Annotated in this window: 46 protein-coding genes, 4 tRNA genes and 1 pseudogene (1 of these 51 running past the window's edge); 29 read left to right on the forward strand and 22 right to left on the reverse strand. The window is 38.3% G+C overall.

All coding sequences use genetic code 11. The features are described from left to right. From ACS604_RS11230 to ACS604_RS11240, 3 genes are all read left to right on the forward strand, one after another. On the forward strand, window positions 1-4,161 hold a 4,161-nt coding region (locus ACS604_RS11230; RefSeq protein ID WP_474771820.1), incomplete at its 5' end, for a beta strand repeat-containing protein. Window positions 4,162-4,306: 145 nt separating this feature from the next. Continuing rightward, the gene (locus tag ACS604_RS11235; RefSeq protein WP_440202699.1) at window positions 4,307-5,962 is read left to right on the forward strand and encodes a glycoside hydrolase family protein; all 1,656 of its coding nucleotides are present in this window, start codon (window positions 4,307-4,309) and stop codon (window positions 5,960-5,962) included. Next, window positions 5,959-7,689 carry a CapA family protein gene (locus ACS604_RS11240; RefSeq protein WP_474771821.1) on the forward strand — a complete coding sequence of 577 codons (1,731 nt, stop codon included), beginning with the start codon at window positions 5,959-5,961 and terminating at the stop codon, window positions 7,687-7,689. The genes ACS604_RS11235 and ACS604_RS11240 overlap by 4 nt, the downstream gene beginning before the upstream one ends. Before the next feature lie 5 nt (window positions 7,690-7,694). On the opposite strand, the gene ACS604_RS11245 is transcribed toward ACS604_RS11240, so the two are convergent. Then, complete coding sequence (locus ACS604_RS11245) at window positions 7,695-8,411, reverse strand: zinc metalloprotease (protein ID WP_174729983.1); 717 nt, start codon at window positions 8,409-8,411, stop codon at window positions 7,695-7,697. Between the two features lie 81 nt (window positions 8,412-8,492). Between ACS604_RS11245 and ACS604_RS11250 the strand changes: the two genes are divergently transcribed. Then, the gene (locus ACS604_RS11250; RefSeq protein WP_081309557.1) at window positions 8,493-8,822 is read left to right on the forward strand and encodes an MGMT family protein; all 330 of its coding nucleotides are present in this window, start codon (window positions 8,493-8,495) and stop codon (window positions 8,820-8,822) included. 176 nt (window positions 8,823-8,998) lie between these two features. Here ACS604_RS11250 and ACS604_RS11255 read toward each other — a convergent pair whose 3' ends face one another. The 5 genes from ACS604_RS11255 to carA all read right to left on the reverse strand — a co-directional run bounded on the left by ACS604_RS11255 (window position 8,999) and on the right by carA (window position 15,216). Next, window positions 8,999-9,436, reverse strand: coding sequence for a universal stress protein (locus tag ACS604_RS11255; protein ID WP_353158079.1), 438 nt, complete (start codon window positions 9,434-9,436; stop codon window positions 8,999-9,001). Window positions 9,437-9,559: 123 nt separating this feature from the next. Beyond that, entirely contained in the window at window positions 9,560-10,192 is a 633-nt protein-coding gene (locus ACS604_RS11260) for a CatB-related O-acetyltransferase (RefSeq protein ID WP_474771822.1), read from the reverse strand. A 74-nt stretch (window positions 10,193-10,266) separates the two neighbouring features. Next, the gene (greA, locus tag ACS604_RS11265; protein WP_005307940.1) at window positions 10,267-10,743 is read right to left on the reverse strand and encodes a transcription elongation factor GreA; all 477 of its coding nucleotides are present in this window, start codon (window positions 10,741-10,743) and stop codon (window positions 10,267-10,269) included. 88 nt (window positions 10,744-10,831) lie between these two features. Further along, a complete protein-coding gene (gene carB, locus ACS604_RS11270; RefSeq protein WP_004790453.1) occupies window positions 10,832-14,062 on the reverse strand; it encodes a carbamoyl-phosphate synthase large subunit in 3,231 nt (1,076 codons plus the stop codon). Between the two features lie 14 nt (window positions 14,063-14,076). Then, window positions 14,077-15,216, reverse strand: coding sequence for a glutamine-hydrolyzing carbamoyl-phosphate synthase small subunit (gene carA / locus ACS604_RS11275; RefSeq protein WP_004790455.1), 1,140 nt, complete (start codon window positions 15,214-15,216; stop codon window positions 14,077-14,079). Between the two features lie 123 nt (window positions 15,217-15,339). On the opposite strand from carA, the pseudogene ACS604_RS11280 reads away from it, so the two are divergent. Then, window positions 15,340-15,497, forward strand: a pseudogene (locus ACS604_RS11280) (hypothetical protein). Between the two features lie 29 nt (window positions 15,498-15,526). Continuing rightward, a complete protein-coding gene (locus ACS604_RS11285) occupies window positions 15,527-16,114 on the forward strand; it encodes a hypothetical protein (protein ID WP_004790458.1) in 588 nt (195 codons plus the stop codon). A gap of 59 nt (window positions 16,115-16,173) precedes the next feature. Here the strand turns inward: ACS604_RS11285 and ACS604_RS11290 are convergent, their stop codons facing one another. Both ACS604_RS11290 and yhbY read right to left on the reverse strand, forming a co-directional pair. Then, entirely contained in the window at window positions 16,174-16,710 is a 537-nt protein-coding gene (locus ACS604_RS11290; RefSeq protein ID WP_004790459.1) for a DOMON-like domain-containing protein, read from the reverse strand. A 16-nt stretch (window positions 16,711-16,726) separates the two neighbouring features. Then, complete coding sequence (gene yhbY / locus ACS604_RS11295; RefSeq protein ID WP_004790462.1) at window positions 16,727-17,050, reverse strand: ribosome assembly RNA-binding protein YhbY; 324 nt, start codon at window positions 17,048-17,050, stop codon at window positions 16,727-16,729. Between the two features lie 199 nt (window positions 17,051-17,249). Here yhbY and rlmE point away from each other — a divergent pair, with 199 nt between their 5' ends. The 4 genes from rlmE (at window position 17,250) to ACS604_RS11315 (ending at window position 21,366) form a co-directional block, all read left to right on the forward strand. Then, window positions 17,250-17,900, forward strand: a complete 651-nt coding sequence (gene rlmE, locus ACS604_RS11300) for a 23S rRNA (uridine(2552)-2'-O)-methyltransferase RlmE (protein WP_004790464.1) — start codon at window positions 17,250-17,252, stop codon at window positions 17,898-17,900. Between the two features lie 133 nt (window positions 17,901-18,033). Beyond that, window positions 18,034-19,929 carry an ATP-dependent zinc metalloprotease FtsH gene (ftsH, locus tag ACS604_RS11305; protein ID WP_034591375.1) on the forward strand — a complete coding sequence of 632 codons (1,896 nt, stop codon included), beginning with the start codon at window positions 18,034-18,036 and terminating at the stop codon, window positions 19,927-19,929. Window positions 19,930-20,067: 138 nt separating this feature from the next. Beyond that, window positions 20,068-20,919, forward strand: a complete 852-nt coding sequence (gene folP, locus ACS604_RS11310; RefSeq protein ID WP_216069917.1) for a dihydropteroate synthase — start codon at window positions 20,068-20,070, stop codon at window positions 20,917-20,919. A gap of 132 nt (window positions 20,920-21,051) precedes the next feature. Further along, window positions 21,052-21,366 carry a DUF5713 family protein gene (locus tag ACS604_RS11315; RefSeq protein WP_005307931.1) on the forward strand — a complete coding sequence of 105 codons (315 nt, stop codon included), beginning with the start codon at window positions 21,052-21,054 and terminating at the stop codon, window positions 21,364-21,366. On the opposite strand, the gene ACS604_RS11320 is transcribed toward ACS604_RS11315, so the two are convergent. Both ACS604_RS11320 and ACS604_RS11325 read right to left on the reverse strand, forming a co-directional pair. Beyond that, window positions 21,367-21,708: a hypothetical protein gene (locus ACS604_RS11320; protein WP_474771823.1), complete on the reverse strand. Its 342-nt coding sequence runs from the start codon at window positions 21,706-21,708 to the stop codon at window positions 21,367-21,369. Window positions 21,709-21,784: 76 nt separating this feature from the next. Continuing rightward, a tRNA-Leu gene (locus ACS604_RS11325) sits at window positions 21,785-21,870 on the reverse strand. A gap of 196 nt (window positions 21,871-22,066) precedes the next feature. On the opposite strand from ACS604_RS11325, the gene ACS604_RS11330 reads away from it, so the two are divergent. Next, window positions 22,067-23,830 (forward strand): alkaline phosphatase D family protein, encoded by a 1,764-nt coding sequence (locus ACS604_RS11330; RefSeq protein WP_474771824.1) that lies wholly within the window; start codon window positions 22,067-22,069, stop codon window positions 23,828-23,830. A gap of 102 nt (window positions 23,831-23,932) precedes the next feature. Here ACS604_RS11330 and ACS604_RS11335 read toward each other — a convergent pair. Both ACS604_RS11335 and ACS604_RS11340 read right to left on the reverse strand, forming a co-directional pair. Continuing rightward, window positions 23,933-24,018: transfer RNA gene (locus ACS604_RS11335), tRNA-Leu, on the reverse strand. An 11-nt stretch (window positions 24,019-24,029) separates the two neighbouring features. Continuing rightward, window positions 24,030-24,103 (reverse strand) — tRNA-Cys (locus ACS604_RS11340). Window positions 24,104-24,255: 152 nt separating this feature from the next. On the opposite strand from ACS604_RS11340, the gene folD reads away from it, so the two are divergent. Both folD and ACS604_RS11350 read left to right on the forward strand, forming a co-directional pair. Next, the gene (gene folD / locus ACS604_RS11345) at window positions 24,256-25,104 is read left to right on the forward strand and encodes a bifunctional methylenetetrahydrofolate dehydrogenase/methenyltetrahydrofolate cyclohydrolase FolD (protein ID WP_005307926.1); all 849 of its coding nucleotides are present in this window, start codon (window positions 24,256-24,258) and stop codon (window positions 25,102-25,104) included. Between the two features lie 233 nt (window positions 25,105-25,337). Then, window positions 25,338-26,006 (forward strand): class I SAM-dependent methyltransferase, encoded by a 669-nt coding sequence (locus ACS604_RS11350; RefSeq protein ID WP_174758604.1) that lies wholly within the window; start codon window positions 25,338-25,340, stop codon window positions 26,004-26,006. Between the two features lie 21 nt (window positions 26,007-26,027). Here the strand turns inward: ACS604_RS11350 and ACS604_RS11355 are convergent, their stop codons facing one another. Beyond that, window positions 26,028-26,450, reverse strand: coding sequence for a hypothetical protein (locus tag ACS604_RS11355; RefSeq protein ID WP_005307920.1), 423 nt, complete (start codon window positions 26,448-26,450; stop codon window positions 26,028-26,030). 116 nt (window positions 26,451-26,566) lie between these two features. Continuing rightward, entirely contained in the window at window positions 26,567-27,898 is a 1,332-nt protein-coding gene (locus ACS604_RS11360; protein ID WP_107883046.1) for an MFS transporter, read from the reverse strand. Between the two features lie 372 nt (window positions 27,899-28,270). On the opposite strand from ACS604_RS11360, the gene glpK reads away from it, so the two are divergent. Beyond that, a complete protein-coding gene (gene glpK, locus ACS604_RS11365; RefSeq protein WP_474771825.1) occupies window positions 28,271-29,779 on the forward strand; it encodes a glycerol kinase GlpK in 1,509 nt (502 codons plus the stop codon). Between the two features lie 153 nt (window positions 29,780-29,932). Continuing rightward, window positions 29,933-31,450, forward strand: a complete 1,518-nt coding sequence (glpD, locus tag ACS604_RS11370; RefSeq protein WP_474771826.1) for a glycerol-3-phosphate dehydrogenase — start codon at window positions 29,933-29,935, stop codon at window positions 31,448-31,450. 41 nt (window positions 31,451-31,491) lie between these two features. Here the strand turns inward: glpD and ACS604_RS11375 are convergent, their stop codons facing one another. Further along, complete coding sequence (locus ACS604_RS11375) at window positions 31,492-33,324, reverse strand: phosphoenolpyruvate carboxykinase (GTP) (protein ID WP_004790485.1); 1,833 nt, start codon at window positions 33,322-33,324, stop codon at window positions 31,492-31,494. Window positions 33,325-33,713: 389 nt separating this feature from the next. Between ACS604_RS11375 and ACS604_RS11380 the strand changes: the two genes are divergently transcribed. The 4 genes from ACS604_RS11380 (at window position 33,714) to groL (ending at window position 37,560) form a co-directional block, all read left to right on the forward strand. Further along, window positions 33,714-34,652, forward strand: coding sequence for a diacylglycerol/lipid kinase family protein (locus ACS604_RS11380; protein ID WP_174739321.1), 939 nt, complete (start codon window positions 33,714-33,716; stop codon window positions 34,650-34,652). Beyond that, entirely contained in the window at window positions 34,633-35,391 is a 759-nt protein-coding gene (locus ACS604_RS11385; RefSeq protein WP_238613017.1) for a metallophosphoesterase family protein, read from the forward strand. Before ACS604_RS11380 ends, ACS604_RS11385 begins: the two co-directional genes overlap by 20 nt. 185 nt (window positions 35,392-35,576) lie before the next feature. Further along, window positions 35,577-35,867, forward strand: a complete 291-nt coding sequence (locus tag ACS604_RS11390; RefSeq protein ID WP_002120604.1) for a co-chaperone GroES — start codon at window positions 35,577-35,579, stop codon at window positions 35,865-35,867. Window positions 35,868-35,925: 58 nt separating this feature from the next. Further along, window positions 35,926-37,560: a chaperonin GroEL gene (gene groL / locus ACS604_RS11395; protein ID WP_004790490.1), complete on the forward strand. Its 1,635-nt coding sequence runs from the start codon at window positions 35,926-35,928 to the stop codon at window positions 37,558-37,560. Between the two features lie 170 nt (window positions 37,561-37,730). On the opposite strand, the gene ACS604_RS11400 is transcribed toward groL, so the two are convergent. Next, window positions 37,731-38,105 (reverse strand): diacylglycerol kinase, encoded by a 375-nt coding sequence (locus ACS604_RS11400; protein WP_004790498.1) that lies wholly within the window; start codon window positions 38,103-38,105, stop codon window positions 37,731-37,733. Window positions 38,106-38,210: 105 nt separating this feature from the next. On the opposite strand from ACS604_RS11400, the gene ACS604_RS11405 reads away from it, so the two are divergent. Further along, on the forward strand, window positions 38,211-39,173 hold the full coding sequence (locus ACS604_RS11405; protein ID WP_474771827.1) for an MBL fold metallo-hydrolase: 963 nt from the start codon (window positions 38,211-38,213) through the stop codon (window positions 39,171-39,173). 47 nt (window positions 39,174-39,220) lie between these two features. Here the strand turns inward: ACS604_RS11405 and ACS604_RS11410 are convergent, their stop codons facing one another. Continuing rightward, complete coding sequence (locus ACS604_RS11410) at window positions 39,221-40,363, reverse strand: glycerophosphodiester phosphodiesterase (RefSeq protein ID WP_353158025.1); 1,143 nt, start codon at window positions 40,361-40,363, stop codon at window positions 39,221-39,223. Between the two features lie 263 nt (window positions 40,364-40,626). Here ACS604_RS11410 and ACS604_RS11415 point away from each other — a divergent pair, with 263 nt between their 5' ends. Together ACS604_RS11415 and ACS604_RS11420 are read left to right on the forward strand one after the other, a co-directional pair. Beyond that, a complete protein-coding gene (locus ACS604_RS11415; RefSeq protein ID WP_474771828.1) occupies window positions 40,627-43,722 on the forward strand; it encodes a multidrug efflux RND transporter permease subunit in 3,096 nt (1,031 codons plus the stop codon). Window positions 43,723-43,794: 72 nt separating this feature from the next. Further along, window positions 43,795-44,370 (forward strand): DUF4112 domain-containing protein, encoded by a 576-nt coding sequence (locus tag ACS604_RS11420; protein ID WP_174731599.1) that lies wholly within the window; start codon window positions 43,795-43,797, stop codon window positions 44,368-44,370. A gap of 49 nt (window positions 44,371-44,419) precedes the next feature. Here the strand turns inward: ACS604_RS11420 and htpX are convergent, their stop codons facing one another. Together htpX and ACS604_RS11430 are read right to left on the reverse strand one after the other, a co-directional pair. Next, a complete protein-coding gene (htpX, locus tag ACS604_RS11425) occupies window positions 44,420-45,325 on the reverse strand; it encodes a protease HtpX (protein ID WP_004790506.1) in 906 nt (301 codons plus the stop codon). A 246-nt stretch (window positions 45,326-45,571) separates the two neighbouring features. Further along, a complete protein-coding gene (locus tag ACS604_RS11430; protein ID WP_474771829.1) occupies window positions 45,572-46,432 on the reverse strand; it encodes a lytic transglycosylase domain-containing protein in 861 nt (286 codons plus the stop codon). A gap of 505 nt (window positions 46,433-46,937) precedes the next feature. Between ACS604_RS11430 and ttcA the strand changes: the two genes are divergently transcribed. Together ttcA and ACS604_RS11440 are read left to right on the forward strand one after the other, a co-directional pair. Further along, window positions 46,938-47,843 carry a tRNA 2-thiocytidine(32) synthetase TtcA gene (gene ttcA / locus ACS604_RS11435; RefSeq protein ID WP_005307874.1) on the forward strand — a complete coding sequence of 302 codons (906 nt, stop codon included), beginning with the start codon at window positions 46,938-46,940 and terminating at the stop codon, window positions 47,841-47,843. Window positions 47,844-48,048: 205 nt separating this feature from the next. Then, window positions 48,049-48,432, forward strand: a complete 384-nt coding sequence (locus ACS604_RS11440; RefSeq protein WP_002118641.1) for an SCP2 sterol-binding domain-containing protein — start codon at window positions 48,049-48,051, stop codon at window positions 48,430-48,432. Window positions 48,433-48,522: 90 nt separating this feature from the next. On the opposite strand, the gene ACS604_RS11445 is transcribed toward ACS604_RS11440, so the two are convergent. Beyond that, the gene (locus tag ACS604_RS11445) at window positions 48,523-49,635 is read right to left on the reverse strand and encodes an MltF family protein (RefSeq protein WP_004790511.1); all 1,113 of its coding nucleotides are present in this window, start codon (window positions 49,633-49,635) and stop codon (window positions 48,523-48,525) included. Between the two features lie 372 nt (window positions 49,636-50,007). Here ACS604_RS11445 and greB point away from each other — a divergent pair, with 372 nt between their 5' ends. The 4 genes from greB to ACS604_RS11465 all read left to right on the forward strand — a co-directional run bounded on the left by greB (window position 50,008) and on the right by ACS604_RS11465 (window position 56,364). After that, the gene (gene greB, locus ACS604_RS11450) at window positions 50,008-50,502 is read left to right on the forward strand and encodes a transcription elongation factor GreB (RefSeq protein WP_004790517.1); all 495 of its coding nucleotides are present in this window, start codon (window positions 50,008-50,010) and stop codon (window positions 50,500-50,502) included. 89 nt (window positions 50,503-50,591) lie between these two features. Further along, window positions 50,592-50,681, forward strand: a tRNA-Ser gene (locus ACS604_RS11455). Window positions 50,682-51,019: 338 nt separating this feature from the next. Continuing rightward, the gene (gene posA, locus ACS604_RS11460; RefSeq protein WP_174741718.1) at window positions 51,020-55,018 is read left to right on the forward strand and encodes a delta-poly-L-ornithine synthetase PosA; all 3,999 of its coding nucleotides are present in this window, start codon (window positions 51,020-51,022) and stop codon (window positions 55,016-55,018) included. A gap of 467 nt (window positions 55,019-55,485) precedes the next feature. Next, entirely contained in the window at window positions 55,486-56,364 is an 879-nt protein-coding gene (locus ACS604_RS11465) for a MetQ/NlpA family ABC transporter substrate-binding protein (protein WP_174732799.1), read from the forward strand. 79 nt (window positions 56,365-56,443) lie between these two features. On the opposite strand, the gene ACS604_RS11470 is transcribed toward ACS604_RS11465, so the two are convergent. Further along, window positions 56,444-56,749 carry a hypothetical protein gene (locus ACS604_RS11470; protein WP_474771830.1) on the reverse strand — a complete coding sequence of 102 codons (306 nt, stop codon included), beginning with the start codon at window positions 56,747-56,749 and terminating at the stop codon, window positions 56,444-56,446. A gap of 117 nt (window positions 56,750-56,866) precedes the next feature. Further along, window positions 56,867-57,229 carry a hypothetical protein gene (locus ACS604_RS11475; RefSeq protein ID WP_174742567.1) on the reverse strand — a complete coding sequence of 121 codons (363 nt, stop codon included), beginning with the start codon at window positions 57,227-57,229 and terminating at the stop codon, window positions 56,867-56,869. A 310-nt stretch (window positions 57,230-57,539) separates the two neighbouring features. Here ACS604_RS11475 and ACS604_RS11480 point away from each other — a divergent pair, with 310 nt between their 5' ends. Further along, window positions 57,540-57,671, forward strand: the 5' end (the start) of a protein-coding gene (locus tag ACS604_RS11480) for an aminoglycoside phosphotransferase family protein (protein ID WP_174742247.1). 789 nt of this gene lie beyond the right edge of the window; 132 of the gene's 921 nt are visible here — the first part of the coding sequence; the start codon lies at window positions 57,540-57,542; its stop codon lies beyond the right edge, outside the window.

Below are 57,671 nucleotides of genomic sequence, written 5' to 3' on the forward strand. Positions count from 1 at the left end.
GCAATCGACGGCACAGTGGTGAATGTTAATGGTGTGAACTACACCGTGACAGCAGCGGATATTACCAACGGCTTCATCACAGCGACTCTTGCCGCAACAGCAGCAGATCCTGTGACTGGTCAGATTGTGATTCATGCTGAGGCTGTAGATGCACAAGGTAACGTAGATGTTGCTGATGCAGATGTAACGGTAACTCTAGATGTTACTCCACCTGATATCACTACAACTGTGTTAGCAATTGACCCAGTTACTGCTGATAACATTCTAGATGCGACAGAAGCTGGTGGACCAGTGACCTTAACAGGTACATTGACCAACATCCCTACAGATGCCGTAACAACAGGTGTTGTGGTTACTGTAAATGGTGTTGACTATACAGCCACAGTTGATGCCGTAGCAGGTACTTGGACAGTTGATGTAGCTGGTAGTGGTCTTGCAGCAGATTCAGACTTAACTGTTGATGCTACTGCGACATTCACAGACCTCGCAGGAAACACTAGTACACTTCAAGATACGCAAACTTATACTCTTGCAAGCTCTATCATTGCCTTTGATAACACTGATACAGCAGTACTTGCACCTCAACCATTGCTTGTACAAGATGATGCAGCTCTAGGTAGCAAAACATACTTAGCTCTTGTGTCACTTGCTGGACTTGATTTGCAACTTGGTTCTGAAGCGATTGGCTTTACAGTTGGTGCAGGTGATGAAGGTAACGCAACCTTTACGTACAGTGCTTTAATTGGCGTAGATGCATTATCTGATTATTCTCTAGTCCTTCAGAAATTTGATACAACAACGGGGCAATGGACTTCTGTCTATGGTGGTGGCCAAGCAGACATTCTTGATCTTACTTTATTAGGTACAACTCCTAGTGTAGTGATTGATGGTTTAGAAGAAGGTCAATACCGTGCATTCATGACTTATAACGGTCTTCTAGGTATTGGTTTACTTGGTACCTTAACTGGCACAATGGATGTTTATGACACGACGCAAGTAGGTGGATACTACACTGAAGTTGCTGATGGTAACGTCATCACAGAAGTGAATGGTTCAGGTGAAGTAGACATCGTGACTCCAACAACAGTTGTAAGTGCAGTTAACGGTCAGCCTGTTGTAGCAGATGGCACGATCATTAATGGTGCTTACGGTACATTGGAAATCAACCTTGATGGTTCATATACTTATACACCTACTGCAAGTGCAGCTGGTGTTGGTCAAACAGATGTGTTTGTCTACACATTAACCGATCCTGTAACTGGGGACACTGCTCAAGCAAATCTCAATATTCAATTGAGCTCTGTGAAAGCTGCAGACAACCTAGCAGTTGCTGAAATTAATCCAGAATCGTTGCTTGTTGCAGATGACGTAGCTCTTGGTAGTGCAAGTTACTTAGCAGCAGTTTCTCTCGCTGGTTTGAACTTACAATTACTAGGTGATGCAACCATTGCATTTAATGTGGATGCAGACCGAGAAGGTACAGCTACATTTACCTTCAGTGGATTACTCACTGCGAATGTATTAAGTGACTACTCACTAGTTGTTCAAAAATACGATGCAACTACTGGACAATGGGTATCTATTGGTGGAACTAACCCAGAAGCTTCGCTCATTGATCTATCTCTGATTGGTGGAGTAGCAACTGCTGTAGTGGATGGCTTAGAACCAGGTCAGTACCGTGCATTTATCGGTTATGACGGATTGTTAGGTGTAGGTCTAGGCGGAACATTAACTGGTACGATGGATGTCTATAATCCATATATCGTGGCTGGTTACTCTGTCGAGCCAATTTCTGGCAACGTTATTAAAGATGTTGGTATCAACGGTGCAGTTGATGCTGCAACCCATGACGCTATTATCTCAACAGTTAATGGAAATGCAGTAAGTGCAACTGGTACAACTACGATTGCAGGTACTTACGGTACATTGGTAATTGATCAAAATGGTAACTACACTTACACACCAAATGCGAATGGACTAAATCTCGGACAAGTTGATGAGTTTACTTATACGTTACTCGATCCAGTTACGGGCAATAGTTCTCAAGCGACTCTATATGTTCACTTGGATAGTGATAGTGTGGATATGACTTGGAACGCTAATGATCCATCTCAACCAGCTGTTATCACAAGCCCAGTTCCTGTTGATGCAATGGATAACGTTGCTTCAGCAGCAATTGACATGGTTTATCCAACGACACAACAAGTCTTTGATAATGCAATTAGCTATAACTGGTTACTTGGTGTTGGTGGAGTTGTTATCGGTACTAAACAAGGTACTGCGACATTTACAGTTGATCCAGGCCATATTACTGAAGCAATTATCTCAGTGAACTTTGGTTCAGTTGCAACGATTGTTGATGGTTTACATGTGGTATTAACACGAGTTAATCCAGACGGCACTCGTACAGTAGTAGCAGATAGTGCAGATACAGGGGTACTTGATTTATTAGGTATCTTTGGGTCTGAGGTGAAATTCAAGGTTGATAACTTAGGTTCTGGTACTTATGAGTTGTTTATGGAGAGCAATACGCTTCTTACAGCTCTAGGTAGTGTCACTGCGGATATTACTTTGAATAATGGCGATATTACTCAAGTACCTAGCTTAGTAGTGGATCCTATCATTGGTAATGTTCTGTCAGATGATAACTCTGCTGTATATGGACCAAACTATACGCCAGATTACATTACGACAACTTCAGTTGTGACTTCAGTGACTTCTGAAAATGGTAATACATCAGCTGTGAGTGTAGGTTCATCAGCAACAATTGTAGGTGCTTATGGTACTTTAACAATTAACGCGGATGGTACTTATAGTTATCAGGCTACAGCTAACACGTTAAATATAGGAAAAGTAGATAGCTTTACCTATACCGTGACAGATCCAGCAACTGGTAGAACAGACACGGCAACATTGCATATCCAAATTGGTTCACCTGATGTGGATATCACTTGGGATACAGCTAACCCAGGTGTAGATGCGGTAATTCCTGCACCAGTAGCCAATGCGGATACTAGTGATGCAACAATCAGCATGAAACAGGTAACTGATGCTGTTGTTGATGTACCAAGTGGTAACGTATCGCTTAGTACATTACCACCAGTTTTAAGCAGTACAGTGACATCGAACCAGTTTGTTGTTGCTGCCAATACTGTAACTGATGTACATGTTCAGCTGAATTATTTAGCATCTTTAAGTCTATCTGTTCTACCGACGACAGGTTATAAGATCCAGCAGTTTGTAGGCGGTGTATGGGTAGATACAGTTTATTCAGGTTCTTCGACAGCCTTGGCAGGTGTGTTGGGTGCTCCAGCATACTCGGCTGATGTATCTCACTTATCTGCTGGTACTTATAGAGTTGTGTTTAGCTTATCTAGTTTGCTTCCAATTGGTAATATGTCACTTGATTCGGTTGTGACTACAAAAACAACTCATCTAGATCAATACACACCTGATGGTTTAACAGATTGGATTCATGGCAATATCTTGGTAGGTGATACTACTGGTGGAGTTGCAGACACTACAGTTGCTTCTCAATTGTATGTTGAAGTTACACCAGGAAACTACCAAATTGCTGCTGGTCAAGCGATTAATACTGGTGAAGGTACCTTGTACCTCTACAATGATGGTTCGTACTATTACAAACCATTAGATAGTGCAGCAAATGCTACGATTGATACGATTAACTACAAACTTGTATCAGTTACGGGCGCTGAATCTACCAGCACATTAACGATTGATTTGAGTCAAGAGTTGAACAGCCTTGCTGTAAGTACCAGTGCGAACGATACATTTACGCTTGGTAATGGCTCGGATACCTTGATTTACAACACATTAACAGCTGCAAGTGTAAATAGTGCAACTGGTGGTAATGGTGTAGATGTATGGAATGATTTCCATGTAGGTAATACGGCAACTGATACTCAAGCTGATAAGATTGATATTAGTAACTTATTACTTGGCAATCCAAACAGTTTAACCATTGGACAATATGTATCTGTAAGCTACGATGCTACGACTCAAAACGCTACAATTAGTGTAGATCGTGACGGTTTAGGTCTTACTTATTCAAATACTCAATTGTTGACAATTCATCTAGATGAATCTCGAACTTCATTGACCCTCAATGATCTTCTCAACAATGGTCAAATTATCTATTAATAGATAATTAACCAAGTAAAAAAAGAGCCTTCGGGCTCTTTTTTTTACATCTAAACAATACGTTAATCTAGCTTTTAGCTTGTCCGTGCTATGATGTATTGAAAACTTTATAGAACAACAAATAACGGATAGGGACTAAATTCGAGTGACGGCATTTTTAAAATTCCAAAGACAAATGAACCTTTGGTTAGAGCAAATTGTTCAACACGTTCCGAGTCTTAAACAGGATATTATTTTATTTTTATCTTATGGCCCTAAAGATCAAAGATGTAGTGCTTGGCACAGTGAGAAAACAAATTTAGAGCAGGCTAAAAAACAACTATTAGATTTTATTGATGACCAGTTTGCACATGAACCACTTTCTGATTATATAAAAATTGATGTGGCATACAACTTAACGAAACAAGCTTGGAAGGAAGTAGAGCAGCAGGTTCACCATCAATTTCACAACAACCACTACCGTAAAGGGATTGGTTTTGATGAACACTGTTCAGTGGCTTTTCTTGAGCAAGAGATTTATGGAAAAGCAATCATTCGAGGCTTGAGCTACGACAAACCGAACTTTTTTGATGAAACAAACCTAAATTATGCCGTTAAGCAAAAATATAACGCTCCAAAACCACAGATTAAATTACAAGAACTGCAAGACATTTGGACTTTTGATACCTACGCAGCATTTTATGAAAATGAGGAATTTATTAACTTAGCGAGTGGTTATGATGTAAATGGAATTAGAGGAATTTCAAGCAATAAAAAACAGCATTTTCAGCATCTAATTGAGCAAAATTCGGAATTTCTGCATAACCAGATTCAAGAAAATGGCAAATTTATATATGGCTGTTTTTCTGCTTATGATCGTGACATTCGTAACTACAATACGGTGCGTCACTGTACCTCGGTATATGCCTTAGTAGAAACATTTGAAGTGCAAAGCAAGCCAGAATATTGGCCCAAAATATATGCTGCCATTCACTATGCACTGACCAACTTTTATAAAGAAAAAGACTCAGAAACTGCCTTTATGATTGATGGTAAAGAAGGGGAGTTTGAAATTAAATTAGGTGCCAATGCGGCTGCTATTTTAATGTTAACAAAATATCAAGAAATTACTCAAAAAAGTGATTATCAAAAATATGCAGAGAAACTCGCAAATGGTATTTTAAAGCTAGTAGATTCAAGTGGCTCAACGACACATGTATTAAATTATCCAGATTATAGTTTAAAAGAAAAATTCAGGATTATTTATTATGATGGTGAAGCTGCTTTAGCATTATTACGTTTATATCAAATTAACCAAGATTCTAGATTATTAGAAACTGTTAAATTAATGTTTGAATGTTTTATTGAAAAGAGATATGAAAAATATCATGATCATTGGTTAAGTTATTGTACAAATGAACTCACTAAAATATGCCCTGAAGATAAATATTTTATTTTTGGTTTAAATAATTATTTAAAACATTTTATTTTTATTAAAAATCGAAAAACAACCTATGCAACTTTATTAGAAATGTTAATGGCTGCTTATAAAATGGTGAACCGTTTAAAAGAGCAGGGGCGAACGGTACTTTTTGAGCAGGCTTATATCTTCGAGCTTCAAAAGCTAATTGAGTTTAGAGCTGATTTCCAAACGACAGGCTTTTTTTATCCGGAAATGGCGATGTATATGGCGCGGCCAGATAAAATTTTACATGCGTTTTATATTCGCCATGACCGTTTTCGAGTAAGGATTGATGATCAAGAACATAACTTATCGGGTTACATCGCTTACGTTAAAGACTACAAAGGTGATGAGCCATGAAGTATCAACCCGTTGAGATCAAGCTATTAGCACATATCGATACGACAAGTTTTGATGAAGCTATATGGCAATTCGAATTTGATAATGATATTTCTACATTACTGCTAATCGACTATGCACTAGAACAATTTCAGCAAAAAAAAGTACAGGCTCAAGACGTCTATGTTGTGCCACAAAAAATGAGTGAGCAAATTGGACAGCAAAATTTAGGTTTAAAAAAATCGGAAAGTTATACATTTACCGAACTATTGCAGTTCTTAATTTTTACTCAAGCAGCAGATGTAAAAGATGCTTTAAGTAAGATGCTCTGCGGTACAAATGAGCAAGCCTATTTAATTTTGTCAAAAAGAGCTGTTACCTATAATTTAAATTTGAAAAAAGAAAATATACAAAACCAGTTAAAACATTTGTTTTTATTAGTTAAAAATATTTATAGCCAGCCAGCTGAAATTAGAAAACTTTTCTTTATAAAAGAGCTGAATTTTAAAGGAAAGTCTTATCTACCACAGACTCTATTAATGGCACAGAATGTAGTAGAGGTTTTATATCTTACAAATTCATTTAGAAAAATTTATCTGACGTTCTTTGAGGAAAACCAGACTATTGGTTTCTTTTCTTTTTTAGATGATATTTATCGTGCTGAGCACTTAATTCCTTACTATCATTGTTTTCAAGCACAGAAGGTAACATCTAAAATTTGTTCCACCCCCAGCGGTATTATTAACATTTTAGGGGATACCTACTTTGGGGAAATCTACACTGAAAAGCGTAAGGCGAGAGGACAAACGGATGCTCTGCAACAGTATGGATATGACTATTCATTTGAAAAAATAAAAGCCTTTTTAGGGGAACATGACGTAAATATCGCTAATTTTGAAGCAGTCTTTTCTTTAGAAAATCAATCTCCTTTAGTACATAAAAAGCTATTTATTCTTAAAGCTGATGCCGAACAAACATTAGCAGAGTTCAAAAATATTCACCTTAACCATGTGGTATTGGCAAATAACCATTTAAAAGATTATGGGGATCGTGGATTAACTTATACATTACAACAATTTGATCGGGCCAATATTTCTTATATTGGGGCAGGCCTAAATCAAAAAGATGCTCATAACTACTTTGAAATCACTTTTAATAACAAGCATTACGCTATTTTTAACGGCTATTGGCACAGAGACACGGCCTATTTAGATTATGATTTTTATGCTTTAGGTCATAAAAATGGAGTTGCGTGTTTAAATGGAGTTTTGCTTGAACAAATAGGCTGTTATAAGCAGACTCACCCTGTGCATAAAATTATTGTTATTTGCCATTGGGGTATCGATTTTAAGCCAATTACAAAAGAGCAGAACAAGCTTGCTGATATTTTGACTCAAGCTGGTGCGGACCTCGTTATCGGTCATGGAGCTCATACCATTCAACCGATTAAAGTGATTAATCAGAAGCCTGTGGTATTTGGTATTGGCAATGCGGTTTTTAATAGCAATGGTGAATATACAGAGCAAAATGCTTTACCGTATGGATGTATAGCACGGCTAGATTTGTCAAAAGATCGACTGCGTTTATATCCAATCTATACCAATAATTTGAAAACATTTTGGCAACCGCATCCAGTCAATGAAGACGATTTTTCAGAGGCCAGCAATTATATGACTTCATTACTGACTCCTGAAAATTATTATGCAGCACAAGATGATTTAGGTTTTTACGTCGAAATGAGTTTTTAAAATCTTTATGGATAACGTTGGTAATTTTCTAAAATTGTTTGAAGTTGGACCGGTGTAAAACCTAAATTTCTAAGTCCACCGCTGCCACGTTTACATTCGGCACTCGCCATGATGTTGGTTGGTGTACGTTTTGTAGCATTCGGCGCGCAGACATGTTTTAGTCCGAACACATGCCCCATTTCATGTACGCTACCAGCCTGAATATTATAATTGAGTCGGTTCCAATCTAATAAAACAAAAGGTTTACCATTATTACGAAATGCTCTACTTGTTACATCTTCAAATTTCCATTTAGTAGAATAGGCATCATAAATAAAAACGATGACTTCCTTGCTGGCAGTTCTTTTAGGAAAGCAGGTGTTTACACTGGCAGGAATAGTTTCAGTAGAGATCGGGTAGGGTTGATTGATCTGCTGCTTTAAATCGCAATGTAATTTTGAAAACTCCTCAAAAGGGATATAACGGTGTAATTTGAATTTAAAAATCTTATTATTTTTATCATCTACATAATATTTATTTAATATTTTGATTTCTTTACGCATCTGTTGGTAATTATCAAACTTCGTAGCTTCTGGAGAATTAGTGGTAAATACGAATGTGACAGGAACGATAGGGCGGCCATCTATTGATACTTTAGGTACTTCTCCTGAAGGAATAGGAGGGCGAGTAGTACAAGAAGCGCACAGTAAAGTCCCAGTAACCACCAATAATATTTTTTTCATGCAGATTTCCCTCAAGCCCACCTTGGATTGCATTTAGTTTTAGTCAAAAATTTTTATATGATATGAATTATGTCAATTTTTATGGAGTCCATTTTGACGACTCAGTATGAACTACATCGGCAGATTTTAGAAGTCATTGCTTTGATTCCTTACGGAAAAGTCGCAACTTATGGGCAAGTGGCTCGTATGGCAGGGTTACCTAAACATGCGAGATTAGTTGGCTATGTTTTGAAACATCTTGAAGCGGATCATCAAGTCCCTTGGTATCGGGTTATTAATTCTCAAGGCAAAATTAGCCTAAGTAAATTTAATGACAAGGGTGAAAATGTTCAGCAGTTAAAGCTAGAAGCTGAAGGAGTCTATTTATTAAACGGTAAAGTAAACTTAAAGCAATTTGCTTGGCAGCCTTAATGTTCAGATTAGAGCGTAATTACACATGAAAAAGAGTAATAAACGGTTTAGTGGAGCAATATTATTTTTAAGTTTGCTGGCACAGATGAGTTATGCATAAAAGAGGGGCTTCAGCTCAATCTCTTAAGAAATAAAAGCCTATCTTGCTCAATTTAGCGAAGACAGGCAATCTCACTTTAGCGCACAATTAAAACAGGAATATGGCTTTCACCTAAGACTTTTTGTGCCACACTTCCTAATACAAGTTTTCGGACCCCAGTGCGGCCATGAGAGCCCATAACAATCAGATCTGCATTTAAGTCTCGAGCGGCCTGAATAATTTCTTCATGTACAACAAAACCTTCCAGCAGTTTAGTTTCAACAGTGATGCCTTCATTAGAAAATTGTTGTTTTGCTTGCTCTAAAATATCGAGTAAATAAGTTCGTGTGCGTTCAATCAGCTCATTGGTTTGACCAGTTTTTACATAGGCGTCAGCAATAAACGGATCAAGAGCCATAACTTGCACAACCGTAATTTTGCTATTTAACGCTTTTCCCAGTTTGATTGCCTCTTTCATGGCAATTATAGAAGTTTCAGAACCATCAATTGGCACAAGAATATGTTGATATAACATGAGTGTTTTCCTTATTGTAATGATGCTTATTTATTCAATACTTTATACTTATTTTTTGACGATTTAAATTCAAGCACGTAATCATTTGTGAGTTTATAACAACAAATTTTTGTAGATATATTTTTATAGATTCCGCAAATTTTCCATATGTGTAGATAAAGCATCTATATCTTCAGTTTGTAGATACTCACGTATTTTTAAAAATTGCTTCTCATTCAAATCATAAAGTTTTAAAGCAAGCAGTTTGTCGATTTGTTCTTGAGGAAAGCGATATTTAATAATTTTAGCAGGTACACCACCGACAATTGCATAGGGTGGAACATCTTTAGTTACCACAGCTCCAGTTGCAACCACTGCACCTTCACCAAGTTTTACCCCTTGCATAATCATTGCACGGCTACCAATCCAGCATCCATCGGCAATTACAGTATCACCAGCTGCTAAAAAACTACGGGTATCAAAAGGGAAAGTCGAAATCCAATCTGGTCTATGAAGTTGGTTGCCACCCATCATAATGACGCATCCAGCGCCAAAACAAACAAAATTACCAATATAAAGTTGGTCAATTGGTTTGTCTGGTGTCGAGGCTTTATCATGTAAATAACGCACGACACAACGTTCAAAACCTTGATCCCAATAAGCTGAATAATATGAGTAATGACCTTTAATATGGATATTTGGGTTTTTAACAGTTTTATGGATAAATTCAAATTCACACCAATGACGAACTGGAGAGTTAATTAAAGAGTTATCCATGTGTGATTTCCCAAAAATATATTAATAGTATTGAATAAAAACCCCTCATAAAGAGGGGCTATTTGTGCATTATCTTAGAGATATTCTACACTTACGATTTCATATTCGACTTCGCCTTGAGGAGTCACGATTTTTACTTCATCGCCTTCACTCTTACTCAAAAGACCACGTGCGATTGGTGAGTTCACCGAGATTTTATTAATTTTAAAATCTGCTTCGTCATCGCCAACAATTTTATAAGTTTTACGTTCTTCAGTATCAAGATTTTCAATTGTTACTGTTACACCAAAAACAACACGGCCATTTTGCTCAAGTGTTTTAACATCAATTTCTTGAGCAGCGCCTAATTTACCTTCGATATCCTGAATACGGCCTTCACAGAAACCTTGCTGTTCACGTGCAGCATGATATTCAGCATTTTCCTTTAAGTCGCCATGTTCACGTGCTTCTGCAATAGCTTGAATAATACGTGGACGTTCAACAGATTTTAAATGTTGTAATTCTTTCTCTAAGGCAATTTTACCTTCAGGGGTCATTGGATAGCGTTGCATTTTGGTCCCTCTTAATTTGAGAAAACACAGTTAAAAAAAATGAAAAAATCCCGCCACCGATAAGGTGACGGGACTTATCGGTAACAAATTAACCTACAGTTAAATCTTGCAAGCGGTATACATCCATTGGCAATTTCACATCAAAAGCTTGGCAAACAGCTTCTGCACCATTGATAGTCGTTGTGTAATACACTTTGCCTTGTAGGGCAGCACGACGAATCATTGCAGAATCATATTGAGCTTGTTTACCTTCAGTGGTATTGACAATAAGGTGTATTTCACCATTTTTCAAGCGGTCAACAATATGTGGACGACCTTCAGTCACTTTATTCACAGATTCGCATTCTAAACCTGCTTCTTTAAGCACTTGGTATGTACCACCTGTTGCAATAAGCTTGAAGCCATATGCAGCTAATTTCTTAGCGATATCTGCAATATATTTCTTGTCAGATTCACGTACAGATAAGAAAGCATGTTTTACTTCGCCTTCAGTTGGTAAACCTGGTAAGCGATCATTTGAGCCTAAAACAGCTTTATAGAATGCTTCACCAAATGTTTTACCAACACCCATTACTTCACCTGTAGATTTCATCTCAGGTCCAAGCATTGGGTCTACGCCTTGGAATTTAGCGAATGGGAAAACAGCTTCTTTAACAGCAAAGTGTGTTGGAATGATTTCTTTAGTAAACCCTTGAGATTCAAGAGATTGACCAGCCATACAACGTGCAGCTACTTTTGCTAAAGAATCACCAATACATTTCGATACGAATGGAACTGTACGTGAAGCACGTGGGTTAACTTCAAGAACGTAAACATCATCGCCTTTAACTGCGAACTGAACGTTCATCAAACCAACCACACCAAGTTCTTTTGCCATCGCAACAGTTTGACGACGCATTTCATCCTGAATTTCTTTAGATAAAGAATAAGGAGGAATTGAACATGCAGAGTCACCTGAGTGAATACCTGCTTGTTCGATGTGCTGCATGATGCCGCCGATCACAACGTCTTTACCGTCAGATACACAGTCAACATCAACTTCAGTTGCATCATCAAGGAAACGGTCAAGAAGAACAGGAGCTTCGTTAGATGCCTGAACTGCTTCACGAAGGTAACGTTTAAGTTCTTCTTCGTTGTATACGATTTCCATTGCACGACCACCTAATACATAAGATGGACGAACAACTAACGGATAACCTACTTTCGCAGCTTCAGAGATACCTTCTTCAGCAGATTTTACAATGCTGTTGTTTGGTTGACGAAGCTGTAAACGTTGGATCATTTGCTGGAAACGTTCACGGTCTTCTGCACGGTCAATTGCATCTGGTGATGTACCAATAATTGGTGTACCAGCTTCTTCTAAAGCACGTGCCAATTTAAGAGGTGTTTGACCACCGTACTGTACGATCACGCCTTTTGGCTTCTCTGTACGTACGATTTCAAGTACATCTTCAAGTGTTACAGGTTCGAAGTACAAACGATCTGATGTATCGTAGTCAGTAGAAACAGTTTCAGGGTTACAGTTAACCATGATTGTTTCATAACCATCTTCACGCATAGCTAATGCAGCGTGTACACAGCAGTAGTCAAATTCGATACCTTGACCAATACGGTTTGGACCACCACCAATAACCATGATCTTGTCACGATTTGATGGATTTGCTTCACACTCTTCATCGTAAGTTGAATACATGTATGCAGTACCAGATTCAAACTCGGCAGCACATGTATCAACACGTTTGTAAACAGGATAAACACCTAAGTTCCAACGTTGTTTACGGAATTGCTTTTGTGAAATACCCATGAGGTGCGCAATACGAAGGTCAGATAAACCTTTGCGTTTGAAAGCACGGATATTGTCAGCGTTTAAGTCACCAAAACCTAAAGCTTTTACTTCAGCTTCAGTTTTAACGATGTCTTGAATTTGAATGAGGAACCAACGATCAATTTTGGTTGCTTCAAACACTTCATCTAAAGAGAAACCATGACGGAAAGCGTCTGCTACATACCAAATACGCTCAGGGCCTGGAACTTTAAGCTCTTTTAAAATGGTTTCTTTTGCATTTGTTGCGCCAGCTTCGATTTTTTCATCGAAACCGCTTACACCAACTTCAAGACCACGTAATGCTTTTTGTACAGATTCCTGGAAGTTACGGCCAATTGCCATGACTTCACCAACAGATTTCATCTGAGTGGTAAGAACTGGTTCAGCTTGCGGGAATTTCTCGAAGTTAAAACGAGGAATCTTCGTTACAACATAGTCAATCGATGGTTCGAAGCTTGCAGGAGTCACGCCACCAGTGATGTCATTTTTCAATTCATCAAGGGTATAACCAACAGCAAGTTTTGCTGCGATTTTTGCGATTGGGAAACCTGTTGCTTTAGAAGCAAGAGCAGATGAACGAGATACACGTGGGTTCATCTCAATGACAACCATACGTCCATCTTTCGGGTTAATACCGAACTGAACGTTAGAACCACCTGTTTCAACACCAATTTCACGAAGAACTGCAACCGAAGCATTACGCATCAATTGATATTCTTTGTCTGTTAATGTCTGAGCAGGAGCAACGGTAATTGAGTCACCCGTGTGAACGCCCATTGGGTCAAAGTTTTCGATCGCACATACGATAATACAGTTGTCGTTTTTGTCACGAACAACTTCCATTTCGTATTCTTTCCAGCCAATTAAAGATTCATCAATCAATAACTGGTGAGTAGGAGAGAGGTCAAAACCACGTTCACAAATTTCAAGGAATTCTTCGCGGTTATATGCAATACCACCGCCCGAACCACCCATTGTAAATGATGGACGGATAATTACTGGGAAACCAAAGCGTGACTGGATTGCTAAAGCTTCTTCCATTGTTTCAGCAATGGCAGCTTTTGGACATTCCAATCCAATTTTACGCATAGCGATATCGAAGAGTTTACGATCTTCGGCTTTCTCAATCGCTTCTTTGCTTGCGCCAATTAACTCAACATTATATTTTTCAAGAACACCATGCTCATCAAGTGCGAGGGCACAGTTCAATGCAGTTTGACCACCCATAGTTGGTAATACTGCATCTGGACGTTCTTTTTCAATAATCTGTGCAACTGTTTGCCAAGTAATCGGCTCAATATAAGTTGCATCAGCCATTGAAGGATCTGTCATGATGGTAGCTGGGTTAGAGTTAACCAAAATAACACGATAGCCTTCTTCACGAAGTGCTTTACATGCTTGAGCACCTGAGTAGTCAAACTCACATGCCTGTCCAATCACAATCGGGCCAGCACCAATAATTAAGATGCTTTTAATATCCGTACGTTTAGGCATTATTCGCTCCGTAATTACTGTTTAGATGCTTCGATAAGTTCGATGAAATGATCGAACAAAGGTGCACAATCATGTGGACCAGGACTCGCTTCAGGGTGACCTTGGAAGCTGAAAGCTGGTTTGTCTGTGCGGTGAATACCTTGTAAGGTGCCATCGAACAATGATTTATGTGTTGCTTTTAAGTTAGCCGGTAAAGTTTCTGCATCTACAGCGAAACCATGGTTCTGTGAAGTAATCATCACTGTACCATCTTCAAGATTTTGTACAGGGTGGTTAGCACCGTGGTGACCATGGTTCATTTTTACAGTTTTTGCACCAGAAGCGAGTGCCAAGATTTGGTGGCCTAAGCAAATACCAAATACAGGTAATGTTGTGGTTTCAACAATAGTTTTTACAGCTTCGATTGCGTAATCACAAGCAGCTGGATCGCCAGGACCATTTGAGAGGAATACGCCATCCGGATTAAGTGCCAATACTTTTTCAGCCGGAGTTTCTGCAGGAACAACGGTTAGTTTGCAACCGCGGTCTGCAAGCATACGCAAGATGTTGGTTTTGACACCGTAATCGTATGCAACTACATGATATTTTAATTCAGGTTGAGAGAAGCCTTGGCCTAAGGTCCATGAACCTTCAGACCATTCAAAACCAGTTGGATCACAACATTCTTTTGCAAGGTCTAAGCCGTTTAAGCCACCAAAAGCACGAGCTTTTGCAATTGCTTCTTCTTCAGTAATATTTTCACCAGCAAGGATGCATCCGTTTTGTGCACCCGTCTGACGTAAAATACGTGTTAATTTACGCGTATCGATATCTGCGATTGCAACAACATTGTGTTCTTGCAGATATTCACTCAATGACTGCTCAGCACGGAAGTTACTGTGTAGTAGAGGAAGGTCACGAATAATTAAACCATTCGCCCATACTTTATGGATACGACCAGATTCAACGTCTTCCGCGTTGCAACCAGTGTTACCAATATGTGGGTAAGTTAATGTCACAATTTGTTGTGCATAACTTGGGTCAGTCAAAATTTCTTGATAGCCTGTCATGGCTGTGTTAAAAACGACTTCTCCAGTCGTATTTCCCGTTGCGCCGATTGACGTTCCTTTAAAGATCGTTCCATCTGCGAGGGCTAAAATGGCGGGGATGCTCAAACCAAAGCTCCTGAATTTCGGCTGTAAAAAAGCGAGTAGACCCAAAAAAGATCGGCAATGTTTGGATAAAACATGCCCTCCCTATCGGTCTGCCCGCTTGTAACTTAACAGCGCATTATACGCATGGAACCCTCTAAAGTCTATTTCTTTTCTGCTAAAAAATATAATTCATTGCTTGCTTTTTACAAAAAAATATCCGCTTATCTGAATTAGATACTTTTGATAAATTGTCTAACAATTTGCAAGGAGAATTCTTGGAACTGGATTTATTGTATTGCTAGTTAAAAAATAAACAATATGAGGAAATAGTATGAGCAATAATGAAGTTTCAAAAGATGTGAGTGAAAAAACTCAAGCAGTAGTGGAGTCGGTAAAAGCTGAGGTTGCTGAAGTGAAAGAAGCCATAGCTGCAACTACAACTAAGGCTAAAAAAACAGTAACTGCTAAAACTGCACAGGTAAAAGAAACTGTTGCTGAAAAAACTGAGCAAGTTAAAGAAGTTGCTACTGAAGCTAAAGCTCAGGTAAAAGAGGCAATTGCTGAAACTCAAGAACAAGTCCAAGAAGTTTTAAGCGAGGCTCAAGAGAAAATTGAAGCTGAAACTCACGAGTTAAATAAAAATATTCAAAATCAATTTGTCCAAATTAAACAAGATATTTTACAACGTCTTGATGTGATTAAGGCTCAGTTTAGTACTTCGCAAGAAGGTTTATCTGATCTTAAAAATGCTTTGAAAGCAGAAATTAATGCGCTTATTGAAGATTTAACAAAAGTGAGCAAAGAGCTTAAAGGTGATATTAGCCAGATTTCTTTGAAACACAAAGATTCTCTAAGTGAAAGTATTAAACGTACTAAAAATAATGCAGTCGAAGCTTGGAATAAAGCACGAGACAATTAATGATCTCTGCTTTGGTCCAGCTATAAAAAAGCGAGAATTAATTTCTCGCTTTTTTATTTTTAGAACTGATGTAACCAGTCACGTTTATTATGGAAATCTGCACTTTTTCCACTATGCTGCATTGCATAGTACTGCATACCTTCTTTGGTTTTTAAAACTGTAGTTAAACCTAAATAAAGGTTTGCCCATTTCAAGCGATGCTGTTGCATAAATTGCCCTAAATCGAGACTAACATTTAAGCCATAGTGAGTACGCTTGAGATGATTCAGTTCAATATCATAAGCAGCAAGGGGAGGTATACTTTCTGGATAGCGATATTCTTCAAACTGATATGACTGCCATGCTTGAGAAGGGGAAAGATTAATCTCCCGATAATAATCTTCATCATGCACGCCAACAAAAATTTCGAAACAAGTTTCTTCCCACAAAAAATCTTGACGAGGATGAGCCGCGACTTCTTGAGGCCAGATAATAAGTTGATTTGGATCACGAATCCAAAAACCGATATTTAAAGTATAGGGTGCTTGCTGTTCAATTGCGCCAACAACGGAAACAGCATGAAAACGATCAAAAGCTGAAAGTTCGTAACTTGCCATAGTTTGTCAAATTAAATTAGTTTGCTAAGTGAGCGTGACGAACAAGATTAGACAAGTGCTGGTTTTGTTTAGCAGCTTTTTTGTAAAGCAAAACAATTTTACCAATTTTTTGCACAGCTTCTGCCCCAGTTGCTTCTACAATTGCTTCAATTGTTGCAGTACGCGCTTCACGGTCTTCACCAGCAATCTTAACTTTAATAAGTTCATGGTCGTTTAAAGCACGAAGCGTTTCTTCGATTACCGCGTCTGTTAAGCCTTGTCCACCAATCATGACAACTGGATTAAGCACATGACCAATTTGACGTAAACGTTTACGTTCATGGATAGATAAAGCGGCCATTAAAAATACCTGATTTTAAAAACGGCTTAGTATAGCAAAAAACTTAAATCCAGATGTACGAAAAACTGTATAAATAATCGATCAACATTATTGGAAAAAAACTGTAAAACTTAGTGAGATTACGCTACATCCGTACTGTAATGAGAGTAATTTTCACGTACAATGAACGATCAGAAGTTTTTTTGATATTTAGTGAGTTATGGCAACACGCATTACAAACCAGAAATTGTCGAAAAGTAGTCGTGCGTGGATGAGAGAACATCTAGACGATCCTTTTGTTAAAAAAGCTCAAAAGGAAGGGTATCGTGCTCGAGCGGCCTATAAACTTCTTGAAATTCAAGAAAAATATAAGCTGATCAAGCCAGGCATGACGGTAGTAGATTTAGGCGCGGCTCCTGGTAGTTGGTCTCAAATCGCTGGGAAACTTGTTGGTAGCAAAGGTTTAGTGATTGCTTCCGATATTTTGCCTATGGATGCTTTGCCTGATGTCACTTTCTTACAAGGCGACTTTAGAGAAGAAGATGTATTTGAAAAATTGTTAAATATTTTAAATGGGCGACAAGTAGACATTGTAATTTCTGATATGGCCCCCAATACATCTGGTAATAGGGCTGTTGATCAACCTAGACAGATTTACTTGTGTGAACTGGCTTTAGATTTTGCTCAAAAGGTTCTTGGTCCTAATGGACAACTTGTGGTTAAAGTGTTCCAAGGTGCAGGATTTGATGAGTTTCGTAAACAAGTAGTTGATAGTTTTGATGTGTTAAAAACAGTAAAACCAGCAGCTTCTCGTGCACGATCTAAAGAAGTTTTTTTGGTTGGACAAGGGCGTAAGAAAGCATTGCAATAAAGTTTACTTGCCAAGCTCCTAAAAATTGTGCATTTTGTACTTTTAGGTTATCCGCAAGCAATACAGTTGCTGCTTTTATGACGATCGGCCAAGATTGGGCATGATCAAATTAGATCGATATGGGAATAAAGCTTTGAGCGATTACTTCAAGAATGCCGTATTGTGGCTAATAATACTTGGTGTTCTGATTTTAATTTTCAGTAATATCAGTGACCGCAACAAGCCTACTGCGATGAAATATTCAGATTTCGTTGCAGCGGTGAATAGTGGCCAAATTAAGCAAGTCACAATTGACGGTTTAAATATTAATGGTGAAAAAACTAACGGATCACAGTTTGAAACTGTTCGTCCGCAAGTTGAAGACACTGAGCTTATGCCAAGCTTAAATAAACAAAATGTTGTTGTTGAGGGAACAGCTCCACAACGTCAAGGCATTTTGATGCAACTTCTCATTGCTAGTTTCCCTGTACTGTTAATCATTTTGTTATTCATGTTCTTTATGCGTAACATGGGTGGTGGTGCAGGCGGAAAGAATGGACCGATGAGTTTTGGTAAATCGAAGGCAAAAATGCTTTCTGAAGACCAGATCAAAGTCAATTTTTCTGACGTCGCCGGCTGTGATGAAGCAAAACAAGAAGTTGTTGAAATTGTTGATTTCTTAAAAGACCCTGCAAAATTCAAACGTTTGGGCGCGACTATTCCTCGTGGCGTACTTATGGTTGGTCCTCCGGGTACTGGTAAAACATTATTAGCTAAAGCAATTGCTGGTGAAGCGAAGGTTCCTTTCTTCAGCATTTCAGGTTCTGACTTTGTAGAAATGTTCGTGGGTGTGGGTGCGTCCCGTGTCCGTGATATGTTTGAGCAAGCGAAGCGTCACGCGCCATGTATCATCTTTATTGATGAGATTGATGCAGTTGGTCGTCACCGTGGTTCGGGTACAGGTGGTGGTCATGATGAACGTGAACAAACCTTAAACCAGATGCTTGTGGAAATGGATGGTTTTGAAGGTAATGAAGGCGTAATCGTTATTGCTGCAACTAACCGTGTTGATGTGCTTGATAAAGCATTATTACGTCCAGGTCGTTTTGACCGTCAAGTAATGGTTGGTTTACCTGATATTCGTGGTCGTGAGCAAATTCTGAATGTACATTTGAAAAAATTACCTTCAGTTACAGGTGTAGACATGAAAGTGTTAGCACGTGGTACGCCAGGTTTCTCTGGTGCACAGTTGGCTAACCTTGTTAATGAAGCTGCATTATTTGCTGCACGCCGTAATAAGAATACGGTCGACATGCATGACTTTGAAGATGCAAAAGACAAAATCTACATGGGTCCAGAGCGTAAGTCGATGGTTCTACGTGAAGAAGAGCGTCGTGCAACTGCTTATCATGAAGCTGGTCATGCAATTGTTGCAGAGATTTTGCCTGGTACAGATCCAGTTCATAAAGTAACGATCATGCCACGTGGTTGGGCTTTGGGTGTAACTTGGCAGTTACCTGAACAAGACCAGATTAGCCATTATAAAGACAAGATGCTAAATGAGATTGCGATTTTGTTTGGTGGTCGTATTGCTGAGGAAGTGTTTATCCAACAGCAATCTACTGGTGCTTCAAATGACTTTGAGCGAGCTACTAAAATGGCGCGAGCAATGGTTACTAAGTACGGTATGTCTGACAAAATGGGCGTAATGGTTTACGAAGATGAAAACCAGAATGGGTTCTTTGGAAATGTAGGAAGTCGTACGATTTCTGAAGCAACTCAACAGTTAGTTGATGAAGAAGTACGCCGTATTCTTGATGAGCAATATAAAGTTGCGCGTAATATCTTAGAAGGTAATAAAGATATTGCCCATGCAATGGTAAAAGCTTTGATGGAATGGGAAACCATTGATCGTGATCAAATTCGTGACATTATGGAAGGTCGTGAGCCACAACCACCTAAAGTCTATGTTGCTGAAAATCCAGTGGCTGCATTTGAACCACCAAAAGATGGTCCATCTACACCACCACCATTACCAGCAATGAACTAAAAATTAGTTAAGCAAAAGAGCCACAGTCATGTGGCTCTTTTTTTATGCATGTATGTTCAGACAAAGCCGAAAAGAAATCAGCAGTATATTGATCAGAGTCTTGTTAAAATGTTGCCGAATATTAAATTGGAGCTTGTCATGCAGTTAATGCCTTTACCTCAGCAAATTTTACAATGTGGGCAGCTTCAGTTGGATTTATCACAGCCTCATGTTATGGGTATTTTAAATGTCACCCCAGATTCTTTTAGTGATGGTGGAAAACATAATCAAGTGCACCAAGCTATTGCACATGCGCTAGTCATGATAGAGCAGGGTGCTACCATTATTGATATTGGTGGGGAATCTACCCGTCCAGGGGCATCTGAGGTAAGTGTAGAAGAAGAAATTAGAAGGGTTGTGCCTGTAGTTGCAGCTTTAGCTAAACATGATGTGATTTTATCAATTGATACGAGTCAGCCAGATGTTATCCGTGCAGCAAAAGAAGCGGGTGCTCATATTTGGAATGATGTACGTGCTCTTACTCGACCAAATGCTTTAAAAACGGCAGTAGAGTTGGATATCCCTGTGGTGATCATGCATATGCGTGGTGAGCCAACCACAATGAATCAGCTAGATCAATATGCGAATGTGACACTGGACGTGATGCAAGAGCTTCAGCAGCGTGTTGAAGAGGCTTTAACTGCGGGTGTAAAAAAACAGAATATTATTATTGATCCTGGGTTTGGTTTTGCAAAAAATGCGCAGCAAAATTTAAGACTGTTAAATGAATTCTGGAAGCTTAGTGAAATGGGTTATCCAATTTTATCAGGTCTTTCCCGTAAACGTTTTATTGGTGAAGCTTTACACGGCGTAGCTGCAGATGAGCGTGCAGTAGGAAGCGTTACGGGGCATTTGCTTAGTATTCAGCAAGGAGCATCAATTGTTCGTGCACATGATGTAAAAGCCATGCATGATGCAATTCTTGTTTGGAAAGCGATGACACAAGCTTAAAAAATAGACTTTTATAATCAGGCCATGATTGATTAATTTCATGGGGTAGATGATTGAGTCAGGGAAAATTGTCGTTATTATTTTGAAAATATGTTATAAGCGGCAGGTTTCTGCTGCTGTGTAAACTTTTGTATGTTCGAAGACTTACTTCTCCCAATGTTTGATGATGAGTATTATCCAGATATTTTAGTCGCTGAACTCAAGCAGTTAATTGAACAATTTGCCAAAAAAGTTCAGAAGCCTGCTTTAGCTGATCAGGATATTTATCGATATGCTCATCAAACTGTAATTGAAATCAATGAAATGAAACCTCAGTTCGAAGATCTAGATTCTTCCTTGGATGATAGTGCTGCTGACTATATTGCTGAAGCAATGATGATGGTGGCACAGGATGCAGGATATTTAGACCTTGAAATGGAAGAGCTGGTGATGAATCGAGAGTGGTGATTACTCTCGATTCTCAATACCTTCAAAAGCATCTAATAAATGACAAGATGCTTTTAAATGAATTTCATCTATTTTTTTAATTTTTAAAACTAAAACACCATTCTCTTGATAATTTGCATCTGCTAATAAACTGACCCAATAATTTTCTCGTTTTTGTTCCAATTCTTTAAATTTATCTAGAATCTGTTCAGGTGCTTTAATTAAATAATCGTCTTGGGTAATAGAGCAACGTGAAAAATACCAATGGTTATCTTTAAAAGAAATGGTGCCTGAGAAAAGATCTGTAGCATAAACGTTTGTTATAGAAAGGGTGGTACACAGAAGTAATAATATTCTTATCATAAAATTCATTTTCATTAGACATAAAAAAACCAGCTTACGCTGGATTCTTTGTAGCACCAAATTCAATATTTGAAAATGGTGCCCGGGGCCGGACTCGAACCGGCACGCTTTGTGGGCGGGGGATTTTAAATCCCCTGTGTCTACCTATTTCACCACCCGGGCATGTGCGCAATAATAGAGGACAAGTTCGCGATTGGCAAGAGAAAATCAGATAGTTTGCTTTATTTTCAATCAGTTCTTGTTGGTATTTATATAATTTAACCAATTTATGTCATGATTTATTCATTAAACTGAGATCACTTGTTCATCTTATCTACTTAAGTTTAAGACACTCATTGCTTAAAACTTAGGTAATTTTATGTCAGAGAAAATTTCACGCCGAGAATTAATTCAAAAAAGTCTGTTCGGTTTTGGGGCGCTATCTTTGCCGGTAGCTTTTACGGGTTGTAATGATGGTTCCGATGAAGAAAGTTCGGAGGCACAAGCAGATTTTTTGCATGGCGTTGCAAGTGGCGACCCATTGCAGGATAAAGTAATTTTATGGACGCGTTTAACACCGGTAGATCTTAGTGCGCGCCTTAAGGTCACTTGGGAAATTGCTACCGATGACCAGTTTAAGCTGAATTTAAAGACTGGTGTGGTTCAAACGACTAAGACAGATGATTTTACCGTGAAAGTAGATGCAACAGGACTACAGGCGGATACCATTTATTATTACCGTTTCCATTTTGGTAATAAAACTTCACCTGTTGGTCAAACTAAAACTTTGCCTGTAAGTACCAATAAGGTCAGCTTTGCAGTATGTTCTTGTTCTAACTATCCTGCGGGTTACTTTTACGTTTATCGTGAAATAGCAAAACAGAATGTGGATGTAGTTATTCATTTAGGAGATTACATTTATGAATATGGGGCTGATGGCTATGCAACGGAAGATGCTGCAAAACTGGGCCGTACTTTGCCATCAGATAATAATAAAGAAATTATTAAATTAGATGATTACCGCAAGCGTTATGCGCTGTATCGTCAAGATAAAGACTTACAGGCAGCTCATCAGCATCATCCTTTTATTGTGATTTGGGATGATCACGAGTTAGCAAATGATACTTGGCGCGATGGTGCGGAAAACCATCAAGATAATGAAGGGCTTTTTTCTGATCGTAAGTTAGCTGCTCTACAGGCTTATTTCGAATGGATGCCAATTCGCCCTGTTTCTAATACAGATCATCTCAATATTTATCGTCAGTTTAATTTTGGATCACTGGTTGAGCTAACGATGTTAGATACACGCATTATTGCGCGAGATAAACAGCTTGAATACAAAGATTACATGACAGCTTCTGGTTTAGATGCACAAAAATTTCAGGTTGATTTAACAGATTCAAAGCGTACTTTAATGGGGTATACGCAAAGAGATTGGTTGATTGATAAATTAAAGCAATCTACAGCAACCTGGAATGTGGTTGGTCAGCAAGTCTTAATGAGTAAAATGTGGGTTCCTGCTGAGTTGTTGGTCTCTCTGGGGCAAATTACTTCAGGTGGAACTTCGCCAGATGCGTTAGCTAAAATGAATGCGCAAATTACAGAATTAGTCACATTGAAATTGCGATTAGAGCAGGGTGATCCAACTTTAACTATTCAAGAAAAAGCGCGAGTCACAACTTTAGTTCCATATAATCTCGATGCTTGGGATGGGTACTATGCTGAGCGAGAGTTTGTGTATGATAAATTGGCAGAGTTTAATAAGAAAATTATTGTTTTGGCCGGCGATACTCATAATGCATGGGCATCTTACTTGTATAGCCAAAAAGGGAAGTATGTCGGTGTTGAACTGGCGACAAGCTCGGTTTCTTCACCGGGTCTTGAAAAGTATTTAAGTATTCCTTTGGATCAGTTACAAAAGTTTGAATTTGCCTTTACTACGCTTATCGATGAATTGACGTATTGTAATTTAAATCAACGTGGTTATTTGGTGGTTACGCTCGATGATACGCAAGTGCAATCGGATTGGATTTTTGTAGATTCAATTAAAAATGCAGAATATAAAGTAGATTCAAGTCGACACTATCAATTAATGTTAGATGCGAATTTAACGCCTGAACAAGATAAGCAAAAAACTGCTTAAATATATGGCTGGGAAAGGGGTACTAATAAGTATCCTTTTTTTAGGCATAAAAAAACCAGCTTACGCTGGATTTTTTATTGCACCAATTTCTATACTAGAAAGTGGTGCCCGGGGCCGGACTCGAACCGGCACGCTTTGTGGGCGGGGGATTTTAAATCCCCTGTGTCTACCTATTTCACCACCCGGGCTTTACCAAATTTGGAGGCGGAGGTCGGAATCGAACCGGCGTCCACGGAGTTGCAGTCCGCTGCATGACCACTCTGCCACCCCGCCTACATTTGGTGATGCACATATTAGCAACCTTTAGAAAAAAAACAATACTGTTTTGAGATAAGATGAACATAAAAGCAACATCTAGAATAAATTTGTCCAAATAATCATGTATTATTGGCACATTAAATTCATGTCTACCTTGGAGATGTGCTGTGGCATTGGTTTTAGACGGTCGTGCATTAGCAAAGCAAATTGAAGAAAATTTGTCAGTACGTGTTGAAGCTTTAAAAGCTAAAACAGGTCGTACCCCAATTTTAGCGACTATTTTGGTTGGGGATGATGGCGCATCTGCAACTTATGTACGCATGAAAGGAAATGCTTGCCGTCGAGTAGGCATGGATTCTTTAAAAATTGAGTTATCACAAGAAACTACAACAGAACAATTATTAGCTGAAATCGAAAAGCTTAATGCTAATCCAGATGTTCACGGTATTCTTCTACAACATCCAGTTCCTGCACAAATTGATGAGCGCGCATGTTTCGATGCGATTTCATTAGCTAAAGATGTAGATGGCGTAACTTGTCTTGGTTTTGGTCGTATGGCAATGGGTGAAGCTGCATATGGTTCAGCAACTCCAGCTGGCATCATGACCATTCTAAAAGAAAACAACATTGAAATTGCGGGCAAACATGCAGTTGTGGTTGGTCGCTCAGCAATTTTAGGTAAACCAATGGCAATGATGCTTTTGCAAGCGAATGCAACAGTAACGATTTGTCATTCACGTACTCAAAATTTAGCTGAACTTGTTAAACAGGCTGATATTATTGTTGGTGCTGTGGGTAAGGCTGAACTTATCCAAAAAGACTGGATTAAACAAGGTGCAGTGGTTGTCGATGCTGGTTTCCATCCTCGTGATGGCGGTGGTGTAGGCGATATCCAGCTTCAAGGTATCGAAGAAATTGCTTCTGCTTATACACCAGTACCAGGTGGTGTTGGTCCAATGACAATTACAACTTTGATTCGTCAAACTGTAGAAGCTGCTGAAAAAGCTTTAGGTTAATTTAATTTATTCACGACGGCGTCCTACCATTTAACGCAAATGTTAGGAGCTCGTATGTTACTTTTCTTTCGGGAAAAGTAACCAAAACCATTTGTCATCCGCAAAACTCGTCAGCTACTGGATAGCTATAGATGGGTCGCAGAAACATTTTAGTCTAATGTAGTGCTGCCTCGAACAATTGCGGATGACGTTAACGCGTATCAAATAGTAATTATAAATTGTTGAGCTTATTTATGAGCTGCACCTTTCAATTTACCAAAGCCCCTGAACATTTACTTCAAGCCTTGCATGAAGTCATTCCTCATTGTGAGTTGATGGTACAGCAGTTACCAGAAACACCTATTTCCTTGTGGTTGATTCCACCCGTTTTCCCAACCGATCGCTTAGATGATGAGGTTATTCGCCGAATCTGGAATGACACGCCATATTGGATTTTTTGCTGGGCATCTGGTTTAGCAATGGCGCAGTGGTTACTTGCAGAGCCACATCATGTTAAAGATAAAGTTGTTTTGGATTTCGGAGCCGGTTCGGGCGTAGTCGCAATTGCAGCTAAAATGGCTGGTGCTAAAAGAGTAATTTGTTGTGATATTGATCAAGTTAGTCTTGCTGCCTGCCGTGAAAATGCTTTGTTGAATGATGTTGAACTGGAATATCTGGACGATTTATATAAAGCAGAGCAAGTTGATGTTTTATTGGCTGCTGATGTGTTGTATGACCAGTGCAACCGTTTCTTTTTAGATGAATTTTTGAAATTTGCGCCAGAGGTTTGGGTCGCAGATAGCCGTGTTAAAAACTTTAGTCATCCAAAATATCAGAAAATTGATGAAAGAAGTGCATCAACATGGCCAGATCTTGATGAGGCTAAAGAATTTAGAAATGTAAGTTTTTATAAGACGCTGTAAAAGAACAGCGTCTTATTTATATTATGAGCAAGTATAACGAACTACTTTTAACGTACTTGGACGTGCTTCAAGTGCTTGGCGAGTCGCATAATCTTCACCATTGTTTAAGCTTGGCGTATTCGATAAACCAAATGAGGCACGAGTTTCACCCAATTGAACACCATAATGTTCTTGTTGAGCTGGGTTTGAAATCTCATTAATGCTTAGAACTGATAATTTATAAACTTTTTGAGCGCCTAATACATTTTGACAAGCACGTTGCAATTTACGTTCATCTAACTGCTGATTAGTGCGGCTAGCTAATGTGTAAGCTAAAGTTGCCGAAGTTTTTGTTTGGTTTTCAATCTGATAGCCAGTTGAACCATTGTATTGTCGAGGGGTGGTCTGACAAGCGGTTAAAACAAACATACTGCTTAATGCCAAACATAAAATACTTCTATTCATCAGTATCATCCTTATATTCTTATCTCTAGTATCTCATAAAACACAGTGATTGTTGGGGCTTAATCGCATGATTTAAGCTAACATCGGCTGGCGATATTAGCTCTTTTGTTAAAATATTAATGTTCTTTAATTTTTGAATGATGCTTAGTATCTTTCATAAAAATATAAATAATAAGTGAAATGAAGATCATAATACTCACATAAATAAAGTACCAAGATTCATGTCCAGCTTCTTTAAAACTTAAAGCAAAGAACTCTGCTGTACCGCCAAATAATGTATTGGCAATCGCGTAGGGTAAAGCTACCCCTAAAGCCCGAATATGTGCAGGAAAGAGCTCTGCTTTAACCACAGCATTAATTGATGTATAACCCGTTACCATCACTAGACCTGCCAAGCACAACCAGAACGCAGTCCAATAGTTATGTGTGGTTGCAAGGGTATTAAATAAAATATAAGTAAATAAAACCCCAGTTACACCAAAGGCAATCATAAGGGGTTTACGTCCGATTCGGTCTGACAAAGCACCTGCTACAGGTTGTAAGCACATGAAAATAAATAGCGCTAACGTGGTAATTTGAGTGGCTTCGGGTTTTGTAAATCCGGAGGTATTCACTAAATATTTTTGTAGGTAAGTAGTATAGGTGTAAAAAGCTAAAGTTCCGCCAGCTGTTAAAAATAATACTGTAAAAGCTTCTTTAGGGTAGTGTTTGAATAAAGCAAACATGCCTGATTGTGGTTGGTCTTTTTCAGCTTGAGCATTTTTAAAAGATTGTGTTTCTAATAAGCCACGACGAATACGGAACACAACAATGGCAAGTAAAGCGCCAATAAAGAATGGAATGCGCCATCCCCAATCATGCAACTGTTGTTCGGTTAATACCATTTGTAATATTAAAAGAACACATAGGGCTGTCAGTTGTCCTGCAATTAAAGTTACATATTGAAAGCTTGAGAAAAAACCACGTCGATTTTTTTCAGCCATTTCACTTAAATAGGTGGCGCTGGCACCATATTCACCGCCTACACTCAAGCCTTGAATTAAACGAGCGACAACTAATAAAAGAGGTGCAAATACACCAATACTTTCATAACTTGGCGTCACAGCAATAAGAAGTGAGCCTACACACATCAAAGTAACGGAAAGTGTGAGACCTGCTTTACGTCCTTTGCGGTCTGAATAGATTCCCATAATCCATGCACCGATTGGGCGCATTAAAAAACCTACAGCAAAAATTGCAGCTGCTTGAAGAAGTTGAGCTGTTTGACTTCCTTTTGGGAAAAATGCATGAGCAAAATAGAGCGTAAATGCGGCATATACGTACCAGTCGTACCATTCGACAAGGTTACCCGCGGAACCGCCCAAAATTGATTTTAGCCGGGTTTTTGTATCTAAATTAGAATGCGGAGTTGTTGCGGTAGAAGGTTGATCAACCATGAGTCGCTCCATGTTTCGCTTGGGTTGAATGCTAAAAAAGAGAAGTTTTATTCCGTTTTTACATATTATCCAGAGGAGTATTTCACTTTATTTTTTTTATGTCTGTAAAACAATGTTTATTATTTAAGCAAAGGAATACGTTGAATATTCATGTGATTTCAAATTAGCCGATCAGCTCATTTTTATAGTCTTGCTCCAATCTTTGACATACTATTTTTTCCAAGTAGTAAAAAGTGATAAAGAATGCGTAATGTTTAAGCCAAGAAAACCTATATCTCTTAAAAATAATGATATATTCCAAAGAAAATTTTAAATAAATACAGTTAGGCATGATGTCTTGGCATTGTGGACTAGATGTGTGTGGATAATGAAAGGGACATTCAGATGTCAAATTGCCCGAAAAAATATATTGTTGCTTTTGATCAGGGAACAACAAGCTCAAGAGCAATTGTTTTAGATCATGATGCTAACGTTGTAAGTATTGCTCAAAAAGAATTTACTCAGATTTATCCGCAGCCAGGTTGGGTTGAGCATGATCCTATGGAAATTTGGGCCACACAAAGTGCTGTTTGGGTAGAAGCTTTAGCTCAAGCTGGCATCAAGAGTGAACAAGTTGCAGCAATTGGGATTACAAACCAGCGGGAAACCACAATTGTATGGGATAAGAAAACAGGCAAGCCGATTTACAACGCGATTGTTTGGCAAAGCAGGCAGACAACTGAAATATGTAATCAATTGCATAAAGCGGGTTGGCAAGAATATATTCGTAAAACAACTGGCTTAGTTATTGATCCTTATTTTTCTGCTACCAAAATAAAATGGATTTTGGACCATGTAGAAGGAAGCCGTGAGCGCGCTGAGCGAGGAGAGTTATTGTTCGGTACGGTGGACACATGGTTAATCTGGAAATTAACCAATGGCGCAGCCCATGTCACTGATTTTACCAATGCTTCGCGAACCATGCTTTTTGATATTGAAAAGCTCGAATGGGATGAAAAACTTTTACAAGCCTTAGATATTCCTAGAGCAATGTTACCTGAAGTTCGTAGTTCATCTGAGGTTTATGGATACACACATACCATCAGTGGGCAAGAAGTAGGGATTCCAATTGCAGGAATTGCAGGTGATCAACAAGCTGCACTTTTCGGGCAAATGTGTGTAGAACCCGGGCAAGCAAAAAACACTTATGGCACAGGCTGTTTTCTACTCATGAACACGGGTAAAAAGATTGTTCTTTCAGAGCATGGCTTGCTGACGACGATTGCATGTGGCGCAAATGGTGAAGTGAACTATGCTTTAGAGGGCGCCGTGTTTAATGGTGGCTCTTGCGTACAGTGGTTACGTGATGAGTTAAAAGTGATTAAGAACGCTAAAGACTCTGAGCTTTATGCAACACGTGTAAAAGACAGCAATGGTGTATATGTTGTACCTGCTTTTACAGGTCTAGGCGCTCCCTATTGGGATCCGACAGCACGTGGGGCAATCTTTGGGCTTACTCGTGGAGCCAGTATAGAACATATTATTCGTGCGACTTTAGAATCAATTGCCTACCAGACAAGAGACGTACTTGATGCCATGCAGCAAGACGCAGAAGAAGAGCTTCGCACACTTAGAGTCGATGGCGGGGTAACGGAAAATAATTTCTTGATGCAATTTCAAGCCGATATTTTAGCGACCCCAGTAGAACGCCCAATAATGAAAGAAACTACTGCTTTGGGTGCAGCTTTTCTTGCAGGATTGGCAACGGGTTTCTGGCAGGATCTTCATGAGTTAAGAAATAAGTCTACGATAGAAAAAGTATTTGAACCCAAAATGTCTTCTGAGCAATCTGAAGTCATTTATAAAGGTTGGTTGAAGGCAGTGAAGCGTAGTCAAAGTTGGGCTGAGGATTGATCTGTTCTTTAACTGGTTAAATTCAATAGTAGGGTAATCAATTAACGGTAAATACTTGGTTATTTAAAATTGATTATTCTACTTTTTTGATTGTTGTTTTATCAATTTGATGTTTTAATTTTTATAAGATCAACAATAAAAAGAAAATGAGAAATGATAGTACAGCCTAATGATTATTCAAAAATATATGACATTGCCGTGATTGGTGGCGGTATTAATGGCGTCGGTATTGCTAATGATGCGGCAGGCCGTGGCTTATCAGTATTTTTATGTGAAAAAGATGATTTAGCTAGTCATACCTCATCTGCGAGCAGTAAATTAATTCACGGCGGTTTACGCTATTTAGAACATAAAGAATTTCGATTGGTTAGAGAAGCGTTGGCAGAGCGTGAAGTCTTGTTGGTTAAAGCTCCGCATATTATTAAACCAATGCGTTTTATTATGCCTCATCGACCACATTTGCGTCCTGCGTGGTTAATTCGGGCAGGCCTATTTTTTTATGATCATTTAGGAAAACGAGAAAAATTATGGGGGTCAAATCTTATTTATTTCAAAGAAGATAGTCCCCTAAAACCGGCTATAACGCGTGGCTTTGAATATTCGGACTGTACTGTAGATGATGCACGTCTTGTTGTGTTGAATGCGCTACAAGCTAAAGAGAAGGGTGCCAAAGTTGTAACACGGACAAGATGTGTTAAGGCTTATAGACAACAAGAACTGTGGCATTTGGAAATACAAAGCGGGGCTGAGTCTTATCAAATACGAGCAAAAGCCTTAGTGAATGCAGCAGGTCCTTGGGTCGAAGAAATTATTAGTGAAAACTTACAATTAAAATCGCCATATCAAATTCGGCTTATACAAGGAAGCCATATTGTTGTGCCTAAACTCTATGATTGTCATAAAGCTTTTATCATGCAAAATGAAGACAGACGCATCGTGTTTGCCATTCCTTATTTAGTACAATACACATTAATAGGTACGACAGATCAAGAATATATAGGTGATCCACAAAAGGTAGAGATTACCGATGTAGAAATAGATTATCTTTTGACAGTCACAAATTCACATTTTAAAAAGCAGCTGACCCGTACAGATATCGTCAGTCAGTTTTCTGGAGTCCGAGCTTTATGTGATGATGAGTCAGATAATCCGTCTGCAATTACACGTGACTATACTCTGGCACTACAGGCTGAACATAAAAAAGCACCTTTGTTATCTGTATTTGGTGGCAAGATCACGACTTATCGGAAACTGGCAGAGGCTGCTTTAGAAGATCTATCCCCGTTTTTTAGTAATATGGCAGAGGAGTGGACTGCAAATGAAGTATTACCTGGGGCGGAGAATTGGACCACACTTGAAGATTTAGTTATAAAGATTCAAAACCAAGTTGAAGGGGTAACCGAGCAGCTTGCTACTCGTTGGGCAAATGCCTATGGTTCTAGGGTTTGGGATATTTTGCATGAGCGAAAAGCTCTTGAGCAGTTAGGGCAAGATTTTGGTCATGGTTTATTTGAATCTGAAGTTCAGTATTTATGTGAATATGAATGGGCAAATACGGCAGAAGATATATTGTGGCGTAGAACTAAGTTGGGTTTGGCATTTGATGAAAAACAAGTAAAAAATTTGGAAAGTTATTTGGCTGGACGTCGACAAAAAGATGATGCCGCATAATAAAAAAGGCCGCACAAGGCGACCTTTTTTATATTTAGCAATTAGAAGCCAGTTTTTACAGCTTCAAGTAAAGCTGCTTGACGTTCTTTTAATGCTTTTGGTAAGCGCTCACCAAGTTTATTGAATAACTCAGTGTGGCTTTCAATTTCAGTAACCCACTGATCTTTATCTTGAGCTGTGATAAGGTCAAATTCTTCTTTAGAGAATTCAGTACCTTCCCAATTCAAGTCATCGTAAGTTGGAACAAGGCCAATTGGTGTTTCAATAGCGTTTGCACGACCTTCACAACGGTCAATGATCCACTCAAGAACACGCATGTTTTGACCGAAACCAGGCCATACGAAGTTGCCTTCAGCATCACGACGGAACCAGTTTACATTGAAGATTTTTGGTAATTTATTACCAGCAGCTTCAGCTTTTGTACTTACTTCTTGACCAAGGCTTAACCAGTGATCGAAGTAGTCAGCCATGTTGTAGCCAGCAAACGGAAGCATCGCGAATGGGTCACGACGAACGATACCTTGTTGACCAACAGCAGCTGCGGTAGTTTCAGAACCCATAGTTGCAGCTTTATAAACGCCATCAACCCAATCGAAAGCTTCAGAAACTAAAGGAACCGTATCTGCACGGCGACCACCGAAGATAAATGCAGAAATCGGAACACCTGCTGGATTTTCCCAGTCAGCATCGATAGAAGGGCATTGACCAGCAGCAACAGTGAAGCGCGCATTTGGATGAGCGGCCTTTTCACCATTTACGTGAGGTTGACCTTTCCAGTTAGTTAAGTTAGTTGGAATTTCTTTAGAAAGACCTTCCCACCATACTTGACCGTCATTAGTTACCGCAACGTTTGTATAGATAACATCTTTGTGAAGAGTTGCCATACAGTTAGGGTTAGTCTTGGTATTTGTACCAGGAGCAACACCAAAGAAACCAGCTTCTGGATTGATTGCGTATAGACGACCGTCTTCACCTGGTTTGATCCAAGCAATATCGTCACCTACAGTCTCAATTTTCCAGCCTTCATAGCCTGCTGGTGGAATTAACATTGCGAAATTTGTTTTACCACATGCAGATGGGAATGCTGCAGCGATATAGTGTTTTTCACCTTGTGGGTTAGTCACACCAAGAATAAGCATATGTTCAGCTAACCAACCTTGTTCGCGACCCATAACAGAAGCGATACGAAGTGCTAAACATTTTTTACCAAGTAATGCGTTACCGCCATAACCAGAACCGTAAGACCAGATTTCACGAGTTTCTGGGTAATGAACGATGTATTTTTCAGGGTTACAAGGCCATGCAACGTCTTTTTGCCCTTCAGCAAGTGGAGCACCTACGGTATGAATACAAGGAATAAATTCGCCGTCTGTACCTAATACGTCATAAACTGCTTTACCCATACGTGCCATTTTACGCATGCTAACAGCAACGTAAGGAGAGTCAGTTAACTCGATACCGATATGAGCAATATGGCTTCCAAGTGGACCCATAGAGAAAGGCACAACGTACATTGTACGACCTTCCATTGATCCTTCAAACAAACCATTTAACTTTTCACGCATAACAGCTGGTTCTTCCCAGTTGTTTGTCGCGCCAGCATCTTCTTTCTTTTGAGAGCAGATGTAAGTACGATCTTCAACACGCGCAACGTCAGATGGGTCAGAATTTGCAAGATAAGAACCAGGATGTTTTTCTTGGTTTAACTTCTGCATGGTGCCGTTAGCGATCATCAAGTCGATTAGACGTTGATACTCTTCTTCGCTTCCGTCACACCATTCGATTTTTGCTGGTTTGGTTAAGTTTGCAATTTCTTCAACCCATGCGATAAGCTTAGGATGACGAACGAATTCTGGTGCGTTCACTGTGGTCATGGTGAGGCCTATTCAAAATATGTACAACGTACAAGTCATTCATTGAGGTACAATGAAAGATCAAATAAAAAAGTGGCTGTATTAAAGCACAAAATCATAAAAAAAATAAGACTAAAGAATAAGAAATAAATATTTTGATTTTTTATTTTTTTTAATTTAAATCATATGCTTATTGTTTTTTGACGTATTTTATTCTTTACATTTTTATGTTGTATGTGTGTTATTTATATTATTTATTTTTTTTAAAATCAATAACTTGATGTTTAAATTTTTCTTGAGAATTATTATTGATTAAACAAATGATCATCATTCGAAATTTACATAAAGAGACTTTTATTAGGCGATTTTCTATACAAAATACAAGGTGAATCCTCTTTAAGATAATAAAAATGCGGACTTTAAAACCTCTCTCTATCATCTATAACCAGAAGTCGGGTTTTCATGCTTCAAAACATGAAGATATGTATGAACAATTAATGACTGTACTCACCGAATTTGGTTTTGAAATACAAGTTTTTGAATTAGCGGAAGATATTTCATTTGATGATTTAATGGATAAAGTGATTCATCGGCATAGTCAAAACGCGAATTTAGGCGTTGTGGTAGCAGCAGGTGGGGACGGGACGTTAAATGCAGTAGCATCAAAACTTCGACATACCAATATTCCTATGGGAATTTTGCCTTTGGGGACTTTTAACTACGTCGCTAAAGTTTTAGATATTCCTTTAGATTTGTTAGAGGCGGCTGAAGTTATTGCTACAGGTACACCCCGTTCTGTACATATTGCGACTATTAATGACCATGTTTATTTGAATAATGCGAGCCTAGGCCTTTATCCATTGTTTATAAAAAAACGTGAGCTCTACAATAAATACTTAGGACGTTTGCCTTTACATGCGTATACCTCAGCTTTAGATGTTTTATTAAGAGAAAATAAATCTATGAAACTTTCCGTCACAGTTGATGGAAAAAAATATCCAGTCAAAACCCCTCTAATTTTCTTTGGTAATAATCAACTTCAACTATGTGATATGAAATTAAGAATTGCTGATTGTGCTGCACAGGGGAGAGTCGCTGGAGTAGTTATTACAAAAAGTGATAGGCTTAGTTTATTACATATGCTTTGGCAATGGATTCAGGGAAAGGTTGAAGAGACAAAAGATGTTTATAGTTTTTGTGCTGATCATGTCATTGTTGAATGTTCAAAAAAATCAAAACTTACTGTAGCTTTAGATGGTGAAATATTAGAGATGAAAACACCATTAAATTTCACTGTAGAAAAGAATGCTTTAAATATTATGGTGCCTAATGTTATTACATCTGTCTGATTTGCATTTTGGAACAGAAATTGAGGCCTGTTTAGATGCAATTCGGCTTTTTTGTACCGAACATAAACCTGAAGTTATTATAGTGAGTGGAGATATTACTCAGCGAGCCAGATATCAACAGTTTTATAATTGTCGTCAGTTTTTAGATAGTCTTAATATTCCTTATCTTGTTGTGCCTGGTAATCACGATATTCCGTTGTATCATGTCTGGAACCGTTTTTTCTCACCATTTACTCGCTATCAATATTTTTTTGGCCAGCTTGAGCCAACTTTAGAAACTGAACATTTCTATATTGTTGGCGTAAACAGTATACGCCGCCGTTACCATACTCGTGGACATATTTCGATTGAGCAAATTCAAACTACATATGAGCGATTACAGCAAGGACCAGAGAATAAAATCAAATTAGTGGTTTTTCATCAGCCTTTTTATACCCCGCCTGATGATGAGCATGGTATTAAAGATTGTCCCGTATTAGGGAAAATGGCTCTCGAAAAATGGAGTAAGACAGGGCTATTTGGTATGTTACATGGGCATCTTCATAAAACAGCCGTATATGATTTAACGCAAATTTATCAATTAGAAATAGATCATCCTATTTATGATATTCATGCAGGAACAGCGACATCTAGCCGTTTGCATTATCATGTTCCAAATAGTTTTAATGTCATTTCAAATGAAGGAAGAATTAATCATTATTGGTTTAATGCACAGCTGGCTGTATTCACTTCTGATTGATTTGGTTTAGATGAGTTTAATTATTTGATTGTTTAAAAAATATTCGAAAAAGATAAGTTTTTTTTCATTTTCCCCTTGAAGCCTTTTTTTTCATCCCCACAAAAGTGACATCTAAATATTTTGTTATTGCTCTGGATTAAAGCAATAACGATTAATCAAAAAGACTTAGTCTGATGGAGTTAATTATGAGCAACATTCGTCCATTACATGATCGCGTTGTAATTCGTCGCGTAGAAGAAGAAACCAAAACTGCTGGTGGTATTTTACTTCCAGGTTCTGCTGCTGAAAAACCATCTCAAGGTGAAGTAATTGCAGTTGGTAATGGTCAAATCACTGAGAATGGCGTACGTGCTTTGGATGTTAAAGTTGGTGACAAAGTATTGTTTGGTACTTATGCAGGTACAACAGTGAAAGTAAGTGGTGAAGAACTCTTAATCATGAAAGAGTCAGACATTTTAGCTGTGTTGGAAGGCTAATCAATCCATAACTCAATTCATTATCAGATTCAGTATTTAAAAAGATTCGGAGTTTAATATGTCAGCTAAAGACGTAAAATTTGGTGATTCAGCTCGCTCAAAAATGATTGCAGGCGTAAACGTACTTGCAGATGCGGTTAAAGTGACTTTAGGCCCTAAAGGTCGTAACGTAGTGATTGACCGTTCTTTCGGTGCTCCGCACATCACTAAAGACGGTGTAACTGTTGCTAAAGAAATTTCTTTAAAAGACAAGTTTGAAAACATGGGTGCTCAACTTGTTCGTGAAGTTTCTAGCAAAACTAACGACATCGCTGGTGACGGTACTACAACTGCAACTGTACTTGCTCAAGCAATTTTAAATGAAGGGATCAAATCTGTAACTGCAGGTATGAACCCAATGGATTTAAAACGTGGTATCGATATCGCAGTAAAAACTGTAGTTGAAAATATCCGTTCAAATGCAAAACCTGCTGATGATTTTAAAGCGATCGAACAAGTTGGTTCTATCTCTGCTAACTCTGATACTACTGTTGGTAAACTTATCGCTCAAGCGATGGAAAAAGTAGGTAAAGAAGGCGTAATCACTGTAGAAGAAGGTTCTGGCTTCGAAGACGCATTAGACGTTGTAGAAGGTATGCAGTTTGATCGTGGTTATATCTCTCCGTACTTTGCAAACAAGCAAGATACTTTAACGGCTGAGCTTGAAAACCCGTTCATCCTTCTTGTTGACAAGAAAATCGGCAACATTCGTGAATTGATTTCTGTTTTAGAAGCAGTTGCGAAAACTGGTAAACCACTTCTTATCATCGCTGAAGATGTTGAAGGCGAAGCGCTTGCTACACTTGTTGTAAACAACATGCGCGGTATTATCAAAGTATGTGCTGTTAAAGCTCCTGGTTTCGGTGACCGTCGTAAAGCAATGCTTCAAGACATCGCAATCTTGACTGGCGCAACTGTTATTTCTGAAGAAGTTGGTATGTCTTTAGAACAAGCAACTCTTCAAGATTTAGGTACTGCACACAAGATCACTGTTTCAAAAGAAAACACTGTAATTGTTGATGGTGCTGGTGATGCAGCTGCTATTGCTGAGCGTGTTCAGCAAATCCGTGCTCAAATTGAAGAATCTTCTTCAGAATACGACCGTGAAAAATTACAAGAACGTGTTGCTAAATTAGCAGGCGGTGTTGCTGTAATTAAAATCGGTGCGGCAACTGAAGTTGAAATGAAAGAGAAGAAAGACCGCGTAGACGACGCACTTCATGCAACTCGTGCAGCAGTTGAAGAAGGTGTGGTTGCTGGTGGTGGTGTTGCGCTAGTACGTGCTGTAAATGTATTAGACAACCTAAAAGGTGCTAACGAGGATCAAACAGCGGGTATCAATATTTTACGCCGCGCGATTGAAGCTCCACTTCGTCAAATCGTTTCAAACGCTGGTGATGAGCCATCTGTAGTGATTAATGCAGTTAAAGCGGGTGAAGGTAACTTCGGTTATAACGCTGCAACTGGCGAATATGGCGATATGTTAGAAATGGGTATTCTTGACCCTGCTAAAGTAACTCGTTCTGCACTTGAACACGCTGCTTCTGTAGCTGGTTTAATGTTAACTACAGAATGTATGATTACTGACATTCCAGAAGATAAACCAGCTGTTCCAGATATGGGCGGTATGGGTGGTATGGGCGGAATGATGTAATAACGCATCAACGCTTTAACCAAAAAATCCCTGCTTATGCAGGGATTTTTTATTTTTAAGTGATTTTAAGAAATAGTTAAGTTCAATAACTTATATTAAAAAACAGGAACAGCAGCTAGAAGTTCCTCTTTGTTACAGCCATGCTTATTTACTTATAAGCATGGTTTTTTTTATCCTAATAAAATAAACAACCATGTAATCGCAATGATAGAAAGTGCAACAAATTGAGCTGCACTTCCCATATCTTTTGCATTTTTAGAAAGCTGATGTTTTTCAAGAGAAACTCGGTCAACGACTGCTTCAATAGCCGAATTGAACAATTCAACGATCATTGCAAATAGACATACAATAATGAGTAAGACGTGTTCACTGCGGGTTACGTCAAGAAAAAAACTAACTGGAATTAAAATAAGATTAATCAAAACAATTTGACGGAAAGCTGCTTCATTTTTATATGCTGCTTTAAATCCGGAAATCGAGTAGCCCGTTGCATTGAGTATGCGTTTAAGACCACTTTTACCCTTATAAGGAGAATAGCTATTCATTTACTTATATTTCTGACACATTTCATGCATTATATAATTTGGGTCTTAAAAAATTATTAAATCTTTTTAAAGATTTTGACTTTATAACTGAATAGAGAAGAAGAGATGAAAAAAATTTGTGTAGCTTTGAGTCTTGCATTTTGTAGCATGCATGCTGCGTATGCCGAGCAAACTCTTACTCAACAAGTACCTGGATATTATAAGCATCAATTCGGAAAATACCGGGTAACGTCTTTACTTGATGGCACGATTTATCTAAATCCTAACTTGTTTAAAAATTTAAATCAGACTGAGAAAACTAAAATATTAACTAAATATGCTGCTGTGAATGAGAAGGGTATTCAAACTTCGGTCAATGCATTTTTAGTAGATGATGGTAAGAGTTTAACGCTTGTTGATAGTGGGGCAGCAAGTTGTTTTGGCCCACAATTGGGTTCGATTGCAAAAAATATTGAATTGGCAGGTTATCAACTTGCTAATGTAAAAACAGTGTTGCTCACACATTTACACCCAGACCATGTATGCGGAATTGCTCAAAATGGGAAAGCCGTATTTCCTAATGCAACCGTTTATGCACATGAACGCGAAGCTGATTATTGGTTAAATCCTGCTTCTGAAAGGATAGTACCAGCAGACAAAAAAGAAAATTATTTGGGTACTGTTAAAAATGTAAAAACTGCTCTTGCTCCATATCAAGCAAAAAAAGCATTCAAGACATTTAAAGATGGTGATGTTATTCAAGGTTTTGAAGTGATCGATACGCGCGGTCATACACCTGGGCATCATAGCTTTCGCTTAAAGAGTAATGATCAGCAAATTATTTTTGTTGGAGACATTGTTCATTCACATTCTTTGCAGTTTGATGCTCCAAAAACTGGTGTGGATTTTGATGTAAATTCTGAGCAGGCGATTAATACCCGTTTAAAAATGTTTGCTGAAATTTCAAATAAGCAGCAATGGGTAGCAGCACCACATTTACCATTCCCAGGTATTGGTCATGTTTACAAAGTAAACGCTGAGCAATATCAGTGGATCCCACTTTATTTTGATAATGTCATAGAGAAATAAAAAAAAACAGGGCATTTATTGCCCTGTTTTTTTATTAAAAACTTTAATTATTTTGCGGCTTTTTCATAATTAATAACAGCTTCACGACCAAGTGCTGGGTCATCTGTAAAGACTCCATCAACACCAGCTTTGAAATAGGCTTCAAACTCTTTTAAAGCACCAGTTAGGCAGCGCTCAGCTGGTTTATCTTGACTGCATTTTAAAGGCGTTGGTAAGAAATTATTTTCTGGACGGAATGTATAAGGATGTACTTTTAAGCCAGCTGCATGAGCATCAGAAATAAACGAAGTCGTTTGAACTGAGCCATTGTCATTAAAGTTTAGAATATAACCTTTACTTGGTCCTACACCGTTTGCATATTTAGCAACCTCTTTTAAGCTTTGTGCTGTGGCTAAATCTGCATAAGTTTTAGTTTCTCCAGATTCAACAAAGTCGGCTGGTTGCGAAGTCTTAGCATCATAAAGTTGAATGATTTGTGCATGTTTAATGGTTTTATGAAGATCCAACTGATCTTTTAAATATTTTAAATTACTTACTTCAAAAGACTGTAAATAGACAGGTGCAATATCACGTGTATATTCATATTTCGCTAATGTTTTAAGAAGGGTATCTTCCATTGCCAAATTATGGTTTTTAAAGTAAGTCGGATGTTTGGTTTCAATATATAAACCAATAATTTTTCCTGTTTTTTTATAATTTGCTTCAGCCAGCTCAATCACCTGTTCTAGAGTCGGGACAGGATAAAGGTCGTTATAGGCTGTGTTTGCAGGTCGGAACTCTGGAATACGTTCACGCGCTTTAAGTTGCTGTAATTCATTTAAAGTGAAGTCTTCTGTAAACCAGCCTGTTAAGTCTTTACCATCAATATTTTTTGTTGTTTTACGATCTGCAAACTGAGTTAAAGTGCTTACATTGGTTGTTCCACCAATCTCATTTTCATGACGAGTAACCAATACACCGTCTTTTGTAGACACTAAATCTGGTTCAATAAAATCTGCACCATCATCAATAGCTTTTTGATATGAAGCTAATGTGTGCTCAGGACGTAAAGCGCTAGCGCCACGGTGCCCAATCACTAAAATCTTAGGAAGTTGATATTCTGGTGTAGTAGGCGTGTTTTCGGTTTTATCATCGTCATTACAACCAACCAAGCTAATTAAACTTAAGCATAAAATTGCTCTTTTAAACATAATTCTACTCATATTGTTTTAGTTGAAACGGCTCTAGTCTGCCCATTGAATTTGACGTGAACATGAAGAATTCATGAATTTTCAGTGACACTTGTTAAAGCCTTCTTTATGGCTTTGTAGGAAATAGCCATTCCTGCTTTGTTTTTGTCCTAATTGCATTTATTGTGTTAATTCTACTTGTCTTTTATATGTCGCTCGTTGATGATCAAGAGGCCAAATTTGGCAGTGCCATATGTTAATTGACGACCTAATTCTGAGCAGCCATGCTATCTAAATTTTTTATTCAGCGCCCTATTTTTGCCAGTGTACTCGCAATTATTGTTATGGCATTTGGTATTTTCTCTGTGCTTAATTTGCCCGTAGAACGCTACCCCGATATTGCACCACCAAAAATTACAGTATCGGCAAGTTATAGTGGGGCAGATGCACAAACAGTTGAGCAAAGTGTTACTCAGATTTTAGAACAGCAAATACAAGGTATCGATCACTTACTTTATTTTAGCTCTACCAGTGACTCGTCGGGACGTAGTCGAATTACCATTAGTTTTGATAATGGAACAAATCCAGATACGGCACAGGTCCAAGTCCAAAATAGTATTAGTGGCGTGATAAGACGTTTACCCGATGAAGTACAACGCCAAGGGGTGACGGTGAGTAAGTCACTCGGCGATACTTTTATGGTGTTAGGTTTATATGACTCATCTGGTAAATCGGGAAATATTGAGCTATCGGACTACTTAACTACACATGTGGTCGATAACCTGAACCGTATTGAAGGGGTGGGTGAATCTGATGTTTTTGGTTCGCAATATGCAATGCGAATCTGGTTAAATCCAGAGAAATTAAAACAATATAATTTAATGCCAAGTGATGTTGCCAGCGCAATCACCGCTCAAAATACCCAAGTGGCTGCGGGTGCAATTGGCGATTTACCTGTTATTGATGGGCAATATTTAAATACTAAAGTTACAGCTGGTTCTCGACTAAAAACAGTTGAAGATTTTAAAAATATTGTGGTGAAAGCCAATCAAACAGCGAGTTATGTCTATTTAAAGGATATTGCTAGAGTCGAGTTGGGTGCAGAAAATTATCAGTCTTTTAATACCATTAATGGCTATCCAGCCGCTGGTTTAGGTATTTCGTTATCTTCGGGCGCAAATGCCATTCAGACCTCTAAACTCATCCATCAAACTCTAGATCAGCTGACAACTAAATTGCCTGCGGGTTATAAAATTGTTTATCCACGAGATAACACGCCGTTTGTTCAAGAGTCGATTAAGGAAGTCGTAAAGACCCTTATTGAAGCCATTATTTTAGTTATTTTGGTAATGTTCTTGTTCTTGCAAAGCTGGCGCGCGACACTCATTCCGAGTATTACCGTTCCAGTTGTTATTTTAGGAACTTTTGCTGTTTTATATGTGCTCGGTTTTAGTATTAACACCTTAACCTTATTTGCATTGGTACTCGCCATTGGCTTGTTAGTGGATGATGCGATTGTAGTCGTAGAAAACGTTGAACGGCTTATGCATGAACAGCACTTAACACCCAAAGAAGCAGCTATTGAGTCAATGGGCGAAATTAGTGGTGCTTTAATTGGGATTACATTGGTATTAACTGCTGTTTTTATTCCAATGTCTTTTTTAGGTGGCTCAATTGGGGTGATTTACCGCCAGTTTTCCATTACCTTAGTTGCCGCTATGGCGTTATCGCTCGTCGTTGCCTTAGTGCTTACACCTGCGTTATGCGCTTTAATTTTAAAGCCTAATCCAGAGCCTATGCGTTGGGCGGTTTGGTTTAACCAAAAAATTGATCAACTTAAAAATCAATATATAAAAATTGTCCAAACAAGCATTCGCTACAGTAAATCGGTTGTGGTTATTTTTGTGGCTTTGATCGCTGTGTTTATGCTGTTTTATAGCGGTTTAAAAAGTGGATTTATTCCCAAAGAAGATCAAGGCATTTTAAGTGTTCAAATTAAGCTTGTTGATAGTGCACCAATTTCGCAAAGTCAGAAAATTGGAGAACAAGTCCGTCAATACTTCTTAACCCAAGAAGATAAGAATGTGGATTTGGTTTTAATCCGCTATGGTCGAAATTATTCTGGTACAGGGCAGAACTTGGCACAAGGATTCATTGCTTTAAAACCTTGGGATGTACGTACTGGTAAAGAAAATTCGGCTGACGCTATACAAAAGCGTGCGATGAAATATTTTAGTCAATTCAATAATGCACAAATTAATGTGACATTACCTGCTTCGGTTAATGGTTTGGGTCAAACCGATGGTATGGATTTATGGATTCAAGATTTAAATGGCCAAGGACAAGATTTTCTAGATAGCACCTTCCGTCAGTTGCAAACTCAAAGTAAAAATTATTCAACTTTTGAAAACTTTGATAAGCAATCAACCAATAGTAAAGCAAATCTCAATATCAAAATTGATCAGAAACAAGCGTTAGCAAATGGTTTAGAACTCCCCGCAGTTAACAACACTTTGTCGAGTGCATGGGGTGGAACATATGTGAATGACTTTATTGACCGTGGCCGTATTAAGCGTGTCATGATTCAAGGTGATGCCGCGTTCAGATCGAAACCTGAAGATTTATATAACTGGTCTGTACGTAATAACCAAAATGAAATGGTGCCTTTTAGTTCATTTGCTAACTTTAGTTGGGGCGGCGCTCCTGAAATCGTAAAACGCTATATGGGTTATAGCGCTTTGCAGTTACAGGCAGATGTTGCGAGTGGCAGCAGTTCAGGTCAGGCAATGAAAGATGTTGAACAACTTGTAAATCAGCAAAAAGATGTTGGTTTAGCTTGGACAGGTTTATCTTTTGAAGAACAGAAGTCGACAAATCAGGCCGTCTGGTTATATTTAATTTCGGCAGGCTTTATTTTCTTATGTTTAGCCGCTCTATATGAAAGTTTGAGCATTCCAGCCGCTGTGATGACCTCTATTCCGCTAGGCGTCGGAGGAAGTGTCATTTTCTCTTATATTTTTGGACTGCCCAATGATGTGTATTTCCAGATTGCACTATTAACCACAATTGGCTTGTCATGTAAGAACGCAATTTTAATTGTTGAGTTTGCAGCTTTGGCTCAGGAAAAAGGTAAGACTGCAATTCAAGCAGCTCTAGAAGGCGCAAGCTTACGGTTAAGACCGATTTTAATGACCTCTTTGGCCTTTGGTGCAGGTGTAATTCCTTTGGTCTTTGCACAAGGAGCAGGGGCTGTGAGCCGTCAAGAAATCGGTATTAGTATTTTAGGTGGCGTGATGTTTGGTACGGTGCTGGTTTTATTCTTTATTCCAGTTATGTATGTGTTATTGCGTTCACTATTTAGATCGAAAGCATCTAGTTAAAAGTAAACAATTTAAAAAGAGGCATTAAATCAAGTATATTAAGTTTAACTTCTCTTCATATATTTGATTTAGATGCCTCAAGAAAAAAAATTAACAGAGCAACAGGTCATCGCGTTAGAACGAGACCTTGCCAAGTTTGCCACCATGATGGACAGCGCAGTGCGTATTCCTTTTACAAAGCAGGGCATTGGTGCCGATGCTGCACTGAGCACGATTCCGATTGCTGGTGATGTCGCAGGTTTTGTGCTGACGTGTTATGCGATTTATAAAGCTAAACAGATTGGTGTACCACAACATAAGTTAACTCCAGTTATCAAACTGGCAGTTGTAGATGCTGTCGTAGGTTTTGTTCCAGTTGCTGGGACTATTTTTGATATTTTTATACGCCCTAGTAGAAAAGCATTAGATGTGGTTCATACGCACATACGCGAAGAATATGCGATTCAAAGTGATATTCATGTTGTTCATCCATATTTGCATGAAAAACTCGAAAAGAAGCAGCAGCATTCAGCTTTTTGGCGTAATCCTGTGGTGAGTTGGTTATGGTTACATATACCCGATTTATTAGGTACGTTTGTGCTGCTTTTAATTGGCTTCGCTGTTTGGTGGGGTGCAAGTTACCTATGGGGTCTCTATCAAACCATGTAATAAAAATAAAGCCTCCAGTTGGAGGCTTTATTTTTTCACGTTAAACGTTTTATGGGCAATCTAATTGATGTAAAGCTGCCACACGTTGTTCAATTGTTGGGTGGGTTTGGAACAAAGCAGCTAAGCTAAAGCCTTGTTCTTTACCTTCCGCAATCGCGAAAGCTTTCATTTCTTTTGGCATTTGATCTGGCATTTCTGTCTCAGCTTGTAGACGTAATAATGCAGAAATCATTGCTTGTTTACCTGCTAAACGTGCACCTGCTTCATCAGCACGGTATTCACGATAACGAGAGAACCACATTACAATCGCAGAAGCGAGAATACCAAAGACGATATCCAATACCATGGTAATAATGAAGTAACCCATACCTGGGGCTTCATCGTCTTGACGACCAAAAACATTACGGTCGATAAAGTCACCGACTACGCGAGCAAAGAACATAACAAAGGCGTTCACGACACCTTGGATGAGTGCTAGGGTAACCATGTCACCATTCGCAACGTGACCAATCTCGTGCGCAAGCACAGCACGTAGCTCATCTTTGTTCATACGTTCAAGTAGACCAGATGAAACGGCAACTAAGGCATCATTCTTATTCCAGCCTGTTGCAAAGGCATTGGACTGATATGATGGAAAAATACCAACCTCTGGCATGTTAATACCAGAACGTTGAGAAAGTTCAGCGACTGTTTGCAATAACCAGCTTTCAGCTTGGTTACGAGGAGCATTCGGGTCGATCAGTTCTGTACCGGTCGTTTTCTTAGCCATCCATTTTGACATGAATAACGAGATTAACGATCCCACCATACCAAACACAAAACAGATCACTAAAAGGTTGCCTAGATTCAAGCCACCCGCGCCATGGTAACTACCGACACCGAAGAGTGACAAAATAATGCCAGCTACAACCAGTACCGCGAGGTTGGTAAGCAAAAACAAACCAATCCGCATCATTGAGAAAATCCTCTTATAAATAAAATGTTATCTGATTTACAAATTCTAAATCATGCAGCTAATATGCGGGGCTTAGGGGAAAAATTCAAGAAAAAAATAAGGAATTGATACATTCTTTCACGAAGTAGAATGTACCTAAATTTAAAGAATAATTGGCTAAATTCGCCTAAATGGTAAGGATCAGGTAATAGATCATTACAATTTAAAGGACAAAAAATTGACAGAATAAACTGTCAGTAAATATTCTTATTCTATGCGGATATGTGCAATTGCTGTGGCATTATTTGTGACATAAGTACCTGTAGGCGCATCAGTAAATGTTCCATTAGATAAAGTCACAATTTGACGAGAATTGGAATATTTAGGAGCTGGTGCTGCTATTTGAGCTGTTGTGTTTTCCACCGAATTAGAAGATTGAGAAGTGACTTGCGCTGAAGTATTCGTAAAAGATGAAAAACCTGAACCAGATGAATATAAGTTTTGGTATCGGCTCGTTACACGACGCACGTAGTCTTGTGTTTCACGAAAAGGGGGAATACCACCGTATTTATCAACGTTTCCTTCACCAGCATTATAAGCAGCGAGCGCCATTTGAGTATTGCCCCCAAAACGTTTGAGTAACCAGCTTAAATATTTTGCACCTGCAAAAATATTTTGCTGAGCATCAAAGGCATTGGTCACGTTAAATCGACGTGCAGTCGCAGGCATAAGTTGCATAAGACCTTGCGCACCTACTGGAGAGCGGGCATTGACGTTAAATCCTGACTCGGTATGCATGACAGCCTTGATTAAGCCTTCAGATACACCATGCTGTAGAGCAGCTTGTTTAATAATATGGTCAAAAGCATTTTTATTTTTATTGTAGCTTGGCAGAACAGAAGCTTCTGATGCTCCCCAGTTTGTATAACTGTGAATATTACTATCAGGGTAGTAAGTCACTTTTACTTTTTTAAGTGATTGATCATAACTTTTTCGGTTGGTGAGCAATGTACTACCATTTTTATCTTGGTAAATATACATTTGACCTGCTGAACTCGAAGTCATGCCGACCGTAAACGTGGTCATCCCCAGCAAACAAGAAATAAGAAATTGAACCGAATTTTTCATTTTATGTTATTCACAATTTTAACGTATTTAAAACTTGCAAAAGAGTTTATCAAAAAATATTACTTAAAGAAGATTTGTGTAATTTTTTTTATTTCGACTCTTTCAAAAAATCAAGCTGTTTTGTTCGAATGCTCATCAAAAAAAATTAAAAATTATTTTTAAAATGATTCTATTGACTTGAATAACATGTTGATATTAAAGGGTAAAAAACATTGGTTAAAAAATGATCAATTTAAATAAAACCCTTAACAGAAGGTCAAAACAGTTTGTCAAGTACGAAGAAATCCACAATTTTATCCACAGGTTTTGTGGAAAACTGTGGAAAAGTCCAAAAAGTAAGCATTTTGCACATTTTTTGAACGCTTCAGTCAAAAGTAGAGCATCACTTTTGCATCATGCATGAGCAATGTTACGGCTTCAAGAATTGAAACTATTCTTTTGATGCGATTCTCTTCCGAATCATATAAAATTGCGCGGTATTTTTATTTATGGGTATATCTCGTCTATGTACGCGCCAGTTGAGTCCAATCAGGGATTTAATTTTAAGCCTGAACTTCCAACAAGCTCGGCCTATTACCGTTTGCTCAAGAAGCTTCGCCGTCAAGTTGGGCATGCTATTCGTGACTTCAATATGATTGAAGAGGGCGATAAGGTCATGGTGTGTGTGTCTGGTGGTAAAGACAGTTATACCTTGCTCGATATCATGTTGCAGTTTAAGCGTATTGCACCAATCAATTTTGATGTTGTTGCGGTTAACCTTGACCAAAAGCAGCCGGGCTTTCCTGAAGATGTGTTACCTCGTTATATGGAAGAGAATAACATTCCATATTACATTTTAGAAAAAGACACCTATACCATTACTAAACGTTTAACACCGGAAGGTAAAACCTACTGTGCAGTATGTTCACGTTTACGCCGTGGTTCTTTATATGGCTTTGCACAAGAAATTGGTGCGACTAAAGTTGCTTTAGGACATCACCGCGATGATATTCTTGCAACGTTCTTCTTAAACCTGTTTCATGGCGGAAGTTTAAAGGCGATGCCTCCAAAGCTTTTATCATCGGACAAGAAGAATATTTTGATTCGTCCATTGGCATATGTTGAAGAAAAAGACATCATCAAATATGCAGAATTGCGTCAGTTCCCGATCATTCCATGTAACCTTTGTGGTTCGCAGGAAAATTTACAGCGTGCCATGCTCAATGAAATGCTACGTGATTGGGATAAACAATATCCGAAACGCTTACACAGTATTTTCGGTGCGTTACAAAACGTATCACCGTCTCAGTTAGCAGACCGTGAATTGTTCGATTTCGAAGCTTTAGATTCTCAGCGCGAGTTAGATTTTAAAGATCCGGAAGAGCTTAAAAACCGTTTAGATGTCGTGAACTTAAGCTTTGCTGCTGAATAAACGCTAGACATAGACAATGTTAAAGGCACTTTATAAACAAGTGCCTTTAATGTATCAAAATACTAAAAAATGAATGTTCCGTACAAAAAGTCATAGCCCTAAATTTAAATTACATGCTATAACAACGCTCAAGCAGAATTGCTTCACATGATGTTGTCTGGATAGACAACTAGAGAAATTGAACAAATAAATTTGAGGAAGAATCATGCCTGCATTTTTAACTGAAGATTGGTTTGCTACTGTCGAAAAATTAACTGCTGAAGCAGGGGATCTTAATTTGCCACCTGCTCTTGCGAATTTGGCAATTAATTTAGTAGTTACAGATGCTTCTGGAAATACCGAATTAGCTTTAGATGGGGGTAAAATCCAAAAAGGTTTGTCTTCAAATGCCAAAACAACTTTAAATATGGATGCTGAAACTTTACGTAAAGTATTCTTAGAGTTTGATATGGCTGCTGCTATGCAGGCATTCATGACTGGTAAAATTAAAGTTCAAGGCGATATGTCTCAATTAATGGCTTTACAAACAGCTAAGCCAAGCCAAGAACAAAAAGATTTGTTTAAGAAAGTATTAGAGCATACTGCTTAAATCTAAAAGAATTCATATAAAAAGCTTACCCTAAGAGGTAAGCTTTTTATTCACACAAACAAAGAATTTATCAACTTTTAAATAATAAAATTAGATATTTATTCGTGTTTGCGCTGTTTTGATATGTTCAAGATAAGCACGAATACGAGTGACATATTGAACCGCTTGCTTATATCGACCATTACGCGTTTTATTACTTTGCAAATAATCGTAGAGATTAACCCATTGGTTCGGGTCTTTCCCTTGTGCTTGCAAGCGCTTCTGAATCTGGTTTACCGCACCTGGTCCCATATTATAGGCCACCAGCGCATACCAGTTCCGATCAGGGAAAGGAATATCATCATATTCACTTAACATCTGGTCGTAATACTTCGCGCCACCTTGAATGCTTTGAGCTGGATCACTACGATTGCTCACACCCATTGCTCGAGCGGTGCTATTGGTCAGCATCATTAAGCCACGAACACCTGTGGGAGAAACAGATTCTGGCTTTAAATATGATTCTTGATAACCAATTGCGGCAAGTAAATGCCAGTCGAGATCGTATTTAGCTGCACTTTGTTTAAAGCTCGCTTTATAAATCGGTAAACGCGTCGTTAAGTCACGTTGAATGGTTGACCAAGCTTCTGGTTTCACCACATTACGATTATAGAAAGAAGCGAGTTGCTGAGTCACACCATTTTGCTTACTTTGGCATACAAAGCCACTAGCGGTCTGGGTGAGGGGGTCATCAGCTTGTTTAAACACCCAGCTTAACTCAGGATTTAAACCGTTTTTTTGCAAATCGGCTGTGTCACCACAACTTGCAGAAAAAGACATTAAACCTTTGTTCTCGATGGTACTTAAACCAGCGCTAGTCATCGCAAAGTTTGCTTTACCTTGCTGAACCCATCTAAGGGCAGTGGCATTGTCTGCCACGATTTTAAAGTCCAGCTTTACATTAAGGCTTTGTGCATAGTTACGGGCTAAGTCGTAACCAAAACCATGTAAAAACTGATCTTCTTTGAAAACGGTTGTAGGGCTTTCTACCGCAACAACAGTTAAAGTGTTTGTATTTACTACAGTATTGTACTGTAGGGTTTTTCCTGCATTAATACTATGAAATGGAAAAAGCATAGTACTGAGTGCAAGTGCTTTTAACGGGAGAGAAGAAAATAAAGAGTTAAGGCAAAGCCTCGACCCTGAACTTGAATTACTGTGCATGTTGTCTCCGCTACAGGTAATTTATGCCCCAAAAGTTAGACAAAAAGCTGCCATAACTTCTAAAAGTTGATAAATTCAATAAGGGGTGGGCAGTCATGACGTCATTCAAAATGACATGAAATGAAAAAAACAAACTGTGTAGAAAATCTACATAGTTTTCTAGAAGGTTAAAAATTGCTCAACATTTAATCTGCGCGCATCATAATATTGAAAAAAAGTATTGTCAAATTTCGTACAATTAAATATTCGATATATCATCATAAACACATGAATTTCTTAAGGAAGAAAATTTATACACTTCTGATATGAGAAAATAGGGTATAAAATGCTACATCTTGTAAGCGATATGTTGTTGAACAGTGGTTTTTAATCATGAAATCTAACTTAATCACTCGATCTGGGCATGACAAATTAGTTGCTGAATTAAAACAACTTTGGCATGAAGAACGACCGGAAATCACAAAGAAAGTGAATTGGGCTGCAAGCTTAGGTGACCGCAGTGAAAATGCCGATTATCAATATAATAAGCAGCTACTTAGAAAAATTGATCGACGAGTACGTTATTTAGGAAAACGTTTAGAAGAATTAAAAATCATTGATTACGCACCTGAGCAAGACGGTAAGGTTTACTTCGGCGCTTGGGTAGAGATTGAAAACGAAGAAGGCGAGCAAAAAACTTTACGTATTGTAGGGATCGATGAAATTTATGACCATCACCCGCAGCATATCTCAATTGAATCGCCGATGGCTCGCGCACTGCTCGGCAAAGAAGTCGATGATGAGATTGAAGTACACACGCCATCTGGAAAAAAGCTTTGGTATATCAATACAATTCGCTATGAAAAGAATGAAAACCCAGAAAACTAAATTAATTTGTATTTATTTTGAGCATTTGAATTAAAAGTTAAATAAAAGGTTTGCCAACTTGAGTTTTTGTTTATATTATAGCGCTCGTTGGAAGCGTGGCAGAGCGGTTTAATGCACCGGTCTTGAAAACCGACGAGGGTGTGAGTCCTCCGTGAGTTCGAATCTCACCGCTTCCGCCAAATTCTTAAAAAGCCCTTGTTAATGACAAGGGCTTTTTTTTATACCTATTATTTTATTGCTCTGCTTATATCAATTTTGAATAACGCTATTTAATTTTTATAAAAATATGTGCTTATATTTTTCCTTATTGTCATTTTAGTTTGATTTATAAGTAATAAAAATCGTTTGTTCTTCTCATTTAATAGTTCACTCTTCATTTTTAAAATAAAAACTTTAATCTTCATTTAAGTTCAACTCTTTAATTTATTACATAGCAATTGATTTCTTTAATAGGTCAGAAAAACTCAAACATGACTTTATTTTAGCTAAATCAAAAAATTAAAGTGAGTTATAAAAAATGAACCAATTCGTAACAAGTTCGAAGAATATTATTCGTGGTAAATTTCACCCCGAATTTTTGCAAGATGAAGTACTCGCCGATATTTTTATTCAAACTGCTCAAAATCTCTCAGATAAAACAGCTTTAATTGAAGCAAATAAAACGCTGAGTTATGGAGAGTTATATCAGCAAGCTTTAGTAATGGCGCAACAACTGACTTTAAATGGGGTGAAAGCAGGGAATATTGTTGGGTTATGGCTGCCGAGAGGTATTGAACTTTTAAAAGCGCAACTGGCCATTTGTTTGAGCGGCGCAGCGTGGCTTCCTTTTGATATGGATACACCTGCCGACCGTATTGCGGTTTGTCTCGAAGATGCTGAAGCTGTAGGTATGATTACTACAGATGAATGGTATGAACATTTAGCGGAAGTGCCGCAAACCAAATGGACAAACACTGAGCTGCAACAGCCGGTTATTAAAGAAGTTAGCTTACCGAAAACCACACCAGATCAACCTGCTTATATTATTTATACTTCAGGCTCAACTGGAAAGCCGAAGGGTATTGTGATTACCCAGAAAAATATTTGTCACTTCTTGCGTAGTGAAAATAGTATTTTGGGTATTCAAGAACAGGATAAAGTTTATCAAGGCTTTTCAGTCGCTTTTGATATGTCGTTTGAAGAAATCTGGCTCTCTTATTTGGTTGGGGCAACTTTGTGGATTGCTCCTAAAACTTTAGTGAGTGACCCTGAGCGTTTATGTCAAACGTTAAAGCAGGAACAAATTACTGTTTTACATGCAGTTCCAACATTACTGGCTTTATTTCCTGAAGATGTACCTAACCTAAGAATTATTAACTTAGGTGGGGAGATGTGCCCAGACTCACTCGTGGACCGTTGGGCATTACCTCACCATCAAATGTTTAACACTTATGGCCCAACTGAGACTACGGTTACTGCAAGCCTTGAGTCGTTAGAACGTGGCAAACTTGTCACGATTGGTAAACCTTTACCAAACTATGGCATGTTGGTCATTAACGCTGAAAGAGAGTTACTGCCTCAAGGTGAAACAGGTGAGCTATGTATTTTCGGCCCGAGTGTAGCACCAGGCTATTTAGGTAGACCTGATTTAACTGCTGATAAGTTTATTGAAAACCCGTGGGCAATGAGTTCGGATGAAGAATTGCTTTACCGTACGGGTGATTTGGCAAAAATTGATGAATTTGGTCAAGTCCACTGCTTAGGGCGTGCTGATGATCAGGTGAAAATCCGTGGTTTCCGTGTTGAACTCGGTGAAATTGAAGCGGCACTTTGTGATATCGACGGCATTGGTACCGCGGCTGTAATTCTACGTCAAGAAGACGGAATTGATCAGCTGATTGCTTTTATTGCAGCTGAGCTTGATGCCAAACAACCGATAGAAATTAAACAACTTCGACATACTCTAGCCCAACGTTTACCACCTTATATGGTGCCGAATCGTTTTGAGATTATTGAAGAAGTACCGCGTTTATTATCTGGAAAAATTGACCGTAAAGCGTTAAAAGTAAGACCACTTACGAGTGTGATTGACCGCAGTGAATCAGATCAGCCGCAAAATCCAGCCGAAGAAATTTTATTTGAAATTTTGAACCGCTTGTTTCCGAACATGCCGATTAAATTAGATTCGGATTTCTTTGATGATTTAGGTGGACATTCGCTTTTAGCAGCCGTTTTAATTTCAAACTTGCGCGAACATCAAGAATATAGCCATCTTACAATTCAAAGCTTATATCAAGCGAGAAGAGTGGGAGCAATTGCTGCTTTAATGTTGGAACAACCAGAACCAACATTATTTGATAGCCAGATTGGGCAAGACAACCCACGTAATCAGACTTATAAATGGTTATGTGGTATTGCACAGCTTGTGACCATTCCAGTTTTAATTTCGATTAATATTTTGCAGTGGTTGGCACCATTCTTTACTTACCATTATTTTACTGGTGGAACTCGAGACAGCATTCCATATGCAATCGCGTTGTCTCTACTGGTTTATATCAGCGTAATTGTTAGTAGTTTTGTGCTTTCAATTACAGTAAAACGACTATTAATGTTGGGTATTGGCGCAGGACGTTATCCACTTTGGGGAATGACGTATTTCCGTTGGTGGTTAGCAGACCGTATTAGCAATATTTCACCAGTTTATTTATTGTCAGGTTCAACTCTACTTAACCTCTATTTAAAAGCACTGGGCGCAAAGATTGGACATGATGTCACCATTAGTTCAGTTCATATTCGCATGCCATCTTTATTAACAGTTGAAGATGGCGTGAGCATTGGCTCTCAAGTGAATTTAGAAAATGCCAAAGTCGAACATGGTCATTTGGTGTTGGGTTCAATTCATCTTAAAGAAGAGAGTTATGTGGGTTCATATGCTGTATTAGAAGAAAATACAGTGTTAGAAAAACAAGTTCATGTAAATGCCTTAACTTCAATTGAATATGACACCATTGTGCCAGCTGGAGAAATTTGGGATGGTACGCCAGCTAAAAAAATAGGGCATGTCGATGAACACGCTAAAATGCCAGAACGTCCTAAATTATCGTTTATTCGTAAAATTGCTGAATATGGATATTATGGTGTTAGTGCGTTAATCATTGCTTGTCTGTTCTTTATTCCAATTTTCCCAAGTTTCCTTTTGGTCGATTGGTTAGATGTAAACGTATTTAATATCAATCCGAATAACCACCTGCAAATCGCGCTTTATTATTTTGCTTTAGCGATTCCAGCGAGTGCAATGATGATGATGATTACTGCTGTTATTTCTTCAGCAATACGCAAAATTGCATTGCCTCGTCTTGAGACTGGAACGTACGCTGTTCATGGCAGCACGTATTATCGTAAATGGTTTGCATCTCAAATTTTAGAAACAAGCTTACAAACATTGCACGGCCTGTTTGCTACGATTTATGCGCCTACATGGTTCCGTATGTTAGGGGCAAAAGTAGGTAAAAATACCGAAATTTCTACAGCAAATGGTGTTATTCCTGAAATGCTGACTTTGGGTGAAGAAAGCTTTATTGCCGATGCTGTAATGTTGGGTGATGAAGAGATCAAAGGCGGTTGGATGACATTAAAATCGACCAAAATCGGTAACCGTAGCTTTGTCGGAAACAGTGCTTATATTGCTGATGGAACTGTTTTACCAGATAACGTTTTAATTGGCGTACAATCAAAAACACCAGATAACCTTGAAATGTATGATGGTCAAACTTGGTTTGGTTCGCCGCCATTATTATTGCCTGCACGTGAAGCTGCCGAAAAATATCCTGATCACTTAACGTTTAAACCAAGCTTCAAGCGCCGTTTCATGCGTGGTTTTATTGAAGGCCTTCGCGTTGTATTGCCAGCTGCACTCGCAATTGGTGTGGGTTATATGATTGTGCTTGAGATTATTGATGTTATTAATAAATATAACATTATGACTGGCTTGTTGGCTTTAACGCTTGCTGGTTTACTCTATGGAGTAGGCTGTTTCATTATTGTTGCATTGATGAAATGGACTTTAATTGGTCGTTATCAACCGCGTTCAGCGCCAATGTGGACCATGTTTGTGTGGTTAAGTGAAGGGATCACGAGTTTATATGAATCAGTTGCCATTCCAAACTTCTTAAATTACTTAAGAGGAACGCCAATGCTGCCATTCTTCTTGCGTATTTTGGGTGTTCAAATTGGTAAAGATGTTTACATGGATACGGCGGATATCACTGAGTTTGACTGTGTAAGCATTGGTGACCGTGCTGAGTTTAATAGCTTCTCAGGCCCACAAACCCACTTGTTTGAAGATCGTATTATGAAAATTGGACAAGTAAATATTGGAAATGATGTGGTTGTAAATTCACGTAGTATTATTTTATATAACGCCAATGTTAGCCATCATGCAGTGTTAGGGCCATTAACATTAGTTATGAAAGGTGAAAATATTCCTGCTAAATCTGCATGGATTGGCTCACCAGCTGTGCCTTGGGTTCATAAATAATTGAAACTGAGTTTAACTCCCTAATTTAAAAAGCCTTTGTGAAAACAGGGGCTTTTTTTTATGCATAGGACATAGATTACAGTCATAGTTAGCTTAAATATTGCTAACAAATCCTGAAAATTTCATATAAATCAAATAAGTACACATTTTAATCAAAACTGTTTTATTTATATAATATGTTTTTTATTATCAGTACCTTACCAAGAACACCTCTATATATCAAAATCGAACAAGTTATTTGTAGAATATTCACTTATTGATATATGATGATCCAATATTTAGAAACTGATTCAAAACATAATTCTGTTGTTCAGCGAGCAAGATCAAGGAAGAAATAAGGCTGAATTCAGGCTTCTAAACCCTTATATATCTGGAATTACTTCCAGCCAAATATTGCATTTCGACCCAATGGTTGGGAATGCCGCGCTCTTTTGTAGAGTAGGCGTTTCCTATTTTAGGATGTATCTATGAAAAAATTATTTAGTGTCCTGTTCAGTGCATCTGTACTCACACTGACTGCATGTAATAAACAACCTGCACAAACTGAAAATTCAGCACCAGCTAAAGACAAAACTGAGTCAGTACGCACAATTAAACTTGTTTCAACAGGTTCAGACACTGACGTATGGAAATATGTTGCAACGCTTCCTGAAACTAAAGAAGCGGGCATTAAACTCGAAGTGACTAACTTGACTGACTACGTTGTGTTGAACACATCTGTAGCAAGTGGCGAACAAGATGTAAACGCGTTCCAGTCATTTAACTATTTAGCAGCTTACAACGCTTCTAATACAGCTAAAGTTGCTGCTGTTGCAACAACTTACTTGGAACCAATGGGTCTTTATGCAGATAAAGTTAAAACTGTTGATGAGTTCCCACAAGGCGCTACAATCGCGATTCCAAACGATACTGCTAACGAAGCACGTGCATTAACATTATTACAGTCTGCTAAACTTATTAAACTTAAACCAGACTTTGACCCTGTAAAAGGGACAACGAATGACATCGCTGAAAACCCTAAAGGTTTAAAATTAAAACCAATTCAAATGACAACAGCAGTTCGTGTTAAAAACGACGTTGATGCAATTGTATTGGGTAATACATTAGCACTTGAAGGCGGCTTAAACGTTCTGAAAGATTCTATCTTCCGTGAACCTATTGACCAGTCTACAAAGCTTTATGTGAACTTATTAGGTGTGGCTGAAGCGAATAAAAATGACCCGATCTATACGAAGTTAGGTGAACTTTACCACTTACCTAAAGTACAAAAGTTTGTGAGCGAAAAATTTGCAGGTACAAAAGTTGAAGTTAACAAACCTGTTTCTGAGTTTACTGACATCAAATAAGTAATTTTAATTTAAAATTATTTTAAAGCTAAGCCTCGGTAATCGGGGCTTAGCTTTTTTATTTATTAGTTTAAGAATATTATTCTCTAGAAAAATAAACTGCTAACATAAGCATAAGAGTAATTAAGACTCCCACACCTACGCTGATAGTTACTAGTTCTAAATTAAATATCTCTTTCCATAAGCCATGTGCTCCCCAATCACCATCTATTCCTCGATTATTAGATTTACGGCCATAGATAGCTGCTACACCAAAACCTAAAGTGGAAAACAAGAAACAAGCTAAAGAAAGTTTTAGGGGGTTAAACTTTAAAAATAAAGGCATTAATATTGTTGCAATAATAGTCAGAACAAACGCGGTGATTATAGGCTCCCAGTTATCCATAACTTCTCATTAAATTTTATTGTTTATAGCATGTAAGAGAGAACTCTCTCCTGCATATCGTTATATTTTATCTTGTACCAGTGGCGGAATATATAACAGATGGTTGGATAAAAAACTCTATGGCATAGAAATAGGAGTATATTTTCCTATTGGAAAGTTCCATTTTTTTAGATATGTGGTATAGCTGCACCATTCCTCAAAGCTAGATAATTTTACTTCTAGCCCCATTCCATCTTTCTCACAGCGATAGACAGCCCAAGCCATATTTCTAGATTTATCAAATTTGAGTTCAACAAGCTTTGCTTCACTAAAACAATTTTTTAAAGGAATCTGTAAAAGTCCATATCCTGATTGATCTAGATGAAACATATTAAGTTTTTTAGCTTCTAATAATGCTTCTTTTAATTCAGGGTATCGAATTACTGAGTAAGCGGTAGGGAAGCAATTTCTTCCTGGTCCACCGTTCGGTGAGTTTTTCATTCTTTCCCCCCCAATTGGTAACAAATTCTTTTGGAGATATCTCAGATTCTTTTTTATTAATGAAATAAATAGCTGTAAGTGCTATAAGTAGGCTACTCAACACAAATAAGACTATTTTCACCTACTTTGACCTTATCTTTATAATTTAAAATTTTCCTGAAATACAAATACAGTTTATATGAAATATGGCTTAGCTTTTGTTTATTTAGAGCTTTCGAAGTTCTAATAGTCCTTATAAAACAGGGCCTCTCATGTATTCATTATCATATAATGAATAGAGTTTATAACTTTATATTTTTAATAAAATATTATGAAAAATTTAGATGGCTTACTTAACCGAATTCAAGCAGAGACATTGAGTTTAGTTACTCACAGAGATGGAGCTACTGTATACAAAGCACAAACTACTCAAGGAGAGGTTTTTGTAAAGGCGTATACACGA

The sequence above is a fragment of the Acinetobacter sp. Li1LvA2 genome, from assembly GCF_056156705.1.

Excerpts from the sequence above, each read along its gene's own strand:
- ACS604_RS11240 (WP_474771821.1), top strand. The coding sequence starts at position 5,959 with ATGAAGTATCAACCCGTTGAGATCAAGCTATTAGCACATATCGATACG.
- ACS604_RS11245 (WP_174729983.1), bottom strand. The coding sequence starts at position 8,411 with ATGAAAAAAATATTATTGGTGGTTACTGGGACTTTACTGTGCGCTTCT.
- ACS604_RS11250 (WP_081309557.1), top strand. The coding sequence starts at position 8,493 with ATGGAGTCCATTTTGACGACTCAGTATGAACTACATCGGCAGATTTTA.
- ACS604_RS11255 (WP_353158079.1), bottom strand. The coding sequence starts at position 9,436 with ATGTTATATCAACATATTCTTGTGCCAATTGATGGTTCTGAAACTTCT.
- ACS604_RS11260 (WP_474771822.1), bottom strand. The coding sequence starts at position 10,192 with ATGGATAACTCTTTAATTAACTCTCCAGTTCGTCATTGGTGTGAATTT.
- greA (WP_005307940.1), bottom strand. The coding sequence starts at position 10,743 with ATGCAACGCTATCCAATGACCCCTGAAGGTAAAATTGCCTTAGAGAAA.
- carB (WP_004790453.1), bottom strand. The coding sequence starts at position 14,062 with ATGCCTAAACGTACGGATATTAAAAGCATCTTAATTATTGGTGCTGGC.
- ACS604_RS11285 (WP_004790458.1), top strand. The coding sequence starts at position 15,527 with ATGAGCAATAATGAAGTTTCAAAAGATGTGAGTGAAAAAACTCAAGCA.
- ACS604_RS11290 (WP_004790459.1), bottom strand. The coding sequence starts at position 16,710 with ATGGCAAGTTACGAACTTTCAGCTTTTGATCGTTTTCATGCTGTTTCC.
- yhbY (WP_004790462.1), bottom strand. The coding sequence starts at position 17,050 with ATGGCCGCTTTATCTATCCATGAACGTAAACGTTTACGTCAAATTGGT.
- rlmE (WP_004790464.1), top strand. The coding sequence starts at position 17,250 with ATGGCAACACGCATTACAAACCAGAAATTGTCGAAAAGTAGTCGTGCG.
- folP (WP_216069917.1), top strand. The coding sequence starts at position 20,068 with ATGCAGTTAATGCCTTTACCTCAGCAAATTTTACAATGTGGGCAGCTT.
- ACS604_RS11315 (WP_005307931.1), top strand. The coding sequence starts at position 21,052 with ATGTTCGAAGACTTACTTCTCCCAATGTTTGATGATGAGTATTATCCA.
- ACS604_RS11320 (WP_474771823.1), bottom strand. The coding sequence starts at position 21,708 with ATGATAAGAATATTATTACTTCTGTGTACCACCCTTTCTATAACAAAC.
- ACS604_RS11330 (WP_474771824.1), top strand. The coding sequence starts at position 22,067 with ATGTCAGAGAAAATTTCACGCCGAGAATTAATTCAAAAAAGTCTGTTC.
- ACS604_RS11350 (WP_174758604.1), top strand. The coding sequence starts at position 25,338 with ATGAGCTGCACCTTTCAATTTACCAAAGCCCCTGAACATTTACTTCAA.
- ACS604_RS11355 (WP_005307920.1), bottom strand. The coding sequence starts at position 26,450 with ATGAATAGAAGTATTTTATGTTTGGCATTAAGCAGTATGTTTGTTTTA.
- ACS604_RS11360 (WP_107883046.1), bottom strand. The coding sequence starts at position 27,898 with ATGGAGCGACTCATGGTTGATCAACCTTCTACCGCAACAACTCCGCAT.
- glpK (WP_474771825.1), top strand. The coding sequence starts at position 28,271 with ATGTCAAATTGCCCGAAAAAATATATTGTTGCTTTTGATCAGGGAACA.
- glpD (WP_474771826.1), top strand. The coding sequence starts at position 29,933 with ATGATAGTACAGCCTAATGATTATTCAAAAATATATGACATTGCCGTG.
- ACS604_RS11375 (WP_004790485.1), bottom strand. The coding sequence starts at position 33,324 with ATGACCACAGTGAACGCACCAGAATTCGTTCGTCATCCTAAGCTTATC.
- ACS604_RS11380 (WP_174739321.1), top strand. The coding sequence starts at position 33,714 with ATGCGGACTTTAAAACCTCTCTCTATCATCTATAACCAGAAGTCGGGT.
- ACS604_RS11385 (WP_238613017.1), top strand. The coding sequence starts at position 34,633 with ATGTTATTACATCTGTCTGATTTGCATTTTGGAACAGAAATTGAGGCC.
- ACS604_RS11390 (WP_002120604.1), top strand. The coding sequence starts at position 35,577 with ATGAGCAACATTCGTCCATTACATGATCGCGTTGTAATTCGTCGCGTA.
- groL (WP_004790490.1), top strand. The coding sequence starts at position 35,926 with ATGTCAGCTAAAGACGTAAAATTTGGTGATTCAGCTCGCTCAAAAATG.
- ACS604_RS11400 (WP_004790498.1), bottom strand. The coding sequence starts at position 38,105 with ATGAATAGCTATTCTCCTTATAAGGGTAAAAGTGGTCTTAAACGCATA.
- ACS604_RS11405 (WP_474771827.1), top strand. The coding sequence starts at position 38,211 with ATGAAAAAAATTTGTGTAGCTTTGAGTCTTGCATTTTGTAGCATGCAT.
- ACS604_RS11410 (WP_353158025.1), bottom strand. The coding sequence starts at position 40,363 with ATGTTTAAAAGAGCAATTTTATGCTTAAGTTTAATTAGCTTGGTTGGT.
- ACS604_RS11415 (WP_474771828.1), top strand. The coding sequence starts at position 40,627 with ATGCTATCTAAATTTTTTATTCAGCGCCCTATTTTTGCCAGTGTACTC.
- ACS604_RS11420 (WP_174731599.1), top strand. The coding sequence starts at position 43,795 with ATGCCTCAAGAAAAAAAATTAACAGAGCAACAGGTCATCGCGTTAGAA.
- htpX (WP_004790506.1), bottom strand. The coding sequence starts at position 45,325 with ATGATGCGGATTGGTTTGTTTTTGCTTACCAACCTCGCGGTACTGGTT.
- ACS604_RS11430 (WP_474771829.1), bottom strand. The coding sequence starts at position 46,432 with ATGAAAAATTCGGTTCAATTTCTTATTTCTTGTTTGCTGGGGATGACC.
- ttcA (WP_005307874.1), top strand. The coding sequence starts at position 46,938 with ATGTACGCGCCAGTTGAGTCCAATCAGGGATTTAATTTTAAGCCTGAA.
- ACS604_RS11440 (WP_002118641.1), top strand. The coding sequence starts at position 48,049 with ATGCCTGCATTTTTAACTGAAGATTGGTTTGCTACTGTCGAAAAATTA.
- ACS604_RS11445 (WP_004790511.1), bottom strand. The coding sequence starts at position 49,635 with ATGCACAGTAATTCAAGTTCAGGGTCGAGGCTTTGCCTTAACTCTTTA.
- greB (WP_004790517.1), top strand. The coding sequence starts at position 50,008 with ATGAAATCTAACTTAATCACTCGATCTGGGCATGACAAATTAGTTGCT.
- posA (WP_174741718.1), top strand. The coding sequence starts at position 51,020 with ATGAACCAATTCGTAACAAGTTCGAAGAATATTATTCGTGGTAAATTT.
- ACS604_RS11465 (WP_174732799.1), top strand. The coding sequence starts at position 55,486 with ATGAAAAAATTATTTAGTGTCCTGTTCAGTGCATCTGTACTCACACTG.
- ACS604_RS11470 (WP_474771830.1), bottom strand. The coding sequence starts at position 56,749 with ATGGATAACTGGGAGCCTATAATCACCGCGTTTGTTCTGACTATTATT.
- ACS604_RS11475 (WP_174742567.1), bottom strand. The coding sequence starts at position 57,229 with ATGAAAAACTCACCGAACGGTGGACCAGGAAGAAATTGCTTCCCTACC.